The organism is Oscillatoria salina IIICB1 (assembly GCF_020144665.1).
GTDB lineage: Bacteria > Cyanobacteriota > Cyanobacteriia > Cyanobacteriales > SIO1D9 > IIICB1.
On sequence record NZ_JAAHBQ010000046.1, the window covers coordinates 1 to 49,371 of the forward strand.

Below are 49,371 nucleotides of genomic sequence, written 5' to 3' on the forward strand. Positions count from 1 at the left end.
GTTATTGAGATTAACTGAAAGAGGACTAAAGTCCTCACTACGAACTGGAATAACTTAACTGATAACTCATAACTTTTAATAAGCACCTTTGCGAGTCAAAACAACAGCGATTGTTTTAAGAATTAATTTTATGTCATAAAGGGGAGACCATTTATTTTGGTAATCAATATCCATGCGGACGATATCTTCAAAATTATTTATCTGAGAGCGTCCATTAACTTGCCATTCTCCAGTAATTCCCGGTTTTACTTGCAAACGTTTGTAGTGATAACTGCAATAATTTTTAACTTCATCTGGAGTTGGTGGACGGGTTCCAACTAAACTCATTTCTCCCCGGAGTACGTTCCAAAATTGCGGAAATTCGTCTATACTCGTACGTCTTAAAAATCGACCGATGCGAGTAATACGGGGATCGTTTTCGTTTTTAAAGATGTGACCTTTAGCTTGATTTTTAACTAAATGTTTTTGACGCTCTGCTCCGACAATCATTGAGCGAAATTTCCAGATCCAGAAGGGTTTTCCATTGAGTCCACAGCGAATTTGTTTGTAAAAAAGTGGACCCGGATCGTCTAATTGCATGATCAGATAAAGGGGAATGGCAATAATACCAGTAATTGTCAAACCTACTATAGCGCCAGAAATATCGATCAGACGTTTTGTTTTGCTGCGAACGCAATAGTGAACGAATTGGTCGATTTCCAAGGAAAGATCGTCGAGATTATCTAATTCGATTGTTGAAGATGGCGGAAGTTTTGATGCAGTAATCACAGTTAATAGATGCTTTTTGAAATTTGAGTTAAACTATTCTCAATCTGCCTACATGATACAGGACTATTTTTCCAGAAAATTAAGTCGATCGGGCAGAATGTTATTTAGACTAGCAGTGATATTTATTTTGGTGCCGGATCGGAAGTATTCTTTAGTGAAGAGAAGGTAGATTGAGGCTGAGTGGTTCGACTAGCTCTTGCTTTTTTCGGGAGAGGAGAGAGGAGAAATATGCTCTGAGAAGTTGACATTGTTGGAGGTTAGGAAGATAGGAAAATTCGTTTTCTCGCTCAAACAGAGGTGCGGCGGCGATCGCTTGATATTCTGGATTGGGGTGTAGGCTTACTGCTAGTTTACTACGATCGACTTTTTGGGGTATTAATCCCGGAGGTAGTTCGCCGTTCAGTATAGCTATTAAGCGCTGTCTGCAAATGTTGGTATTTATACCACGACGTTCTAATTGTTGGATTATTTGTTCGATGGTGAAGGATTCTTCATCCACAATGCGCAAAAGTTCGCAGAGCAAAAAGAGATCGCTATATTGCTGAGAGGTTCGCTCTAAAACTTGTGGATACAAGGGTAGGTTAGCTAATCCTGTGGCTACTCGCGTTTCTCTGACTTCTTGGGTATCTTTAATTACCGTCGCTTCTGGAAATTTAGTTGAAAGTAATTGAGTTAGCGATCGCTCTAAAGTGGCGATCGCTCCACCACTACAAATTACTGTCTCAATCAGTTCGTTGGAAATACCAGTTTGACTCAAGAGGAGGTTGAGTCGTTGGTTAATTCGTTCTAAAAAGGGATAAATTACGCGAACTTCTAAGTCTCGTCGTTTGACTCCCCAAGTGCGATTTCCGAGTTGCGAGGTGAATTGTTCGCGATGTTGCAAAATTAGTTTGACTAACCGCGCTGCTTTTCTTTCTTGTCGTGCAAGATCGGTAGGTTGGTTGATTTCTGCGCTCAATTGTGCTTGATTTCGCGACCATTGAGGATAAATTAACTGAAGGAAAATTTCGCGATCGAGGTCGTTTCCTCCTGCGGAGATGCTAGCTAAGTAAAAATCTGAGTAAGTTAGATTTTCTGGGTTTGTAGGTAAATTTACTAGGGCTAATTCTGTGGTTGTCGCACCTGCATTAATTATGAGGGTATAACCTGTTACGGTATTGATGCTGGGAGATTCGTCTTTTCCTGGTAAATAAGCGAGTAAGGTAGCGATCGCGTCTTCCAAAAAAAAGATTTGCTCTACTCGCTGACACAGTTTCAGCTTTAAAATTGCTTCTCTGAGGTTAAAACGATAAATTTCACCCCATCCTATCGGTGCGCTGAAAATCACTCCTTCTAGGCTCTCTAAAGCGGCTTCTAGGGCTTTTTTATCGAGTCCTACAGCCTTAACTAAAGGTCTCAAATTGAATTTGAGGTATTCTGGAGTTAAGGTTGCTAGTAAGGCTTCTAGGGCTTCCTGTATCCAATAAAGAGAAACTATTTGTTCTCCTAGTTTTAATTTCGGTAGCCACTGTTGGATCTCGCGACTGTAGTAAGGTATTCCTAATTTTAAGTAAGTTTTTAAGTTCTCGAAAAAAATTCCGCCACGGGTTTGAGTGAAGGATAATGCTTCCCAGGCGATCGTTAAGGGTGAGTTTATCTGATTTTTCTCTGACTGAGGATGGCAGTATACCGCAGTGGGTAAGCGAAAGCTAGATTTGTCACACTCGCGATCGTTGTTTGACAACCAATAAAGGGGATATTGCTTACCGTTACTCACATTTAGTAGTACCGCAGCAATACCAGTCGTACCAAAATCTATTCCTAAGTACCAGTGAGGTTCGTTTTTCTCCTCCTGGTTGAGTTTTACCGAATGAGGCATTTTTCCGGCTAATTTGTGTTTGGTTGTGAAATCGAGATTAGATGTATTATTCTACGTTTCTAGATTAAGTTTGTAAGCGATTGCTGTTTTCGCTCGCATCGCTATTTGCTTCTAATTCTGGCGCAATTTCTTCGTTAGCGATCGCTGTTTCTTCTTCGCTGGCTACAGTTTCAGCGCTATTTGCTTCTAATTCTGGCGCAATTTCTTCGTTAGCGAGCGCTGTTTCTTCTTCGCTGGCTACAGTTTCAGCGCTATTTGCTTCTAATTCTGGCGCAATCTCTTCATTAGCGAGCGCTGTTTCTTCTTCGCTGGCTACAGTTTCAGCGCTATTTGCTTCTAATTCTGGCGCAATCTCTTCATTAGCGAGCGCTGTTTCTTCTTCGCTGGCTACAGTTTCAGCGTTATTTGCTTCTAATTCTGGCGCAATCTCTTCATTAGCGAGCGCTGTTTCTTCTTCGCTGACTACAGTTTCAGCGTTATTTGCTTCTAATTCTGGCGCAATCTCTTCATTAGCGAGCGCTGTTTCTTCTTGAATTACTGCGATATTTTCCTCTAGATGTGAGGTTGTCTGTTCCCTTGGGCGATCGCTATTATCAAATTGTTCTTCAAAAACCGATTCCGTATTTTCTTCTCCTGGTAGATTTGTCACTTCTTGCGTCGATTCTTCATCCCAAGGAGATACAATAGTAAACTCTTGAGCAAACATAAAATTTTCCGACGACTTATTCAATTCCTGATTTTGCTCAGTGTCTACTTCTTCAGACAAGCGATCCAAAGGAAAGTTCTCCAAATCTTCCTCAGCTAACAATTCTTCTGGTAATGCAAATGAATCTACCGCAGAATTTTCTTCAAATAACGAACTTTCATTGTTAAATGAGTAATCTAAAGATTGAGATTCACTTTCAAAACGCTGTAAATCTTCACTTAGCTGCTGAAGTTTATTTTCGTCTAATACGTTTTCTAAATCTTCTCTATCAGATTCCTGCTTATTTGTCAAGAGCAAATTTTCTTCTGGAGAAGCAGGAAGATAATCATCTTCATTGGGATCGGGTATAAACTCAAAATTAACTGGTGCGACATCGGAAGAATTTTGAGTAGGAAGTTCAATTAGCTCTGTCAAAGCATTAATTGTCTCAACCGCGTCAGAATCCTCAATCATAGCGACAGTAATGGGATTAGTGTCGTTAGGTAAAGTAGAAACATCATCTGCATCCTCACCAAACAAAAATTCTTGAGCAGTGCGAGGTGTGGGAGCCGAAGTAAAATCTACTAAAGGAGTTAAACCACTTCCTGAAGCTGGATCTGGCAATCCTGCAAACAGAATCGCTTCCCCCCCAGGAGTTTCTAGTCGAGAAGAATGACTTGGCGATCGCCAATCAGCAAAAGATTCATCAACCGCTTCCGTAATCCGAACGAAAAGAGACTCAGATGTGCCAGTTTGTTCATTATCGGGCGATCCCAAGCGATCGGCAATCGAAGCCAAATCTGGATTAATTTGCTCCGGGGGTAAATCCAGTTGAAAAATTGCTTCAATCGCGAGATCGCCGCTTAGGTTGCTAGACTTTTTCTCATCACTTCTCGAAAATTCGTTATCTTCCTCACGATCTCCATCCGAGCTAATTTCTAAAAATTGCTCTTCATTTCCTAGCGCCGAATCCGCGCGAATTTCTATACCCGCAAAAGGATAAACTTGTGGAGATAATCTTTTCCGTGCAGAAGCCAAAGATTCGCGATCGGAGGAACTTATTTGCTCTCGACTCAGCTTATTTACTTCTGGAGTAATTACTGGAGAAGAAGACAGCAAACTCACATTCAGCAATTCGCCTTTTTTGCCTAAATCGTAGAGATTTGCCAATCCTTCAGACAAAGACTGCTCGTAACTTTGTAAATCTCGTTGTAGCGTTTCCAACACCGCCCGAAAAGTCACATCCAAATTCAGCAACAAACCATCTGTTTCCTGTTGCAACCGGCGTAACTGTTCGACCTGTTGCAATTGCTTTAAAATTAACGGAGTTTGTTCTGGATCAACTAAATCTGGTGGTTGAGACTGCAAAAACTCAGCTTCCAAATTCGACCAAGTTTGCACCATTTGTTGCCGCAAACTAGCCTGCAAGCGAGTTGTCAGCACCTGTAAAAACTCTGCCAGTTGCTGTTGTCGCTCTTGACGTAGCTGAGTAACCTCTTGTTGCAGCAACTCTCTTTCTTGACGCAAAGCCGCCAATTCATCCCGCCAAGTTTGAACAGGATTAACCCCCACACTGTTCATTTGTTCTACTATAGCTTCAGCGATCGCCCGATAGGGCGCGGGGTTTTGCCCAATCGCCGCAGTCATTTCTTGTTCGATCGAACTTAACTCTTCTGGAGGTGCAGTCGGAGTTACCAACTTACTATCCAGAGAAACCAAATAGCGACGAAGATTTTCGAGAACCAGCTTTTGCTCTTCAGCAACCTGATACCAATCAGCATCCGATTGATTAGAGTCAGTCAGCAAAACGCGATCGATATCAGCGATAAGAGATTCGAGGTTTTGATCGTGTGGAAAAGTCACAGTGACACCCTATCAGGAGAACAAACTCCGCTTGCGGTGCAGAGAGATTTATCAGGAAAGGTTTCCAGAATATCCCCATTATAGTTACAGGTTTTCATCAACATTTTGTAAGATGTTACTTTTACCGAACGTACTATCACGCCCTGTATTTTCGGAAGACCTGCACTTTGGGAAATACTTTCTAATCATCTTACCATTGTCATTGACATCCGCATCGATCGAGTGTGTAGTTCGCCAGATCGAATCAACCTCACTTAAATTTTCGTAAGCTATGTAGATGTCGCACAACAGAGGCTCACTCAAATTCTGGATATAGAGCATAATAACTGTGGATGCGAACGATTGGCATTTGCCGCGTCCGTTTCTGCTACAAAAGTAACTATTGCGGAAAAATACTTCTGGCTTAAGGAAAGGACGCATTAATTCTTTTTGCCCTGACAGTCCGCGATACAATTGCTACTTATCAAAAAACAGCGTTGAAATTCTGCTCATGTCTCATGGAAGACCGACTCAACTCTCGCGAACTAAATCCCGACTTAGATAGATTAATGAACTCTGCTCCTGTTTTTGCGGGCTTACCCCCAGAAACGGTAGAGAAAGCTTTGTGCCACGTCGTTACTCGCAGTCATCCCTCCAATCAGGTAATTTTACTGGAAAACGACTGGGGTGGCTCAGTTTATTTTATTTTGGAGGGTTGGGTAAAAATCCGTACCTATAACCTTGATGGCAAAGAGGTAACTCTCAATATTATCGGTAAAGGAGAAGTTTTTGGTGAAATGGCGGCAATGGATGAAGTGCCGCGATCGACCGATGTAATTACGCTCACACCGACGAAAATTAGCAGCATCCCGGCTCAAGATTTTACTGAGTTGATTCGTTCGGAACCTTTGGCTGGTTTGCGTTTGGCACAATTAATGGCAAAGCGTTTGCGTCAAGTAAATCGCCGACTGCGATTGCGGGAGGCGGATAGTATGTCTCGTGTAGCGGACACGATTTTATTTTTAGCTGAGGGACAAGGAAAAGAAGTTGATGGAGTGACGGAAATTCCTAATTTACCTCACCGAGAATTAAGTAGCCTGAGCGGTTTAGCGCGGGAGACAGTAACGCGAGTGCTGACTAAGCTAGAAAAGAAGGGGCTGATTGTCAGGGAAAATAATGTGCTTCGCATTCCCGATACCTCAGCTTTGGAAAGAATTATTACTTAGGATTAATGAGCGAATCACCACCAGGATCGAGCGATCCGTTAATTGATGAAAGTAACTGGGTTGACAATGATGATTCTCCCTCGGAATCTTTAACACCGAAAGCTAACTCTCAACAGTCACCAACCCGTATGTTTAGCCCTCATGCACCGATCGCGATGGTGGAAACGGCTTTTTTAGCAAGTACGGCAAGTTTGATCTGGCTGATTAATTATTATTTTCCGCCGGGACCTTTGCTGAAAATTTTTTTTCCCATCCCGATCGCTTTGGTTTATTTGCGACGAGGTTCCCGCGCTGGTTGGATGGCGGCATTGGTTTCTTTTCTGTTACTGTCTGTGTTGATGGGTCCGACTCGTAGTATTGTCTTTCTGATGCCTTATGGTTTGATGGGCGTGCAGTTGGGGGCGATGTGGCAGCGTGGTAGTGGTTGGCTCTGGACGATTTTTTTGGGTACGCCGCTCGGGGCGATTGGTTTCTTTTTCCGTTTTTGGCTGTTTTCGATTCTCTTGGGTGAAGACCTTTGGGTTTATGTGATTACCCAAGTTACGGAACTACTGGAATGGATTTTTATCAAGTTAGGTTTGCTGGCAACTCCCAGTGTGTTTTTGATTCAGATCATTGCCATTGTGACAATTTTTATTAATAATCTCATTTATCTGTTTGTGGTTCATCTGGTGGCTTTGGCTGTTCTCGATCGCCTGGGAAATCCAATTCCACGACCTCCTCAATGGGTGCAAGTGATTCTCGATTACGAATGACGGTTCAAGTTTATACTCGCTCTGAACAAGGAAATTGGTGGTTGCAGCGCTATCAAGGGAAACTACCAATTTTTGCTTGTATTTTGGGTTTTACGGCAACGGGCTTGATTGAGGGGATTTCGGCGGCGGGGGCAACTCCGGCGGCGCGACGCTATACGGCGATCGCTGATGCTGAGTTTTTGGTTAATGGGGTTCGCCCTCGTCCTCGCTTTCCTTTACCTCCTTTGGATTTGGGCATTTCTCCGGTTTTTATCTCTCGTGCTGTGCTTGAGGGTTGCCAAATTCCGGTTTTTGTGCTAAATGCCGGTTTACCTCGATCGCCAGCAATTGAGGCGATCGCGCTCGGTGGTAGTCCTGCTAGATGTCTGACTTCTGGTCGCTCTTTACCTTTGGCTACGGTTAAACATTTGTTTGCTCAAGGTTTACGTTGGGGAGAGCAATTTGCGGCTCAAGTTGGAGACGGTTATTTAATTGTTTCTGAATGCGTTGTGGGCGGTACGACTACGGCTTTAAGCGTTCTGACTGCTTTGGGTGTTGATGCTGCTGGGAAGGTGAATAGCTCTCATTCTCGCTGCAATCACGAGCAAAAATGGGAGGTAGTTCAAGCAGGTTTACGTGCGGCTGGGTTATTACCAGAAATAATTGCGAAAAATTGTGATTTTGTCGATCCCCTAGAGATTATTGCTGCTGTTGGCGATCCCATGCAGGTTGTGGCTGCGGGAATGGCGATCGCTGCTTCGCGTAGCTGCGGCGTTCTTTTGGCTGGCGGTACACAAATGCTGGCAGTTTCTGCTTTAGCTAAAAAAATAGCTCGCGATCGCCAGCTTGAATGGCAACCAAAACAAGTCGTAGTCGGTACTACTTCTTGGGTAGTTCTCGATTCTACTGGAGATACTATCGGGTTAGCAAAAGAGCTGGGAGATTTGTCGTTGTTAGCAACTAAACTCAGTTTTGCTCGCTCTCGCTATGCTCAACTACAAGTTTACGAACAAGGCTATGTCAAGGAAGGTGTAGGTGCAGGTGGAGCAGCGATCGCTGCTTCTCTCTACCAAGGTTGGACTTCTAGACAATTACTTAATTCAATTGAAGCACTTGTGGAGCGCTATCAAAGCTGTCTTGCTGAGCTTGAAAGTTCTTGACGGTCAGTTTCCCAATTTTGTATAAATATTCAACTTAGAGTTTTTCCTATCCAAGCCTGGAAAGCTATCAACCTCTTTCTCTTTTCCTCCCGAACAATTATTGATTTTTACCACTCTAGACGTGAATTCTCCGAGCCAATAATTGCTCTTCCAAAGCAGCAATTCGATTATAAGCTGCTGTCAGTTGCACGGTTAGCCGTCGAATTTGAATTTCTGGTGGTAAATTCTTCTCGCTATCGTATTCGGTATGACTGTCCCAACTACTATCGTCATTGAGAATATCTTTGTGGCTCATTAACAATTCGTTACTGTCTTGATTTCGCCGCTCTACTCGTCTAAATTCTACTGTATCGGAAAAATTTTCCTTGAGCTGGGCAGATTGCTCTTGCTTGTCCGTTACAAATGTTGATATTTGATTGCTCAAATGCTCAACTATCTGGTACAGTCCATCTACTTTTTGATTGAGGTCGATAATTTGATTTTGAAGTCGATCCATAACATCACCAATTGTCACAGTTATATTCTATTTCATCTTAAGTGCTTTAGCCGAATTTCCTGACTGATTTCTACTTTATTTAATCTTTGAAGCCGAGCGCAATTTGCCAAGTAAATTACTGTAAATACCGATACAGTCTCTTTGGTCATTCTCACGTTCATCAGTCTCAAATTCAGTTACTTTCGCTGCTAATTCAGCTTCACTTGCTGACGAGAGCGCAACTAAATTTTTTCCTGGAACAAGTTAAGCAAATATACTTAAGTCTCTCGGCAAGATAAAAAACGCTCAAAACTTTGACAGCTAAGAGGTACAAAGTTGGGTTTCTCGAAAAATTCTGGGAAAAATGCTCGCCTGTACTTTAGTCTTCACCAGAAAAACTGTGAAAATTTTCTGACTAAAATGAGCAAGCTTAACCTAGTGAAACTAATCGATCGCTGAAAAGCTAATTAAGAATATTAATTATTGGCTTGATGAAGAAAATATTCTTAAATTAGCCCTAGACACAAATCCCAGTGTAATTTCAGCTACTTTGGCAAAAAAGGCATAATTTTAAGTCTTCGATCGCTGAGAGCGAAGATTTGAGTATACACCGAAAATTTACTAATTTTCTCAAAAGAAACAAATTAACTAAAGTTGGCGATCGCCAAAACAATACTAGAGGCTACGAGTTTGATAAAGTAGAGTTATGTTAAATCGTCGTGCCTTTTTACTCAGTGCCACAGCTACAGCAATTTTGCCGTTGCTTTCCAGTTGCAGCAACACCTCACCGAATTTGTCGGTAAGATTGCTGAAAAATTCTCTTCCTCCTCAACTTGTCGGCGAATTTCGCGATTCTTTACCTCGACGCACGTCGCTAAATTTTCAAGCTGAAGAATTATTACAGGATATCTTCCGCCAATTGGAAAGATGGCAAAATCAAGATGAAACTCTAACTAGCCGAAAGTGGTGGCAATTGCCAAACCAGGGAAAATCTTCTCCGCCAGAGTTAGTTACTTTAGGAAATTATTGGCTAACCCAAGCAATTCAAGAAAATCTCATTCAACCTCTAGATAATCTAGAAAAACTTTCTGGTTGGCGAAATCTAGATCCTCGCTGGCAGCAGTTGGTAAAACGTAACGAACGAGGTTTACTCGATAGCGAAGGTAAAATTTGGGGCGCACCTTATCGTTGGGGTACGACAATGCTCGCATATCGCCAAGATAAACTCAAGTCTATTGGTTTTGTTCCCCAAGATTGGAGCGATTTATGGCGAGAAGAGTTACACGATCGCATTTCTTTACTCAACCAACCACGAGAAGTTATTGGCTTAACTCTCAAAAAACTTGGTTACTCCTACAATACTTTAAATCTTACTCGGATACCGAACCTAAAATCAGAATTACTTACCTTACACCAACAAGTTAAATTATATAGTTCGGAAAATTATTTGCAACCTTTAGTTCTTGGCGATACTTGGCTAGCAGTTGGTTGGTCGGCAGACATTTTAGCTCTCCAAGCGCGTTACCCTAGCATCGTAGCGGTGATTCCTCGTTCCGGAACCTCTCTTTGGGCAGATTTATGGGTAAAACCGAAAAAATCTCCTGCGGAAGTTAGCGATTTTGAAAATCTATCTTACCAATGGATTAATTTTTGTTGGCAACTCAAAGCCGCAATTCAAATTTCCTTATTCACTCGTGCAGCTTCTCCCTACATTATCAGTTCGCAACGGGAAGATTTACCCAAAGATATTCTGGAAAATCCTCTCTTGCTTCCTGCGGAAGAGATTTTAACTCAAAGCGAGTTTATTTATCCTCTCCCGAAAGCATCTCAGCAGCAATATCTCGATTTGTGGAGGGAAATTCGTTTGTAATTGGGGACTGGTGATTGGGGACTGGTGATTGGGGACTGGTGATTGGGGATTGGGGATTGGGGATTGGGAAATTGGGGATTGGGAAATTGGGAGACAAGGAAGAGGGGGAAGAGTAAGAGGAGAAGGAGGATAAACTAATAACTGATAACTGTTAACTGATAAGTGTTAATCCCCAGTCCCCTCATTTAGCCCACTGCATAGTCACTCATTTCTCGCATGAAAGGAGGATGAAAACCTAGTACAATATCTTGTTTTGGCACACCCAAATCGACTAAATCTGCTGCAATATCATGCTCAGTTGAATTGTAAAAAATCCAGATTTTCTCATTGCGAATATCAAGATGGATTACACAATGATGCACCCAGCGTTTATGCTGCCAACCCAGATGCACAATTTGATAGCGATCTCGCTGTGTATCAAAAATAGTCTCAACCTCAAGATCGCCATAAGCTGGCTTAACTTCTGCGTAACCAGTCAACAATTGCTGCACAATTTGCTGATAGTTGATTAGTTTATCCGTCACTCCTTCCATAGTGAAATTTGCTCCAATTCAATGTCGTAAACAATCAGTTTTACGGAATTTTCTTGCAGCATTGAGGCGGGAAAATCTTTTTGAAAGAAACTGTTATAGACTAGATCGGGGACGGCTAAATAGAGAACGCGATCGGGTTCTTCACGACGCAATGCAGCCCGATAATTAATAAACTGCCCCAGCGCTGTATGAAATTCTGAAATTGCCGAGGCACTAGCCAAAAAACTTTTGACTTCAACCGCAATTTTCTCATCTCCTCGCTCCGCAGCCAGTAATCTTTCTGCACCCAAGTCAATTTCCATATCTACACCACCTACTTTAATCTGAAGTGGATCGTGAGTGACGTTCCACCCATCTTTAGTAAGAGCCGTCTTAACAACTTGATGAAAACGATCCTTAGCCACAACAGATGATTCGATAAGCGAGGTGCAATTCAAATCTATCACACTAAATAAAAGAGCGATCGCTCCGCCGACCTGACGGTACGCGCAGAGTTTTGAATCTCAAAAAGATAACTATTTTAGCTTTCTACATTAATGCTCGTTGTTTTCCTCCTCTTCCAAGTCTCCCAATACCTAATCCCCAATCCCTAAGATTGAGGTGAAAGCTGGAAACCATCATCGTCGATTGGATCTAAATCGAGATTGCATTGGGTAGGGTTAGCAGTGAAATTACAACCATAGGTAGCTAAACAATCTCCTTGTTGGTTGAAGATGCGAAGATTGTAACCGTAGTTACGAGCTACTGTCCCAAATTGATTGATAAAGCGATAGCGGTCTAAATAATTATAAAATGTCCAATATTGACGATTAACGATTAAATCGATGCGACGTTCGTTTGGGTAAGCGAGCCAGTTGTTGATTAGTTTACCATTGAAGGTGTCAAATTGTTCTTTTGCCCACCACAGGCTAGGTGTGGTTAATCCGGTAGGGGTGGTTGTGGAAGCGGTGACGACGTAGCCATCGCTAATTACTTGATTTTCCCCTAATAATTCTGTTTGTAATGGTATTTCACAAGATACTGCTGGGGAAATCGTTTGGGCTGTGGCTATTTCCGCTACAAATAAAGGAACAATAGTTAGTAGTAAGATCGGTATTTGTCTAGGAGTCAATTGTCGTTTCGGGTACATGGTTTTTTGCTAATTAATTTATCTTTTTCTGACAAAGACTTGACAATTGCACGATAGTTCCTTTTTTTTATTCCCAAAGTCGCCGTCGTGGGGAACCGTTAAGGCGTTGATGTGTATCTCGGAGTAAAGTGGGAATATCGAGTTGTTCGGGACAGCGAGGAAGACATTCACCGCAGTCGGTACAGTGAGAACCTTTGCTTCCGGGAAACCAATGTCCGGCGTTACCAAACATTCGATAGCGATATTTTCCATATTCATTCATATTGTAGGCTACGGCTAAATTCCGCAGTCGCAAAACTTCAGGAATATTAATTTCTTCGGGACAGGGCAAACATTGATAACATTGGCTACAGCGATCGCTGGCTAAGATTTTTTGGCTATGATTTTCTAAACGAGCAAAAATTTCTTGTTCGCTACCCGTTAAAGGGTAATCAGAATCAGCCATTTGTAGCGGATCGTACAACTGTAGCGGGTTAGTTGCACCTAAACTAAGAGTAGTGATGCGGCGATCGCTTAACAAAAAGCGATAGTTTAATTCTAAAGGTGAGAAGGGCGCACATAATTTGCTGAGGGTTTCTGGTGGATTGTATAGCAAACCGCCTTTATCCGCAGGAGAGATAATAAATACTCCTAAATCCTTTTCCCAAGCCAGTTGCACTGCGGGTTGATTGCGTTGAAAGAAATAATAGTAGTGAAGATTAACAAACTCAAACAGGTCAGTAGCGATCGCCGCGAGGATAATTTCTAAAGGAGCATGAGTCGAAAAACCGAGATGTCTAATTTTACCATCAGTCAAAGCTTCAGCGATCGCGGCAAAACAACCATTTTTGTCTGTCACCCAACTCAGATGTTCCCAAGTATTAATCCCATGAATCGCTAAACAGTCGAGATAATTTAGTTGTAAACGGCTGAGAGATTCATCAATCCAGAGACGCATTTGGTCAGCATCCGGCGTTGGGGGTAGCTTCGAGGTAATATACAATCGATCTCGCGTTACGCCTAATCCCTTTTGCAAAGCTAATCCCAGATACTCCTCACTTTTACCGTAACCTCTAGCAGTTTCCAGATGATTTATGCCCAACCTCACAGCCTGAGAGACAGTTTCCCAAGTATTTTCCGCAGAAGCTAAACAACGCATAGTTCCCAAAGAAAATACTGAATAAAGCAAATTAGTTTTGCCAAAGCGCCTAGTTTGCATTTTATCTGTCAGTGAAACAATTAATTTCTCGGAGAGGGGAAAAATTCCCTCCCCTCAATAAGCTGATGTCTAAGACTCGCCACTAAAACGTCCCCGTTGAATAAAATCCTCTGGACGGATATTAGAGACAAACTGCTTAAAAGCTTGGCGTTCTTCTTCATCAGCATCCCGGTCTACCGGGATTGAAGCATCGGCTACTACCTCTTCCATCACCCAAATCGGGCTATTCGTACGGAGGGCGATCGCGATCGCATCACTGGGACGACAATCAATTTCTTTTTTAGTTTCGCCCTGGCTCATACAAAGGACAGCATAGAAGGTATTATCTTGGAGCGAGTGAATGATAACTCGTTCTAGGGTCATCTCCCATGCTTCCAACAGATTAGCCATCAAATCGTGGGTGAGAGGGCGAGGCATTTTTTGTTTTTCTAAAGCACTGATAATTGCTTTTGCCTGATCTTGCCCGATGAAAATGGGCAAGGCGCGTCTATCGGAACCGTCTTTGAGTAAAACTATCGGACTGCGGGTGATAGCATCTAGTGCAATTCCAGCAACTTTCATTTCAATCATTGGCTTTGCCTCATTAACATAGTCATCATCAGGGATAGAAAAAGGAAACGTAAATTGTTACTCTACAAAAGTGCCATCGATGAAGTTGACAGGATCGACGAGAAAAAAGCGAGCGGTTTGATAGTTTCTCGGCTAAAGATAAGCCGATCGAGCCAAAGTTAGCCAATTAGAGCAAATACGATTAGTTTTGCAAAATTATTGTCACTCTTGAGCTTTCACCTTCATTTTTTTTTGATGCACTTTACTTTCTCAGTATGCCCCACTATGAGGGGGATTGAGCCTATACTTTATGAAAAAAACATACAACAGGTAGACTGAGAAGGTGTTGTTTCTGGCTTTTCTTGGTTGTTCGCCATTTTTTTTTTAGTTCAAAAATGTTCACCGGATTAATTCAAGCCCTAGGTATCATTAAACCCCAAGGTAGCGATCGCTTCGCGATTGAAATTCGTCCTGATTGCGATCGCACGATCTTGTCGGATTTGGCGATCGGCGATAGTATTGCTGTTGATGGTGTTTGTTTAACGGCTGAAGAGGTTTTACCCAATGGCTTTGTCGCTACGGCTTCACCAGAAACTCTACAGCGTACTAGCCTCGGACAGCGCAGCCAAACTGGCAATTATGTTAATTTAGAAGCTTCGGTACGAGTTGGAAGTAAATTAGGCGGACATTTTGTTACAGGTCATGTCGATGCGGTTGGTTATTTAAGCGAATCGATTCAAACTGAAAGAGCCTGGGAAATGTCGTTTGTTTCTTCGGGTGATGGTAGTCAATGGCAGCAGCAAATTGCTCGTTATCTGGTTGCTAAAGGTAGTATAGCGGTTAATGGCATTAGCTTGACTGTAGCAGATTGTCACGCTGATGGCAGTTGGTTCAAGGTGGCTGTAATTCCCCACACTTATGCGAATACGAATCTTTGTTACCTCGAATCGGGTAGTTTGGTCAACTTAGAAAGCGATATTTTAGGGAAATACGTCGATAAGTTGTTAAAATTTAGTTCGGGAAGCGAATCTCCTCAAGAAGATATCAGTATCTCGTTTTTGGCTGAACATGGTTATTGGTGATTTGTGACTGGGGACTGGGGACTAGGTTCAGTTATCAGTTATCAGTGAACAGTTATCAGTTAGCAGTTAGCAGTTACCAGTTAGCAGTTAGCAGTTAGCAGTTAGCAGTTACCAGTTACCAGTTAGCAGTTAGCAGTTACCAATTCCTCCTTGTCTCCCAGTTTCCACCACTAACTGTTCACTGTTCACTGTTCACTGAAGTCCCCCTTGTCTTCCCCCTCTCCCTTGTCTTCCCAGTCACCAGTCACCAGTCACCAGTCCCCAGTCCCCAGTCCCCAGTCCCCAGTCCCCAGTCCCCAGTCCCCAATCCCTAATTCCCACTAAAATCATAGCCAAGTTGAATTGTACCTGGCGATCGCGTAATTTCTGTACTTGCACCTTGAGAAGATAAGCGTATGCGAAGTTCACCTTTAGGGGTAACTCCAACTATAATTCCCGGAGAACCATCGATAACTACTTTCCTCCCCAAATTAATCAATAATTCTCGATAATTAGCTAAAATTTTCTCTATTCCTAATGATGCGTAATCGCGAAACGCAGCTAAAATTCCCGTAACAATAATTGCTGCTAAATCTTCTAACGAATCAAGCAAAATTGTCTCTCGATCTTCCCGGAAAGATTGCAAACTTATCCCCGTATCAGGAACCAAATTTCCCCAATTAATTCCTACACCAATAACTGCACGATTTATATTTCCCTGTTGAACGCGAGTTTCGGTGAGAATTCCGCCCAGTTTCCGTCCTGCTAAAATCAAATCATTAGACCACTTTATTAATACCGGAATGTGATAATTTCGTAAACTATTCGCCACTCCCCAAGCCGAAAAAATAGTCAAATGGGCGCTATTTGTTGCGGGAATATTCGGAGATAAAGCAAGCGAAATATATAATCCGCCAACTTCCGAAACCCACGATCGCCCCCACTGTCCTTTACCTGCGGTTTGCTGTTCGGCTATAACTATTCTAGGAGTAGTTGCACCTGTTTCTAATAATTGCCAAAGTGTTTGGTTAGTGGAACTAACTTTGGCGAAGTTGTGAAGCGGAATTTCGTATTTTTGTCCTTCGGGAGACAATTTGTGTAACTGCGTGAGAAATTTTTGTCGATCGAATGCCACTGTTATTTAACTAAAATTTTCTTAAATAGGTTAGCATATATTTAATTTTTTGCTATCATTTTCACAGTTGAGAATTTGATAGTTTGTTTTGATTTTGCTTCGGCAAAAATGCTAGTTAAATTTATTTTGAGGTAAAATATTTGGTTTCTACTTCTATTGCTAATCCCCAAATGTTAACTCCTAGTTGGCAGTGGCAAAATTGGCGAGGTTTGCCTTATTTAACTTGTAGTCTTTTAGCTGATTGGCAACATGGCTTTTTTACCCAGCAATTTGACTCTCTTTCTCCCCAACAATTAACCGAGATTTTACAGCCAGAAGCAACAGCTTATCGACTCAAACAAGTTCACGGTAACGCCGTTTTAACTCCCACCGAAATTGAAACAGAAATTGCGTCCGAAACTGAGGAAATTTATGCTCCTGGCGATGGGATAATTACCACCAAACCCCTAGAGTCAGTTTGGGTAGCTTCTGCTGATTGTACCCCAGTTTTGATTGCCGATCGCGTAACTGGAAAAGTCGCCGCAGTTCATGCTGGTTGGCGCGGTACGGCGCAAAAAATCGTTCCCGTAGCGATCGCGCGTTTTCTGAGTTTGGGCAGTTCTCTGGACGATTTGCTCGTGGCAATGGGTCCCGCGATCGCCCCAGAAGTTTATCAAGTCTCCGAAACCGTCGCCGCCGAAGTTAGTGCGAGCATTATACCACAAACCGACGCAAATGACAAGGAAAAAATGCTGATTCAATTAGCCGAATTACCCAATTCTCCCTTATTTCCCGACCCTCAACCAGGGAAAGTCAAAATCGACGTGCGGAGGTTCAACCAAATCCAACTAGAGCAGTTAGGATTGAGAAACGAGCAAGTGGCGATCGCGCCATTTTGTACCTATCAGCAACCCGAACATTTCTTTTCCTATCGTCGCAGCAAACAAAAGAAAATTCAATGGTCAGGAATTATCAGCAAATAACACATTTCCTTGACATTTTCCCCACCTTATTTCTGTAATTTCAACCTAGGGGCAATCCCCCCGTGGTTGCCCCTAACAATTCTACATCATTCGGAGCCTCTGTCATGCACGTCATCCTGAGCGAAGCGAAGGATCTGGAGTAATCAATAGTTTTGAGAATCTAATCAGTAGCAATTATTCTCCCCTCTCCTGGTAAGTTCGGCGAAAACCTCACCCCCCAACCCCCTTCCCTACGAGGGAAGGGGGAGTTAACCAGACTCAGGAATCATCTTTAATATTCTCCCCTCTCCTGGTAGGAGAGGGGCTGGGGGAGAGGTTCTATATAACGAGGAAAGCCGATGATCGGATTTGAACCGACGACCATTCGATTACGAATCGAATGCTCTACCCCTGAGCTACATCGGCGTTGCAGTTAACTATGATAGCGCAAATTTTGACGATTGACTGGGCAGCTTCAGGTCGGGAAGCCATCGGACGACTAAAATAAAGCTATACACCAAAAATTTACTGGTCAATACTAAGTTGTACTTAAATATAGTAGGGGTTTAGAGACTAAAATATTTAAATGAATGAAATATCTAGATACAACTTCTTTTTCATTCGATCTTACGTCATCCTGAGCGAAGCGTTCGCGAAGCGTTCTCGAACAGTAGGATCTCCCCAGATCTTTCGCTTTGCTCAGGATGACATTTTTCCGCATTATCGTCTGACAAGGACACTATCTCTGGACGCAACTTGGTATAAATGATGGCAGAAAAGCGCAAACCACCAGGAAGTAAACTCGATCCCGAAAAATACGCTAGGCTGAAGGCAGAAGCGAAAGCACCTTATCGAGGTTTACGGAAATTTATCTATTTCACTTTCGGGGCTTCGGGCTTGATTGGTGCAGTAGTTTTTCTGGCGCAGTTAGCCGCAGGTAGAGATGTGGCTACGGCTTTACCTAATTTTGCTTTGCAAGTTGGTGTGGTGGCGCTGATGATTTTTCTGTTTCGTTGGGAAAATGAGGTGGAACGCAAGGGGTAATTTTACTTAATTCTTTTTTAAGTTACTTGGTTTACCCGTATTTCCACGGTTATTTCTTTCAGACATTAAATTTAAGCTAGAAACAGATTATCTCTTATTTGTTATCAACAAAAGTAGTTAAAGTCGCTACTATGCAAGTTATCTGGCGCTATTGCTAATAATAGTTGTTAATGTCACCCTTGTTCGTCCTTGCTTATGGAAATAGAACATCGTTTGGGTTTATATCAAGTCTTTTTGAAACTTTACGAGCATAATCGCAGTTTGCTCGATGAAATTCTTCAGTTAGAAAATACTAGAAACCGAAATCTTACTCGTTTTTCGCCACAATATGTGGTTGGTGTGGTGGAAAAAGAGCAAGTTTATTTAGTTACTAATTTATTAAAAGGTAAAACACAAAAAATTCTGCAACCGGAAAAAATTTGGACAATTGGACGGGCGAAAAATCTGGCTTTCTCAATTTTTGACGAACGTTTGTCTCGACATCATGCTGTTATTAAATATCTGGATAACCAAGGTTTTTACCTGGTAGATTTAGATAGCACAAATGGGACTTATGTCAACCACGAACCCGTCCACGAACCTATTTTACTCAAAGAAGGCGATCGCGTGCGTCTCGGTACGATTACTTTCTCGTTTTTCCTCTGCGAAGAGGTACAAAGCTTAAATCCTGTTCCCCAGGAGGTTTTAGCGAAATTGAGTCACACCACTTCCTCCAAATCACCTGGGAAAAAAGCTCAAGCTGCGGTTGCAATTGAAGATAAGGATACCGATTTATTTCTCAAAAACAGATCGCGTCATCCCTCATCTGTTGCGGGAAAAGCCGAGCTAGAATTAAGTCAGAAACAGCGATCGCAAATGTTGGATCGTTTCTTTGAGCGACAAAAAAGTAACTAATTCAAGATTTTACCAGTAAAGGTGGCGATCGCCACCTTTTGATGTTACTCTTCTTCTTGAGAGTCTTCATCCCCACGAGTCACTGAATTAGCGGGAACAATAGCACCCAAATCTAATTGTTCGCGTACTTTTTGCTCAATTTCTACGGCAACTTCGGGATTTTCGTCTAAATACTTAACCGCATTATCCCGACCTTGAGAAATATTATCACCTTCGTAGCTATACCAAGCTCCTTTGCGATTAACTACGCCAGTTTGTTCAGCCAAATCTAGCATACATCCCATCCGGGAAATTCCTTGACCGAAAATAATGTCAAATTCAGCAATGCGGAAAGGAGGAGCAATCTTATTCTTAGCTACTTTAACTTTCGCACGAATACCATACTCGCCCTCACTACCTTTTTTCAAGGTTTGAATGCGACGAATATCTAAACGTACCGAAGCATAGAATTTCAGCGCATTACCACCAGTAGTTACTTCTGGACTACCATAGGTGATCCCAATTTTTTGCCGTAACTGGTTCAGGAAAATCACGGTACAGCCAGACTTACCAATATTACCAGCAATTTTCCGCAAAGCTTTACTCATCAAACGAGCTTGTAAACCCACTTGAGTATCGCCCATTTCCCCTTCAATTTCCGCGCGAGGTGTAAGCGCTGCTACCGAGTCTACAACTACAATATCAACGGCTGCCGATCGCACTAACTGATCGACAATTTCTAACGCTGACTCACCTGTATCTGGTTGCGAAACCAGCAAATTTTCGATATCAACACCTAACACTGAAGAGTAAGCTGGATCTAAAGCGTGTTCCGCATCAACGAAAGCTGCAACACCGCCAGCTTTTTGTACCTCTGCAACGGCATGAAGCGCTAAAGTAGTTTTACCTGCACTTTCAGGACCATAAATTTCGACGATCCGACCTTTGGGAATACCGCCACCTAATGCTAAATCTAAAGTTAGCGCTCCACTGGGGATGGTTTCTACTCGCATCCGAGTAGCATCTCCCAGACGCATAATCGAACCTTTACCGAAACTGCGTTCGATTTGATTGAGAACTAAGTTAAGTGCTTTTTCCTTTTCGGGACTGGTAGTAATGGTAGTGATATTTGTAGCCATTAACGCCTCAAATTTTTACTAAATATCGATTGGTGGTTGGATTTTTCTGGAGCAATCCGCTTCTATTCTAGACGCTCAATCTGCAAATGTTGAAGTTTGAGTCAATCTTTTTGAGAAATTAGCAATTTTATAGTACAAACGTATACCGATCCATTTTAGCCTGTTTCTAATTTTGGAGGTATTTACTTTACAGAAATGTTATTTTTCGGCGATCGCGCCCCTCGTTTGCAGAATTCAATCTTATCATAACTTTCAGGGGATTGGAAGGGGTTGGGGAGAGGGGGAGGATAAACGGATAACTGTTCACTGGTAACTGTTCACTGATAACTGTTCACTGATAACTGATAACTGTTCACTGATAACTGAACCCAGTCCCCAATACCTAATCCCCAATCGCTAATTCTGCCACTTCCGCATCGGTGAGACTCCAACCTAAAGCCCCAGCATTTTGCGCTGCTTGCTGGGCATTTTTTGCGCCTGGAATCGGGATAACATTACCTTGGGCGATTAACCAATTCAACGCAACTTGGGCGGGGGTTTTGTCGTATTTTTCGCCAAACTGACGCAATAAATTCAGTACGGGCGCAATTTTTTCTAAGCCACTTTTACTAAAACGAGGGTCAAAGTTACGCGCCCCACCGGGTTTGTTAACATTTTCTGCGGAATACTTGCCAGTTAGCAATCCTTGTGCTAAAGGACTATAAGCCAAAATTGTCACATCTAACTCACGAGCCGCAGCGAGGATACCATTAGTTTCGATATTTCGATGCAATAGAGAATATTGTACTTGATTGACTGCTAAAGGTACTCCCCTAGCTGCTAGCAGTTGATGGGCTTCGCGCATTTGCTGGGCTGAGTAATTACTTACACCCACACTGGCTATTCTGCCTCGCTTGACTTCATCTGCCAAGGCATTCATCAAGGTTTCTTGACTCATGAAGAAGGTGAAAGACCAATGGACTTGGTAAAGTGTAATTTGTTCGATTTGTAAGCGTTGGAGACTGGCAGTAATCGCATCAGAAACAGCACTTCCTGTAAAACGCCAGGGTACGGGACCGTATTTAGTGGCGATATCTACAGGCTGTCCTAATTCTTGCATAAATTTGCCAAGCAGAGATTCTGACTTTCCTAAACCGTAGACTTCAGCCGTGTCAAAGAAGGTAACACCTGCGTCTATAGCTGCTTTGAAGGCTTGACGCACGTCATCAACCCCGTAGTCTTGACCATAAGCCCAAAATAACTTGTCGCCCCATGCCCAAGTACCGATACCGAGAGGGTTGACAGTGGGACCGTTTTGTCCTAATTGGATCTTTTGCATAAGTTTTCTCTGGTTCGTTTACATTTCTTTATACTTCTCAGTTTAGGAGGTCTGAACAAAGTAAGCTGTAGTCTAAATTGAGGATTGGGTTCAGTTAGCAGTGACCAGTTATCAGTTATCAGTAGAGATTGGAGATTGGGAGACAAGGGAGAGGAGAAGATAAAAAGATAAGAGAGGAAAGTTAATTGAGCTTTTAGTAATTATGGAAACTGAGAATTTGAATAATTCTGAATTTGATAAATATTCGTCGAAAAAACCACTACCGAAAATCAATTTATGGACGATGTTTCGGTTGGGTTTATTTCAGATGGGACTGGGGATTATGTCACTCCTGACTTTAGGGGTGCTAAACCGAGTAATGATTGACGAATTAACAGTGTTACCGTTACTTGCGGCTGGTGCGATCGCGATGCACCAATTTGTTAGTCCGGCGCGAATTTGGTTTGGTCAAATGTCTGATGGAAAACCGATTTTTGGTTATCATCGTAGTGTTTATGTTTGGTTTGGGGCAGCAGGATTTACGATTACTTCTTTCTTGGCTTTACAAGTAATTTGGCAGTTGGGAATTAGTTTGCAAAATTCTGGTTGGAGTGGACAAACTTATGTTTGGGTGGCAATTTTAGCGGTAGCTTTTGCTATTTATGGGTTGGCTTTGAGTGCGAGTTCGACTCCTTTTGCGGCGTTGTTGGTAGATGTTTCTGATGATGATAATCGAGGTAAATTAATCGGTATTGTTTGGTCGATGCTGATGGTGGGGATTGTGGTTGGAGCAATTGTTGGCTCAAGGTTATTAGAAACTCCGGAAGTTTGTGGCGCAGCAATTTTAAATTATAATCCGGGAGCGACGGCAGAGGTAGCTAATATTCCGAGGTTACAAGCAACAATTAATCCAGTTTTTATAATTATGCCTGCAATTGTTTTCGGCTTGTGTTTGCTGGCAACTTTGGGTGTGGAAAAAAAGTATTCTCGTTATAGTTCTCGTGCGACAATTACTGAACGAGAAGACCAAGTTACTTTGAAAAGGGCGTTGCGAGTTTTAACTTCTAGTCGCCAAACTGGGATATTTTTTACTTTTTTACTAATTCTGACAATTAGTTTATTTATGCAGGATGCGGTATTAGAACCTTATGGTGGTGAAGTTTTTGGAATGTGTATTTCGGAAACTACAAAATTAAATGTACCTTTTGGGGTGGGAACGCTGATTGGAATTGGTTCGACGGGTTTTTTATTGTTACCTCGTCTTGGTAAGAAAAATACTACCAAATTTGGTTGTATGGGCGCAGCAGTAAGTTTTGGTTTAATTATTTTGTCGGGTTTTACTGCGAATGCGGGACTTTTGAAGGGTAGTTTGCTGTTTTTTGGTTTATCATCAGGGGTATTAACCGCAGGTGCGACGAGTTTGATGTTAGATTTGACCGCAGCAGAAACCGCAGGTACATTTATTGGTGCGTGGGGTTTAGCCCAAGCGATCGCGCGAGGATTAGCGACGGTACTCGGTGGGGCGGTGTTGAATTTAGGTAAACTAATCTTTACTGTACCAGTTTTAGCTTATGGAACTGTATTTGCAATGCAAGCAATTGGGATGATTGTCGCAATTTGGTTTCTGCGACGAGTAAATATTCGCGAATTTCAAGCTAATGCAAAAGCAGCGATCGCAACAGTTATGGAAGGGGATCTCGATGGATAAGACAGAGTTTTGGGACGAGGTTTTAGATTTTGCGGAGAAAATTACCGCCCGCGTTGGATCTCAATTAGTAACAGAATTTGGTCAAATACGAGCAACGACAAAAGAAGATGGATCTTTAGTCACCCAAGCGGATAAATGGGCAGATCGAGAAATTACTGCGGCGATCGCGAATACTTTTCCTACCCACGGAGTTATCAGCGAAGAAACTCAACATATTCTCCCCGATACTGACTGGTGTTGGGTAATTGACCCCATCGACGGTACAACTAATTTTACGCGGGGAATCCCAGTTTGGGGCATTTCTCTAGGTTTACTTTATCAAGGAACCCCTGTATTCGGTGCAGTCCGTTTACCTCCCCTCGGACAATTTTTTCACGGTTATTGGTATGGTGATTCTGGTTTAACAGGTCCGACTGGCGCATATTTAAACGGTAATCCCATCCATACCAGCCCTGACTCGCCTACTAGCAACCATTTATTTAACCTTTGCGCCCGCAGCACATCTGTCCTGAGAAATACTTTTCCCTGTAAAATTCGGGCGATCGGAGTTGCGACTTACAGCGTCATTCTCGTAGCTACTGGCGCTTCCCTCGGCGCAGTAGAAGCAACCCCGAAAATTTGGGATATTGCCGCAGTTTGGGCGATTTTAAAGGCTGCGGGTGGAGTTTTTGCCCACATCGAACCAGAACCAGTTTTCCCCTTGACAATTGGCGAAAATTATGGTAAGCGTCCTTTTCCGAGTTTAGCTGCTAGTCGGGAAGAATTAGTACCTGTATTTATGCCTTTGGTAGAATTTCTGGGAGAGAAGACACTGGGATCTCAATCTAAAAGCTAAGAATACTTTTCTAGTAAATTGAGTTAGAAATGTTGCCGAATTATATCTAAGTTTAGTTCCAAAAATTCGGCTATCTCTTCAGCATTCCAATCTAGTTTTCGCAGCTTAGGTATCATGTCTAACTTTGTTTGTATCCGAGCTGCTCGAAATCCTTCTCGAAATCCCTCTTTAAAACCTTTTTTATACGCTTCTTGATAAGCTTTAGTTTGCTTTAATTCACCTATTTGAAGCATAATTACTCTTGTCTCTCAAATAAATTTACAGCAGTTATTAATTCTAGATAGAGGGGCAATTATCTCTAAATTACCCATTTTGAACTTGTGATAAAAAGCTACAAAAATTAGAGATAACTTTGTAATCTAGCAAATTATAGATGTTGCTGAACTATCTCTAAATCAAGTTCCAAAACTTCCGCTATTTCTTCAGCAGTCCAATCTAATTTTTGCAGCTTAGGTATCATTGCTAACTTCGTCTCTAGGGAACCTTCTTCTTTTGCTTCTTGATAAACTCTAGTTTGCTTTAATTCACTTAGCCAAAGCATAATTTATCTCGTCTCTCAAATAAATTTACAGATGTTACAAACCTCAATAGAGGGGCAATTTAGGGATAACTGCCCCTTTTAAACTTGTGATAAAAAGCTACAAAAATTAGAGATAAATTCGTAGTCTAGCAAATTATAGATGTTGCTGAACTATCTCTAAATCGAGTTCCAAAAACTCAGCTATTTCTTCAGCAGTTAAATCTAGTTGTCGCAGCTTAGGTATCATTGCTAACTTTGTCTTTAGTGTAGCTTCTTCTCGACCTTCTTCTCGACCTTCTTCTTTTGCTTCTTGATAGACTCTAGTTTGCTTTAATTCGCTTAATCCTAACATAGCTTCTATGTCCTCCCGGCTCAAATTAGGGAATTTGTAAAGAACAATCGTTTCTATTAATTCTAAGACTTGTTGCTGGAGATTGACATCCGCCAAGTCGGTTGTAGTTTTAGCAATAAGCTGACGAGCAAAATCTCCAGCTTGGTTTGGCGACTCGACAACTAACTGAATAATACCAAAACCGAGAGATTGTTCGCCTAAATTGCCAATTTCATCGAGATAAATACGCTGTACATGATTCGACAATAAGTTTTGGTAGCGTGGGTGACATTCTGCTTCGGTACTGCGGCGACGGTAGATAATTACAACATACCAATCTTCGCTCGGAGGTTCATACTGGTAAAAGTAAAGAAAAATTTCGGAAAATAGCCGCGAATAGAATTTTTTCTGTTTTTGAAATTGTACTTCGACAAAGTAAATGGGTTTGTCGGTAGCTTTATCTATGGGGAGAAATAACCCATCGAAGCGAAAAGCTTTTTGCTTGACTTCTGGAGAAGTAAATTGATAGCTGCTGACATCAGTATCAGGTTTACCAATTAGTTCAAAGAAAATACTAGGGAAATTCTTAAATAATTCGTAAAAAAGTGTATCTGTTTTCATCAGTTAAGTTTCTTTTTTCTTTAGATTTGCCGGAAGCTAGTCAAATTGAGTAAATTTGTCTCTGGTAACTAGAGGGAATTCCCCCAACTTTTCTAACTTTTTATGTCGTTGCGTGAGGTTTTGTATCAATCGAGCCTCGGAATCAGAATTTTTTTTGCGCTTACGGCATCCTATGAAAATAGCAGAAAAATTTACCATTCTCGAATTGAAGAGAATACCAAGGAGGTTAATAAATGGTTGTCTCTGCACCTACTTCTTTAATTAATCAAAACATTTACAAAGCACGTTACGATAACTTTATTGGCGGTCAATGGGTGGCACCAACTAATCGCCAATATGTAGATAATCTTTCTCCGATCACAGGTAAGCCACTTTGTCAAGTGCCGCGTTCCAGTGCAGAAGACATCGAATTAGCCTTAGATGCAGCCCATGCAGCCAAAGAAAGCTGGGGAAATACATCCGTTGCGGAACGTGCGAGGATTCTGCAACAGATCGGCGATCGCATGGAAGAAAACCTGGAAATGCTCGCAACAGCAGAAACTTGGGACAATGGTAAACCAATTCGCGAAACCAAAATCGCAGATATTCCCCTAGCGATCGACCATTTCCGTTATTTTGCAGGTTGTATTCGCGCCCAAGAAGGTACAATCGGCGAAATTGACCAAGATACAATTGCTTATCACTTCCGCGAACCTTTGGGAGTAGTCGGTCAAATTATTCCTTGGAATTTCCCGATTTTAATGGCAGCTTGGAAACTCGCCCCCGCCTTAGCTGCTGGTAATTGTGTCGTCCTCAAACCCGCAGGTCCGACTCCAGCTTCTATTCTGGTTTTAATGGACTTAATCGGCGATTTACTACCCGATGGAGTCATTAATATTGTCAACGGAAATGGCGCAGAAATTGGCAAAGCTTTAGCCACAAATTCGCGTATTGCTAAAGTTGCTTTTACCGGAGAAACAACCACCGGGCGACTAATTATGCAGTACGCCTCGCAAAATATTATTCCGGTAACTTTAGAATTAGGTGGAAAATCACCTAACGTTTTCTTTGGTGATGTTTGCGCCGAAGATGACGACTTTTTCGATAAAGCGATCGAAGGATTTGTCATGTTTGCGCTTAACCAAGGTGAAGTTTGTACTTGTCCTTCTCGCGCTTTAATTCAAGAATCAATTTACGATCGCTTCATGGAAAAAGCCTTAGCCAGAGTTGGTCAAATCAAACAAGGAAATCCTCTCGAAGCAGATACCGCGATCGGCGCACAGGTTTCTCTCAATCAATTAGAGAAAATTCAATCCTATGTTGATATCGGTCGTCAAGAAGGCGCAGAATGTTTGATTGGTGGCGATCGTAATATTTTAAACGGCGAATTGCAAGACGGTTACTATTACCAACCTACTGTTTTTAAGGGTCACAATAAAATGCGCATCTTCCAAGAAGAAATTTTCGGTCCCGTCTTAGCAGTGACGACGTTTAAAGATGAAGCAGAAGCTTTAGAAATTGCCAACGATACTTTGTATGGACTAGGTGCGGGAGTTTGGTCGCGAGATATGAATACCGCTTACCGGATGGGACGAGCAATTAAAGCAGGACGAGTTTGGACAAATTGTTATCATTTGTATCCTGCTCATGCTGCTTTTGGTGGTTATAAAGTTTCTGGTATCGGTCGTGAAACTCACAAGATGATGTTAGAACATTATCAACAAACTAAGAATTTGTTGGTAAGTTATAGTCCAAAAGCAATGGGATTTTTCTAAATTTTAACCACAGATTAACGCGGATTAACGCGGATAATTTGAGGATGGTTAATGAGGTGGTGATTTAGTCGATTCCGTAGCGAGATTTTTTAGTAGTGGGAGCGTTTCGCTCCCGATTACTTCAGAGAAATTTAATTGAATTTATTTAGATTTATAACTATGATTACACAGAAAATTGTCCCGAGAGTAGTAGCAACTGATGCAGCTTTAAAATTGATTGCAGAATTAAAAACTAAGCATGGAAATTTGATGTTTCATCAGTCTGGTGGATGTTGTGATGGTAGCACACCAATGTGTTATCCTGATGGCGAATTTATGGTTGGTAATGCTGATGTTAAGTTGGGAGAAATTGGCGGTTGTGCGTTTTATATTGCTGCGTCTCAATATGAGTATTGGAAGCATACGCAGTTAATTATTGATGTTGCTCCGGGTCCGGGAAATGATTTTTCTTTAGAAAGTGCAGATGGAATGCGTTTTTTAAGTCGTTCCCGGTTGTTTAATGAGGAAGAATTGGCGAGTTTAAAGTAAAATTCTTGTAGTCAAAAGTTGTTAATTTGAATTAAAATTATTCGGGATTAATACCCATTTCTCTTAATTTTGCTTCTAAAGCTTGACTGCGCTGTCTTTCCCTTTCTAATTCGGTTAATGCTTCATTTGCTCGTTGAGTTTCTTCTTCGATTCTAGCTAAAGCTTGTTCTTTTTCTTGACGCTCTTTTTCTCGTAATTGTGCTAGTTCCACAAAAGTGAAAAAACGTTCTCCATCGGGATGATAAATTTCGAGGGAGTTTGCTGTTAGTTGGAAGCGGATTTGTAGTTGAGGGCTAATCCAACCGTTCATTTGTTCAATGACATCTAAAAAATTTTGCGATCGCCCCGAAGGGCGCTGGGCTTCGCCCAATCGCACCCAACCAATTAACTCATTATCGTCCGGATCGTAAATATAATATTCTTGGACATTATAGCGATTATAAAAGCTAAATTTTCTCGCCATTTCTTGCAAACGATTACCAGGAGATAAAATTTCAAAAACAACTTGAGGTGCAATATTATCTTCTTCCCATTGTTTATAAGAACCTCGATCGCCTTTTGGTCTACCAAAAACAACCATTGCATCTGGTGCAGTACGAATTTTATTATCTCCTTCCACTGGATACCAAAGCAAATCTCCAGCGACAAAAACATCAGGATTATCTGCAAATAAAAGTTCTAGGTTTTCTTTAATTACGACAATCCAGCGAAATTGTTTGGTATTATCTGCCATTGGTTGACCATCGCTATCGGGATAGATAATCTTTTTAGAAGTTTCCGTGGAGAGTTGGTTAATCATACTCTGTCGCTAAAATGGGTGAGTTTGGGTTTGATAACTCAATCTTAGTTAATGTTTTACCACAACTGCGAGATTTATGCGATCGCAGACCTGCTTTAACTTTCTCTTAACTTGCTTCTGAGGCTTGACTACCTAGTATTTTACCTTTAAATTAGTGACATCCTAATTTGGTGAAGACTGAATGATGTGGAAAAAATTATTAAGTAATAGACGAAATCAAATTACCCCAATAATTATTTCTTTGATGGGTATGTTTAGTACCGCAGAAGTTGCTTTTTCCTTTGGAATTACTACTTTAGGTAGTCCGGAGACTATCAATTTTAATAGTTTTAATGGTTCTGGTTTTTCGCCTAACCCAACTGCGGGACAATTAGATTCTGATGATTGGGCAATTACTGGACTTTCCGATGGTAATTTAACTTATGGGGGAACCGGAACAACCGGAGATTTTGCTCGTGGAACATCAACTGGAGGAGTAACAACTGGAGGTATTTATGCTTTTGATGTTGGTGGAGGCAATATTGCTCTAGGTATTCAACCCGTTGGTGCTGATTTTACACCCGGTACAATTACTCTCCGTTTGGAAAATAATACAGGCAATACTATTAATAATTTAGCTATCTCCTACGATATATTTGCTTATAACGATCAACCTCGTGCTAATTCATTAAATTTTTCCTATTCATCAGATGATAGCTCATACACAAATGTCCCTTTATTAGATTTTACCTCTACTGAAGCCGCAGGAACTCCCAGTTGGATTAGTAATCCTCGGTCTACAACTATTAACAGCTTAAGTTTAACTAGTGGGAATTTTTTCTATCTACGTTGGACGGGAGATGATGTTTCCGGTGCTGGTTCGCGAGATGAATTTGCTTTGGACAATATTAGCATTACTGCTACAGGCGCAGCTACTCCGGTTCCTTTTGAGTTTTCTCCTGGTTTAGGTTTGTTAATTCTCGGAGTTTGGCTAACGGGTTTTCAGTTGAAAAAGTGCCAGCAAAGCAAATAGAATTAAACGTTTAAAGTCATTGATTTCTCTGATTTTGCTTGAATTAAACCTTCAAAGAGTTTTCTGCCGTCTGTGGCTTTTAAAATGGGGTCTGAGGCTCTTTCTGGATGGGGCATCATCCCTAAAACATTGCCTTCTTTGTTGGTAATTCCGGCGATGTTGTTGAGGGAACCATTTAAGTTACCTGTTTCGTTAATTTCGCCTGTTTCTGTACAGTAACGAAAGAGGATTTGCTGGTTATCTTCTAGTTCTTTTAAAGTATCAGCATCGGCGTAATAACGACCTTCGCCGTGGGCGATAGGTAATGTTATAATTTCGCCTAGGGAATAAGCTTGTGTCCAAGGTAGATTAGTATTTTCTACTTTAATCGGGACGCGATCGCAAATAAAGTGCAAGTCGCGATTGCGGGTTAAGGCTCCCGGTAGTAGCCCAACTTCGGTTAAAATTTGAAAGCCGTTACAAATGCCGAGAACGTATTTACCTTGTTTCGCGTGATTGATTACACTTTGCATTACCGGGGAAAAACGCGCGATCGCACCACATCTGAGATAATCTCCGTAGCTAAACCCACCTGGTATAACTACTACATCAAGATCCGCAATCTCGGTTTCTTCGTGCCAAACCATCCGAGTTGGCATTTCTAACAACTGTGATGTTACCATAGCTACATCGCGATCGCAGTTTGACCCTGGAAAAACAAGAATCCCAAATTTCACGTTTATCTTTCCTATTTAACGATTAATTTCTCTTGCATTTGAACACCAACTTAACTAAATTTTTCCTTAATTTGTGTCCAAAATTTGATATTTTCTAGTCGAGAAAAATCTGCATAACTGAAACTCAATTCTTACCTAATTTAAGCAACAGCAGACAATTCCACAACTTCAAAACGGTAATTTTCAATTACTGGATTTGCCAACATTCGATCGCACATTAAATCAAGTTGTGCTTTGGCTTCATCTTCACTAACCGCATTCAGCGTCATTTCAATATACTTACCAATTCTAACTTGTTCTACCTCTTCATAGCCTAACTGTTTCAATCCCGATTGTACTGCTACACCAGCAGGATCGAGAACTGATGGTCGGAGGGTAATATAAACACGAGCATGATATTTGTTCATTGTTAATTTTATTGGTAATAGGTAGTATTGCTATCTTCCTCTAAACTATTTTAAGGCGAAATCTACCGATAGATGGCTTTACTCAGTTACTTTAGTTAAATAAAAGGCAAAAAACAGCGATCGCGCTAAAACATTAAACCTATGAAAGTCCAACGCACTCGTTCTCAACAGCGAATTTTCCAACTGCTTCAGTCTCTCAAGCGGTCAATTTCAGCACAAGACTTGTATTTGGAATTACGGAAGCGCAATCAAAGCATGGGATTAGCAACAGTTTATCGTGCCTTGGAAGCCCTGAAACTAGAAGGGGCAGTACAGGTACGGACTTTACCTAGTGGTGAGTCAGTTTACGCTTCCGTACAGCAAGACCAACATCATCTTACCTGTCTCAATTGCGGGGAATCAATCCCCATCGAGCAATGCCCCGTCCACGAGTTAGAAAATCAACTAGAAAAATCCCACTCATTTAAGGTTTTTTACCACACTTTAGAGTTTTTTGGGATCTGCGATCGCTGTCAGCTTACTTCAGCTAACCATAGTTAACCTGCTTGATGACGATCGATTTTATCTAAATCGAGATTCAGTGAAGTAGTTTCGCCGTTTTGGTTACTACTGACAACCGAACGCATTCCTTCTAAAGTTGAAACAATGCTGCGAGGGTCCATAAACATCACTTTACTGCTGCCGCTACTGCCGATAGTTTTGCCCATTTCGAGATAGTTTTGTGCTAGTAAAAACTGTAAAGCTTCTTTGGCATTCGGCTCAGATTTTAGCTTTTCAGTTACGATTTGCATTGCTTCCGCAGTAGCTTGCGCCCTCAGCACTTGTTCTTGTCTTTCTGCTTCTGCTTTCAAAACGATCGCTTGTCTTTGGGCTTCCGCTTCTAAAATTGCCGCTTCTTTTCTCGCTTTTGCTTCTAAAACTCTCGCTTTTGCTTGACCTTCGGCGGAGTTAACTGAAGAATCTCTTTCTCCTTCAGAAGTTAAAATTGCCGCCCGTTTTCTTCTCTCGGCTGCCATTTGTAACTCCATTGAGTCTTGCACAGCTTTCGAGGGAATGATATCTCTTAGTTCTACTCTAGTAACTTTTACGCCCCAAGGATCGGTAGCAATATCGAGTTCCCGCAAGAGAATTTCGTTAATTTCAGTACGGGCGGTAAAGGTTTGGTCTAGTTCTAATTTACCCATTTCTGAGCGAATTTGAGTTAAGACCAAATTAACCATTGCAGATTGGAGATTTTCAACTTTGTAATAAGCTTTCTCCATATCCATAATTCGCCAATAAACAACCGCATCAACGCTGATCGAAACGTTATCGCAAGTAATACAAGTTTGGGGCGGAATGTCAATTACTTTTTCGCGAGTTGTTTCTTTATAGACAACTTTATCGATGAAAGGAACGACAAAATTAAGTCCCGGTGTCAGTTTCTTTTTATATTGTCCGAGACTTTCAACCAATGCCTCATTTTGTTCGTTAATGATTTTGACTGAACCTGCAAGGGCAGAACCGCCAAAAACTGTTAAAAAGATGATAAAAGAAAAGAATTCTCCCATTGTTAAATGTCCTCTTTTTTGTTGGTGATTAGGGATTAGGGACTGGGGACTGGGGATTGGGGATTAGGGACTGGGGACTGGGGATTGGGGACCCTTGGATTGGGGACCCTTGGATTCGGGACCCTTGGATTGGGGATTAGGAATTAACAGTTCTCAGTTTGTCCAACAATTCTCCTTGTCTCCTTTGTCTCCCTTGTCCTCAATAATGGAGGATATTGTGCGGCATGACGATGAGGGTGTTTCCTTCGCGACGTAAGACATAAACTCTTTGGTTAGCAGCGATCGCCGTTTCTTCGTCTTCACATTTTGCTCGCCATGAGTTACCCTCATAAAGCACTCTCCCTGCTTGTCCCGGAGGAATTTCACTGAGAGTTTCGCCTTCTCTGGCGGCTTCGAGAGTGGTAGCTGGGCGTTTTGGGGCGAAAAAGCGTCGCGAAAGGAAAATTAGTAACGTGGAAAAAATTAACCATAGCGCCACCTGTAAACTAATCTGTGGTAAGAGTAATGACACTAAAGCGACTAATAAAGCTGCGATCCCCATCATAAAGGCGACAAAGGCGGTGGGGAAAAAGAACTCCATCAAGCACATAATTGAGCCAGCTAGCAACCAAAAGATAGTTGTACTTAACAGAGGAGTAGACGCAGCGATCGCTAGCAGATAGGGATCGACTGCCACAGCGAATCTTTCAATCATAGTTTGCTGCATATCAGCTTCCAACGTCGGGAAATTGTACGATATAGATACAAATTTCTTTAAGTTACCGAATCTCGGTCAGAAATACTTCGATTTATTGCCAGCTTAACAATTTTTTCCCTGACACCAAAGAGCCATCGCTCAGAAAAAATAACGATCGAGAACCTCGCTAAAGTAAAGATACTCCCTTATTTATGATAGCTTGAGTCAGCAATGGCTTTGGTCGTAGCAAGATTCCTTCGTAGTTTTTGCAAGAAAATTTAATTTTTATTTATGAGCAGTTCCCAGTCGCAATTTCATCCTCCTCATCTTTGGGCAGCAGGTTCCTTAGCTGCCGAATTTGCTCCCGGAGAGTTAGTAGATAATCGCTATCAAGTGGTTGCACCGCAGATTTGGCGAGATACTAATCCGAAAGAACCACCATCGCTACCCGATCCTACACCGACTCTGGCGATCGCTTATTTGGGACTGTTTGGACAAAGTTTGCATCTTCCTCGGCTTTATGGGGTTTGTCAGTTGGAGGAAGGGGAAGTCATGGTTTTGGAAAATGTTCCTCTCACGCCGGAAGGGGAGTTTTATCCTGCTCTCGAGCAAGCTTGGGCTGATGCTTCGCCTGTACGTCAAGTCTACTGGCTCTGGCAAATTCTTACACTTTACCAGCCTTTAACTCAAGAAGGTGTAGTTTCTAGTTTACTTGATTGGGATAACATTCGGGTTCAAGGTTGGCGAGTCCGACTGAAGCAATTGTTTCTCGATTCCGAGACTAACCCACCACCAGAGCTTTTGCAGTCTTCTCTTACTCCCCCAAGCGAAAGTGCTACTCTTGTTCAAGCACCGATCGATATTTACTTACAAAAATTAGGCGCAATTTGGGAACCTGTGGTACGTTCAGCCAAAGCAGCCGTCGCCCCTCAACTCGAAGCTATTGCTCGACAATTGCAAACTTCTGAGGTAAGTTTAGAAAAAGTTTCTGCAACTCTCAATCAGCTTTTGCTCGAACAAGCAGCCCAGCAACCGCTACGAATTCAAGTTGCTAGCGCTAGCGATACCGGACCGAAGCGATCGCATAATGAAGACAGTTATTATCCCACGGCGAAGGAAATTGACAACAGATTTCTGCAATCTCCTCCGATTCTCGCCGAACATTTAGCGATCGTCTGCGATGGGATTGGCGGACATGAAGGCGGAGAAGTAGCTTCTCAATTAGCCGTACAATCACTCAAACTTCAAGTACAAGCGCTATTAAAAGAAATTTCCACCGATCCGGAGATAATGACTCCCGACTTGGTAGCGGAGCAATTAGCAGCAATTGTGCGAATCGCAAATAACTTGATCGCAGCTCGTAATGACGAACAAGAGCGAGAATGGCGACAGCGCATGGGAACTACTTTAATCATGGCTGTACAGTTACCGCAACAAATCAAAAATCTTGAATTAGGAGTAGGTAATTCTCACGAACTTTATCTAGTTAATGTCGGCGATAGTAAAGCTTATTGGATTACCCCAGAAGCTTGCTATCCTTTGACTGTAGATGATGATTTAGCCAGTCGGGAAACTACACTAGCTCGCAGTCTTTATCGCGAAGCTTTACAGCATCAAGGTGCGGGAGCGCTTACCCAAGCTTTGGGAACCAAAGATGCTGAATCTTTGCGTCCTACTGTGCAACGATTGATCTTAGAAGAAGATGGTTTATTGTTACTTTGTTCCGATGGTTTGAGCGACAATAATTTACTTGAGCAATATTGGGCTTATTTTTGTCCGAATGTTCTTAATGGCGAACAAACTTTGGAAGAAGCTGTTCGATCTTTAATCGATTTAGCTAATGAAAAAAACGGTCACGATAATACTTCGGTAGTATTGGTATCTTATGGCATTTCTCCTCAGTATCCAGTGCTAGTAAATTTGTCAGAATTGCCCCAGTTTAGTTTAGTTAGTTCTAAGTCGGGAGAGCCTAATTCTGCTGAAGCCTCAGAAGGAAGTGCAGAGGAAGCGGAATTAGAATTAGAACCAGAAGACCAACCTCTGGTGGAAGTTAACCATCGCAGTCGCTTGAAGATTTTAGTTATTTTTCTCGGAGTATTGGCTTTAGTTGCTTCTGCTGCTTTGGGTGGTTTGATGTTATCAAAAGTTCTTTTAGATTCCGATTCGTCCATTCCTTCTTCACCTCCTGAAAATGCCGAATAACTCAGTTTAGTTTGTCAAAAAAAATGCTCCTTGGGCTGGGGTTACTCGCTGGTTTTTCTTCTTTTTGTGGTCTATTTGACAGCAAGAGTGCTAAAAATCTCCTTGGATCGGGTAAAATCTAGCTTACCTCTTTTCTCTCTCGCCAAACCACGAACTCATGACTACCGATCCTAACATTGACACTGTACAAGAACCGATCGCTAACGCACCTCCGGAAGTACGAGAAATTATTGAGCGAGTTTTACAATTAGAAAAAGATAAGCTTTATCAAAAAATTCCTCGTCACATTAACGATGATATCCTCAAAATTATTAAAGAAGTGGTGCAATGAAGTTAATTTCGCTTAAACTTGCTAATTTTCGTCAATTTTATGGTAAAACCCCGGAAATATTTTTAGCTAACGATGAAGGAAATACTACTATCATTCATGGTAATAACGGCGCAGGTAAAACAACTATTCTCAATGCTTTTACTTGGGTACTTTATGAAAAATTTACTGCGGCTTTTGCTTCTCCTCACCAATTAGTAAACAAACGTGCTATTACTGAAGCTGACTTTAATACTTCTGTAGAATGCTTTGTGGAAATTCTCTTCGAGCATGAAAATAAAAGTTACCAAATTAAGCGTCAGTGCTATGCCTATCGAGATAAAAATAACGTCATTCAGTACAGCCAAACTAAACTATTTATGTTAATTGCTGGAGATGATGGACTTTGGTGTCATCCCCTTCAACAACCCACAGATATTATTAACCGTATTTTACCAGAAAGTTTGCATCAATATTTCTTTTTTGACGGCGAACGTATCGACCATTTTTTCCGCTCTGACCAAAAAAGTAGTATTGCTGAAGATACTAAAGAATTATTAGGAGTTAAAGTCTTAGATCGTGCTATCGAACATCTCAAGAAAGCTAAGCGTACTTTGCAAGATGAATTAACTACCATTGGTGACACGAAAACTAAGCAATTGTTACGCGAACAAAAGCAAACGGAAAAAACTAGTGAAACCTTGCAAGAACGTCACCAAGAAATCAACCAAGAACTTGCCCATTTAAGTGAATTTAAACAAGCAATCAACCAACGTTTGCTCGAACTTAGTGGCGCGGAAGAATTGCAGCAACTCAAGGAAAAACTCCTCACTCAGGAAAAAACAATTCGCGAAAATATTATCCATGCTAATAATAGCATAAAAGAGTCACTTTCTCGGCGTGGCTTGACAATTTTTTTAGATGAAGCCAGAGCTAAATTTGCCAAAATTATCGCTGAATTGCGTTCCCAAGGCGAATTACCCACAGGTATTAAACAACAATTTGTTGACGATCTTCTCAGCCAGCAACGCTGCATTTGTGGCACAGAATTAACCCCAGGAACAAATTCCTATCAATTGGTACAATCCTGGCAAAAAAAAGCCGGCATTCCGGCAGTTGAAGAAGCAGCAATTCGCTTAGACATTCAAGTTAAAGAAATAGGCAACCAAGTCAATAAATTTTGGCAAGAAGTAGACGCACAGCAAGCAAATATTAATCAATGGCGCAGCGAATTAGCCCAAATAGAAAATGAATTAGATGAAACTAAAGAAAAGTTACGTACCTATCCCGACGAAGATATTCAAAGGCTACAAAAACGTTTAGATGAAACTGAAATCAAAATCCGAGAACTAACCTTAGAGCAAGGTGCAAATCAGCAAGAAATTACCCGATTGAACCAAGAAATTGCCGGTAAAATTAAACAAATTGCCAAGCATAAACATAAAGAAGAAAAACAGGTATTAGCCCAAAAACGTATCGAAATAACCCAAGAGGCAATTAACCGAGTAATCGAAGTTAGAACGCGTTTAGAAAGACAATTTCGTTATTCCTTAGAAAAGCGAGTCCAGGAAATTTTTGCTTCTATTTCCTTTACCCCCTATCAACCGCGCATTAGTACCGAATACGAACTAAAATTAATCGAAAATACTTCGGGAATTGCCATTTCCGTCGCTGCTTCTACTGGAGAAAATCAAATTCTCAGCTTATCTTTTATTGGCGGGATTATTGACAGAGTAAGAGAATGGAGTCAGAAAAACACGCTTATGGGTCCCGATAGCAGTACATTTCCAATTATTATGGACTCACCCTTTGGTAGCTTAGATGAAATCTATCGCCGTCAGGTAGCCAAAGCAATTCCTAAACTAGCAAATCAGTTAGTTGTTTTAGTAACTAAAACTCAGTGGCGCGGCGAAGTAGCAACAGAAATGGCTGATTGCATTGGCAAACAATATATTTTAGTTTATCACTCTCCCAAGCCAGATTGTGAAGAAGACTTTATTGAAATCAACCAAGTAAGTTATCCTTTAGTTAAACCTAGTTCAGATTCATTTGAATATACTGAAATTATTGAGGTGACAAAATAAAAAGATCGAGTGTTTGGATTTGATGAGTAATCCCCGTCAATTGGCTTTTGTGGCTCTCCGAGATATTTATCTGCGGGGGGCTTATAGTGAGATAGCGTTAAATAGGGTGTTGGCTAAGAGTAATTTGAGTGCGGCTGACCGAGGTTTGCTGACAGAATTGGTTTATGGGGTAGTGCGTCGGCAGCGATCGCTGGATGCTATTATCGACCAGTTAGGAAAAAAAAAGGCTCATCAACAACCTCCGGATTTACGGATTATTCTCCACATCGGTTTGTATCAGTTGCGTTATCTGGCTCAAATTCCCGATTCGGCGGCGGTTAATACGACGGTGGAGTTGGCGAAGGAAAATAAGTTTTCTCGGCTTGCAGGGGTGGTTAATGGCTTGCTGCGTCAATATTTACGGTTGGCTGCTCATGGTAAAGATCCTCTCAGGTTACCGGAAGCGATCGCGTCTCGTTTAGGAATTTTATACAGTTTTCCTGATTGGATCGTGGAAAATTGGTTAGAAGAATGGGGATTTGCGGAAACTGAACAACTTTGTGCTTGGTTTAATCAACCACCGACGATTGATTTAAGAGTGAATATTTGGCGAACTTCGCTTGAGGAGGTTTCGTCTGCGTTAATGGCTGCGGGTGTAACTGTTGCTTCTGTACCTCATTTACCCCAGGCTTTGAGAATAACAGGTGGTGCGGGGAAAATTCAAGATTTACCTGGTTTTCGGGAAGGTTGGTGGACTATCCAAGATAGTAGCGCACAATTGGTCAGTTATTTGCTTGACCCACAGCCAGAAGATGTGGTGATCGATGCTTGTGCTGCACCGGGAGGAAAAACGACTCACATCGCTGAATTAATGGCAGATCGCGGTACAATTTGGGCGTGTGACGCAGGTGCGAAACGTCTGGCTAAGGTTGCAGAAAATGCACAACGCTTACAGTTACAGTCTCTACAGTGCAAAACTGGCGATAGTCGCGATTTTCCTGAATTTATTAATAGCGCAGATCGAGTCTTAGTGGATGCTCCTTGTTCGGGTTTGGGTACTCTTCACCGCAGAAGTGACTTACGCTGGAGACAAACGCCGTCGAAAATTCAAGAACTTGCTAAGTTACAAGGAGAACTGTTAGACTCTGCCGCTAGTTGGGTTAAACCAGAAGGTATTTTAGTTTACGCCACTTGTACGTTAAATAGGTTAGAAAATGAAGTAGCGATCGCGTCTTTTTGCGATCGTCACCCTGACTGGAAAATTGACTTACCTGTAGCTAATTCTCCGGTTGTCAGTTTTGCGACTGATTCGGGCTGGATTAAAATTTTGCCTCACCAACAGCAAATGGATGGTTTCTTTATGGTAAAACTAAAACGGCAAAATTAATTTTTCGGTAATCTGCAACTAGGCGAGCGAAATTCAATTTTTTGCAAAATAAATTAGGAAATCTCTAAATACAATGCCAAAAACTACTAAAACCAAACAACTGTTAAAAATCTTGATTGGTGCTGCTTGGATTGATGGTACTATTCAAGCTGAAGAACGCGAACATTTAAAGAATATGGCACAAGAAAATAATCTGGCTAATGACCCAGAAATTAAATCTTTGTTGTCAGAAATTAAACAAGTTAAGCCCGCCGAATGTTACAATTGGCTTGAAGATTATTTGGGAGAAAATCCTAGTAAGGAAGACTATCAAGATTTGATAGAAGCAATTAGTGCGTTGATTTACAGCGATAATGAGGTTGCTATTGAGGAAAGTAAATTATTGACTCGTTTACAGTTACTAGATCCGGAAAACGAACCTCCTAAATCGGCTTTTGATAAGGCGATTAAAAAAATTCAAAAATTGTACCGTCAAGCAGTTGATTCCCAAAATTAAAATTGTTTTTCTTAGTTCGGTTTTAAGCTTTTTTTTGTCTGTAGGGTGTAGGAGCTGACTCACCCTACTCTTTTGTGAGAAACTATTCGATCCTTATTGCCTTTATTAAACTCAATTTATCTCTATTTATCGGTAATAAAAAATAAAATGCTACACAGGAAAAGAATTAAAAATTTAAGTAAAACACTATCTGTCTCTACAAAATCATGATGCGTAGCAAACATTTTTCTATTAAAGACTAGATATCTTTTGCATCTCAAATTTCCTCCAGAGGTTTAAGAGGGTGTGACAGTTATAAATGTGGAAACAGGAATAACCCAAAATTTAGAAAATCAACTATCAGCCAATGATGCAACTAATTACCCCACCTGCTGACTAAAAAAGCAGTTTCCCTCAGCAAATTTCCTTTCTGGAACATCTAACTTAATTCTCTGTCTAATAATTTAAGGAGTTAGCCAGTTAGTCAAGAAAATGTTCTTGAATCGAGGATACAGCAAATACTGTTTAATTTTTAGTTTGGTGATGGCTGCACTGACCTTGCAGTACGTGGCTTTTAGCTATAGTTGTCAAGCTACTTTTTTTGGCGATACTCCCAAACAACGAGCTAGTTGTCAACAAGCTATTGCCCAATATTATACAGTTCCAGAAGCAAATATCAATCTCACTTTTGGTAGAGTTGACAAGGTGCTACAGCTTATGAATTTAGCTTAAGCAAAAGTCAACCAGAACAAAGTATTTGTCGAGTAAAATTTAACGGCGATCTTGAGCAACTTCTCCTTTTTAGCAACTAGCTGAATTGGCTTTTAACTCAGCTAATTATTACCAGGCAAAGATTTCAACTTTTGTGGCAACTATTTTGTTAATAGCGCGTCTCAAAGAATAAGTTCAACCAATTCCTAGAGATGATCTTTCTCTATATTTCAACCATAACTTTCTTAACGGCATAATTCACTAATCTCTAGGAACATCCCAGTTAAACTGATGTCTAATAAATTAACAAAGCGGTTTTAAGTAAGGAAAAAAAATGTCTAACTCAACTCAGATGAAAGCAACGGCGGCGGTACTTTTAACATTAGGAATGAATGGTGCAGCGATCGCGCCTTTTCTCACTCCTACTGCTGCATTCGCCCAAACAAGCGGATTTCGTGATGTTCCTTCCAGTTATTGGGCGAAAGATTTTATCGAAGAATTGGCAGATCGAGGTGTAATTGCTGGCTTTCCAGATGGTACTTTTAGACCAGAAGCTCCAGTAACTCGCGCTCAATTTGCTTCGATGGTTGCAGCTTTTAACGAACCACAAGAACGCAGTGCAATTACATTCCGTGATGTCGCTTCAAATTATTGGGCTACACCAGCAATCAGAAAAGCTTATGAAACTGGTTTCTTGACAGGTTATCCGAATAATTATTTCCGACCCGATCTAAACATTCCTCGCGAACAAGTTTTAGTATCTTTAGCGGCTGGATTAGATTACACCCTTCAAGGTTCGCAAAGCCAACTTTTGAGCAACTACTTGGATGCTTCTAATATTAGTAGTTATGCTACTGATGAAATTGCGGCGACGACAGAACGTAAAGTTGTAGTTAACTATCCTAATGTGGAATATCTCAATCCAACTCGTAGTGCAACTCGTGCAGAAGTAGCTGCTTTTATTTATCAAGCTTTGGTAAATGAAGGACAAGCGCCGACAATTTCTTCTCGTTTTATTGTCTCACCAACACCTGTTGCAACTGAATTTAGAATTCCTTCTGGAACTCAAATTCCGGTTGCTTACGAACGAGAAAAAATTCTCTTGACTGAAGATGAATCTGCGGAAATTACTTTGACTGTAGATGCGAATATTACTACCAGAGATGGTCAGTTATTAATTCCAGCTAATTCGGAAATTGTTGGGGATTTGACACCAGCCGATGGTGGAACTCAATTTGTTGCGAAAGAGATAATTTTCCCTGATGGTGAAACTTTAGCAATCTCAGCAGTTTCGGACGTAATTTCCGATACAGAAATTATTCGTAAAGGTGGCAATATTACTACCTTAATTAAAAATGCGGCGATTGGCACAGGTGCAGCCGCAGCGATCGCGGGAGTAACTGGCGATCGCGCGATCGCTACCGAAGAATTACTGATTGGTGCTGGTGTGGGTGCGCTAGGAACTTTGATTCAACGTTTTATCGGTCGCAATAGTGTAGAATTGATTGTCATTGACCCGGAAACGGATTTGGATTTAACTTTAACTAGAGACTTGGTAGTATCGGCTCAACGTTAATTCAGTTAACATTACTGACACGGCACTCAACAAATTGCAATTTTAGAGAGATAATTAAAGTATGCCGTGTCCTAAGCAACTACCAACTGCAACCAGAAACAACTGGTTTTCGGGCGGAGTGTGGAACTTAATTAGCTACTGGTAGCCAAACAATAAATGTGGTTCCTGGTAACTCAGAAGAATTAGCCTTGCTGAATACAGCAGGGCTAATTAATTCTATATGTCCTTGCATTTGTTGGATGTATTCTTTGGCGATCGCTAATCCTAAACCGCTACCGGGAATCTCGCTTTCTGCTTGTACTCCTCGATAATGACGCTCAAAAATTCGTTCTCGATCTGCGGGTGGAATTCCCGTACCAGTGTCGCTAATGGCGATTCCTTGGTAAGTTTGCTTCGCTGTTTGTTTTTCTATGCCTACCTGAAGATAAATTTGTCCTTGGGGAGTGTATTTGATGGCGTTATCGATTAAATTACTCAAGACTTCTCGTAAAGCTTGAGGATTGGCTTTTATGGGTTGAATCGTCGCTGGAATTTCTGTCACCAAACGCAAACCTTTTTCTTGGGCGATCGCTTCGGCTGAGGCGAGTAATGGTTCTAAAATAGTGGTGATTTCTAGGGTTTCTAACTGAAACCCAACCTTAGTTTCTGTGCTACTTCCCGGTAATAATTTTGGTGTTGGTTTCGCAACTAAAGTCGGCGTCGAATTTTCTGCAACCTCCAGCCAGGAACGAAATTGAGCGAGTAAATCTTGCAAGCGATCGCTCTCACGAACAATATTTTCCGCAATCTGGCGATCGCCTGGCGATCCCACTAAACGTTTAATTAATAGTTTGCCAAAGGTTCGCAAAGCCGCGATCGGATTTTGTAGTTGGTGCAGCAAGTCGTGAAACTTATCAAATTGCTGTTCGGCAAAAATTTCTTGTTCTCGTAACTGCTGTTTATACCATTCTTGTCGTCGCTCAAACTTACAGGCGATCGCCACAGTTTTCGCTATTTTCTCAATTTGATTAACTTCTTTGGAGTTCCAGGCTCGATCTTGTCGTCCTGTCACCAGAATACCCATCATTACTTCTTCGTAAATTAACGGCAACACAATTTGACGCTCCCGCATCAACAAAATTTCTGCTTCTGCTGCTGTCACTCCTACCTCTTGCGGCATTTCCGCCCCTTGCAGACGAGGTGGTGAATTAAATTGATAGTTCCCTTCGTTCAATAAACGTACGCCTGATGCTTCTTGCCAAAATGTGGCTTTTTCCGGGTAAACTACGATTGGAACTAGCTTGGGAGTCTCTTCTACCAATTCTGCGGTTAAATAGATCGCTGTCCAACTCGCCCCTAACCCTTGAGTTAACAAATTTACCTGAGACTGACATAATGCAATTAATTCTGAACTGGCAGGAGCCAACGTCGGGTTAGGATAAGACATACAACCACCAAAAACGACCAATAAGCTTTTTCTCTAATTTAGTCTTCCATCTGAAGACCAATCCTCTACACTAGGGAACGATTTTGAGCTTCACCTCAGTAAAGTTTAAGTTTAATTAAGGTTTTATTAACTTTTTTGACTCGACCAGATTGCCAACGAACTATCCCCAATTACGCTTGTCTATTGGCATTGAAAAGATTGGCTTTACTTATCTTCTTACCCATAAGCTTGTAATCTTGGTATAGAAGGGATATAATTGCGACGGCTTTTGTAACTAACATTACAGCTATTAGCCGGAAGAGGAGGTAAGCAGGTTGGCAAGAAAACGCAAGCGCAAAAGTCGTCGTCGGCAAGAGGGAAGAAAAATATTAGAGCTTGTACCTCAGTTTAATATCGAAAGTGGCGAAGACAAACCCGTAACAGCAGCGAGAAAATACATAAAAGCGGAAAATATAGTCCCGCCAGCGTTACTGGTTGTGAAACGGAACGAACATACCACAGACCGTTATTTTTGGGCAGAGAAAGGTCTATTCGGAGCGCAATACGTTGAAGAAAACCATTTTCTCTTTCCTAGTTTACGGTTTGTTAGCCCTCCCAGCAAGACTAAGTTAGTTACTGCTAATAGTAGCAGCAATTAAACTCTAATCGACATCGAGGACGACAAAGCTGCAATTGCCCCACTCAGAAGGTTTAGCTTTGAGTGGGGTAGCAGCGATCTCTGTTAACTGAAGATCGCCGAACGTTGCGTCTTTATAGGTATTGACATTTGCTAGATTGTATGCTAAGAAGATAGCTCGCTAGGAGCAGGTTGAAAAGGTAATGCTTGCTGAAGTTGAATCAATTCGTCACGATGAGCCGTGACAGTAAGTAAACTTTGAGGTAAGGAGTTGTCAGGCGATCGCTGCTGAATTTGCAAAGAAACCTCTTCAGTACGACCCGCTTTTTGCCAATAATAAATTCCAGCGATCGGAGCAAGTAAAATCAATCCCAGAAACCAATTACCAATTTGGGGAAATAAGAAAGATAAAACCAGCCCCAAACAAAGAAAGCCACAAGCCGCCAGGAAACTCAAAAAAATCGCTAGAAACCAGCTAGGTTGGACAAAACCAGTAAAAATAAGCTGATGTTGTTCTTCATCAACCGCAGCGACGCGGTAAGCTCTTTGAGTAAAATACTGCTGTAACTTATCCAGCACAGAAGCCTCTGATTCGGATGCAATCAATTGTACCTGGGTAGTACGGTCTTTAGCCGAAGCCCGGATAAAGAAAAACAGACCCACCATTAACAACAAAGTCAAGAAAAAAGTCGAAGTAAGAATTGGCGTATCCATTAATTAAACTAAACTCAAAACAAAAGCATTTTCCCACCAGCAACAAAACTTGTGGCGCAAGGATCTGCTCCCATCGCACCGACTAGGGTAGGTTGCCACCTACCCTCATTGTTGCTCATCAGCAGCTTTTGCCGCAGACTTAAGCGTTCAAATCACATCGCCTTCTCCTCGTTATTCACATACTGTTGCCAAAAATTAGCCAATTCTTCAGCTTTATGATGAGACTCCAGACAAATTTGATACATCCGCCTGGGTCTACCCCTTCCTTCCACTTTTTTCCAATAGCCACTAATAGTTTCTGACTCTTCCAGAAACTTCAGAGCGCTATAAAGAACAGTATCCGAAAGTCGATAAGTTGGATACTCTTTTTCCAATAGTTCAATCAGTTCAGTTCCGTATGACTCTCCCCGTACCAAAACAGACAGAACGTAACAAACAGCTACTTCCTTATTCAGATATACCGGAGGAGGACTGTCGAAATACTGATAGATATCCTCAAATTTCATTTTCATAACCCGTCAGGCTTCCCAGCCAACACTAGGAATGGAGATATTCTTTTGGTGAACACAACACAAAGATGCACTCCTGCGGGAAGCAAACTGCTTAATTTCTAGTCCGCTGCTTCCAAACGGGTTGAAGATTATGCCCTGAATGGGAGTAAGAATTGACAATACGATTTAATTGGGACTTCGACCAAACTAGCTCGAAGTGAGATCCGAAAATTGCCAACTCCCGTGGTAGACACACTATTCGATCTCAAAGATAATTCTACCAACGCAATGAAAATCCGTCAGGTAGAAAACTGACAAAAGTCGGAAAATCATCCAGATCGCATCAGTCATACTGGAGTTAGTAGCTCGCCACAGCACCCTATAAGTCAATTTTGTCGTAAATACCCAAAAAAGAACCCTTTCTTAGTTAAGTAAATTCGCTCACCCTAGTCTACTTGTTCGACGATACTGGGAAAGGATCTCAAGATTGCATCCCCAATATAACCGAGATCCGCTCATTGTAAAACGGTAAGGTCAGCTCATCATCCTCAACGACATCCAACTCAGGTTACTGTCAAGTCAGCGTAGCGATCGCTACTAATCGCCACCGAACCTAAAATTATTGACTCTCAAAGTAGAAAAAAGTTCAATTCTACCCTGAAAAAATTTTCCTTGACCGTGACACTGCCATCTGACAATTTAATATAGAAACATAACTTTGGGCGACTCACCAACCTTCCCACAATCGAGAAAGACCATGAGAAATCAGCCTCAAATCAAATCTTCCATTCCCCAAGCCGTACAAAAAGTGTCTGTAAGTATGAGACGCGCAGGTCAAATTGGCTTATGGGTACAAATCTTCTTAGGTGTCGTCTCAGGTCTAATTTTGGGAGGAGCGATCGTCTCTCAAAATGTAGGCGCAAATGAAGGGGGCGGTCAAGAAGGCTTTGGCATTTTCTTAGCCATTTGCGGACTCGTTACCTTGGGTGTCAGCATTTACTTTTGTTTGCGTTACCTCAATATCGGTAAACTCCTCATGAATGCTGACCCCGCTTTACGTCCCAGTAAAGCCGATACTATCGAAGTCCTACGACTAGGACTAATCGTTAACCTCGTCGGAATGTTACTCACTCTTTTAGGTGCAGAAGCCACTGTAGGTATTATCCTCGGTAAAGCTTTATCCCAACCTCAAGGTTTAACCACCTACGACCCCGAACGCTTTGTTCGCGCTTTAGATATTTTCGTTGTTCAAGCGAATATCAACACGATCGCCGCTCATTTTGTCGGAATTGTCGTTTCTCTCTTGCTCATCAATCGCGTCACTCGCTAAGGTTATTAACTGATGTAGAGACTATCTCACTTCTGTACAGACTGCACAAGCGGTCTTTCACATTTATCAAGGAATTCCCAAGTCCGTGCTAGACCTAAAGTTAATCCGAGAACAACCAGAACTCATTCAACAACAACTCAACCGCCGCAGCCCTAGCGGTGAATACGACCTCACGCCAATTTTAGAACTAGATCGCCAACAGCGCGAACTAGAATCTACTCGCACTAGCTTACAAGCTCGCAGTAACGAAATTGGCAAAACTATCGGTCAAAAAATGAAATCCGGTGCTGACCCCAAAGGTGCGGAAATCATCGCCTTCAAGGAAGAAGGAAACCAGATTAAGGTTAAATTAGCCGAACTCGAACCCCAAGAAAAAGACTTAAAAGCTCAAATTGAAACAGCTTTACTGCAAATTCCTAACCTTCCTAGCGAATCTACTCCAGAGGGAAAAAACGAAGACGAAAACGTCGAAATCCGTCGCTGGGGTGATGAATATATTCCCGATAATCCTGATATTTTGCCTCACGAAGAAATCGGCAAAAAATTAGGAATTCTTGACTTTGAACGCGCCGTAAAAATCGCCCAAAGTCGCTTTGTCGCCTTAGTTGGTGCAGGTGCAGCTTTAGAAAGAGCTTTAATTAGCTTTATGCTCGACAAACAAATTGCCGCAGGTTATACCGAAGTAATGCCTCCGGTATTAATTAATAGCCAAAGTTTAACTGGAACGGGACAATTACCAAAGTTTGCTGAAGATTCATTTAAATGCAAAGAAGACGATTTGTGGTTAAGTTCCACTGCGGAAGTCCCGGTTACTAATTTGTATTCCCGTGAAATTCTCGATGCTGCCCAATTGCCAATTTATCACTGCGCTTATACACCTTGTTTTCGTCGCGAAGCAGGTAGTTATGGGAAGGATACAAAAGGATTAATTCGCTTACATCAGTTTAACAAAGTCGAATTAGTTAAAATAGTTGCTCCCGAAACTTCTTTCGATGAATTGGAAGCTTTAACTAAGAATGCTGAGGCAATTTTACAAGCATTGAAACTACCTTATCGAGTCATTGAATTATGCACCGGAGACTTAGGTTTTAGTGCTACAAAAACTTACGATTTAGAAGTTTGGTTGCCTTCTGCGGGTAAATATCGGGAAATTTCTAGCTGTTCTAATTGTGCTGATTTTCAAGCCAGACGCGCCGATATTCGCTTTAAAGAAAGTGGCAAAAAAGGTACGCAATACGTTCATACTCTTAACGGTTCGGGTTTGGCCGTTGGACGCACAATGTCGGCTGTTTTGGAGAATTATCAACAACCTGATGGAACTGTAAAAGTTCCTGATGTTTTGCAACCTTATTTGGGACGTGAGGTGTTGTAAAAAGATATTTCACAAATACTTACAACTATTATGTAGAGACGTTACATGCAACGTCTCTACTGTGCGTCTGTAGCATTAGTTTATGTAAATGGTATTAGAAAACATAATGTGGAAAAATGTCATCCTTCGCTTCGCGAAGGATGACGTAAGATTAAATGAAAAAGTAAGCTAATTTGGCTGATGTTTTGTTTGTAAATAGCTATGAATATAATCTTCATTGAAAATAATTCTAGCTAATTGCAGTGCTTCTTTTCTTTCTGAATCGGTTAAATAATCATCACCTTTTAAACCTGATGGTGTATGTCGAGGATCTCCACCTGCATCGATATATCGCTGTTTAGAAATTGCCATTAATTCATCTAAACGACGTATTTGCTGTTGAAGAAGATTATTCTGTATTGTCATAGCCTTGCACAAACTCAATCAAAGCAACTTCTCCATTTTGGAAGATAACTGCTCTTGGTAAAATTCTACTAGGACTTGTAATATACCAAAAGCCCTTTTCTTCATCATAAAGCCTCCAAACTAACAAGCCTAGAGTTTCTAAAGCATTAATGACTAAATATTGTGCTTCTGATGGTTCCATAAGGTATTAAATTTTCTTCAGGCATTAGTTATCTTATCATTACAAGTAGAGTTACTAAATTAGTTAACTTTTAACTAAAAATCCTGTTGTTTCTTTGCATGAATCTTCCGATCGCGTATCATCCAGACTATGTTACACCTCTACCCCCCGGACATCGCTTTCCGATGCCAAAATTTCAATATCTTTGCGAGTTACTCTTGAAAGATGGTATCGTACAACCAGAGCAAATCCACGCACCTTCCCCACCCCCCAAAGAATGGCTGGAATTAGTCCATACTCGCAAATACGTGCAAGCTTATTGCGAAGGTACGCTCGATTCTAAAGCACAGAGACGCATCGGTTTACCTTGGAGTCCCGGTTTAGTCACTCGTACTTGTACCGCAGTGGGTGGGACGATTTTAGCTGCAAAATTGGCTTTAGAATATGGTATCGCTTGTAATACTGCTGGCGGAACCCATCACGCCTTTCCTAGCTACGGTTCGGGATTTTGCATTTTCAATGATTTGGCGATCGCGTCCCGACTTCTCCTCCAACTCCAACTCGTCAAGAAAATCTTCATCATCGACCTCGACGTACATCAAGGAGACGGAACCGCCTTCATCTTTCAAAACGACCCCCGCGTCTTCACCTTCTCCATGCACTGCGAAGCCAACTTTCCCAGTAAAAAGCAACCCAGCGACCTTGATATCCCTTTACCAGTCGGTTTAGACGACGACGGCTATTTGCAAATCCTAGCAAAACATTTACCACATTTACTCGCAGAAGTCAAGCCCGACCTCGTACTTTATGACGCAGGAGTAGATACCCATGTGAGCGATCGCCTAGGTAAATTATGCCTCACCGACACAGGCATCTATCGCCGCGAAATGATGGTTATCAGCACCTGCATCGCCGCCCGATACCCCATCGCCTGCGTCATCGGCGGCGGCTATTCTAACGACTTCCCCGCCCTAGTCTATCGCCATTCCCTCCTCCATCGAGCCGCCAGCCAAATTTACCAAAATTGCTAATCCCTCGTTTCTTGACTCCAACCCTCCCCCAGAGGCTCCGCCTCACAGATAATGGAGGCTGAGCCTCCGTCGCTGCATTTCTAAAAGAGCCGAGAAACGAGGAAACGAGAAATTCTCCCCTCTCCTCGTAG

50 protein-coding genes and 1 tRNA gene are annotated in these 49,371 nt (G+C 41.6%); 25 read left to right on the top strand and 26 right to left on the bottom strand.

Annotation, left to right across the window (positions count from 1 at the left end; genetic code table 11):
• Window positions 1–75: 75 nt before the first annotated feature.
• The 3 genes from G3T18_RS14750 to G3T18_RS14760 all read right to left on the bottom strand — a co-directional run bounded on the left by G3T18_RS14750 (window position 76) and on the right by G3T18_RS14760 (window position 5,174).
• Complete coding sequence (locus tag G3T18_RS14750; RefSeq protein WP_449868077.1) at window positions 76–732, bottom strand: sugar transferase; 657 nt, start codon at window positions 730–732, stop codon at window positions 76–78.
• A 187-nt stretch (window positions 733–919) separates the two neighbouring features.
• Entirely contained in the window at window positions 920–2,626 is a 1,707-nt protein-coding gene (locus tag G3T18_RS14755; RefSeq protein WP_224411329.1) for an acetate and sugar kinases/Hsc70/actin family protein, read from the bottom strand.
• A gap of 64 nt (window positions 2,627–2,690) precedes the next feature.
• Complete coding sequence (locus G3T18_RS14760; RefSeq protein ID WP_224411330.1) at window positions 2,691–5,174, bottom strand: hypothetical protein; 2,484 nt, start codon at window positions 5,172–5,174, stop codon at window positions 2,691–2,693.
• 497 nt (window positions 5,175–5,671) lie between these two features.
• Between G3T18_RS14760 and G3T18_RS14765 the strand changes: the two genes are divergently transcribed.
• Genes G3T18_RS14765 through cobT form a run of 3 tightly spaced genes read left to right on the top strand, consistent with a single transcriptional unit; the run spans window position 5,672 to window position 8,273 of the window.
• Window positions 5,672–6,379, top strand: a complete 708-nt coding sequence (locus G3T18_RS14765) for a Crp/Fnr family transcriptional regulator (RefSeq protein WP_224411331.1) — start codon at window positions 5,672–5,674, stop codon at window positions 6,377–6,379.
• Between the two features lie 5 nt (window positions 6,380–6,384).
• On the top strand, window positions 6,385–7,134 hold the full coding sequence (locus G3T18_RS14770; RefSeq protein ID WP_397333953.1) for a DUF2232 domain-containing protein: 750 nt from the start codon (window positions 6,385–6,387) through the stop codon (window positions 7,132–7,134).
• Complete coding sequence (cobT, locus tag G3T18_RS14775) at window positions 7,131–8,273, top strand: nicotinate mononucleotide-dependent phosphoribosyltransferase CobT (RefSeq protein WP_224411332.1); 1,143 nt, start codon at window positions 7,131–7,133, stop codon at window positions 8,271–8,273. The genes G3T18_RS14770 and cobT overlap by 4 nt, the downstream gene beginning before the upstream one ends.
• A 115-nt stretch (window positions 8,274–8,388) precedes the next feature.
• Here the strand turns inward: cobT and G3T18_RS14780 are convergent, their stop codons facing one another.
• Complete coding sequence (locus tag G3T18_RS14780; RefSeq protein ID WP_224411333.1) at window positions 8,389–8,769, bottom strand: hypothetical protein; 381 nt, start codon at window positions 8,767–8,769, stop codon at window positions 8,389–8,391.
• A gap of 685 nt (window positions 8,770–9,454) precedes the next feature.
• Here G3T18_RS14780 and G3T18_RS14785 point away from each other — a divergent pair.
• Window positions 9,455–10,618 (top strand): extracellular solute-binding protein, encoded by a 1,164-nt coding sequence (locus G3T18_RS14785; protein WP_224411334.1) that lies wholly within the window; start codon window positions 9,455–9,457, stop codon window positions 10,616–10,618.
• 185 nt (window positions 10,619–10,803) lie between these two features.
• Here the strand turns inward: G3T18_RS14785 and G3T18_RS14790 are convergent, their stop codons facing one another.
• The 5 genes from G3T18_RS14790 to G3T18_RS14810 form a co-directional block, all read right to left on the bottom strand.
• Complete coding sequence (locus G3T18_RS14790) at window positions 10,804–11,151, bottom strand: XisI protein (RefSeq protein WP_224411335.1); 348 nt, start codon at window positions 11,149–11,151, stop codon at window positions 10,804–10,806.
• On the bottom strand, window positions 11,139–11,555 hold the full coding sequence (locus G3T18_RS14795; RefSeq protein ID WP_224411336.1) for a XisH family protein: 417 nt from the start codon (window positions 11,553–11,555) through the stop codon (window positions 11,139–11,141). The genes G3T18_RS14790 and G3T18_RS14795 overlap by 13 nt, the downstream gene beginning before the upstream one ends.
• 185 nt (window positions 11,556–11,740) lie before the next feature.
• Complete coding sequence (locus G3T18_RS14800) at window positions 11,741–12,280, bottom strand: hypothetical protein (RefSeq protein WP_224411337.1); 540 nt, start codon at window positions 12,278–12,280, stop codon at window positions 11,741–11,743.
• A gap of 67 nt (window positions 12,281–12,347) precedes the next feature.
• Window positions 12,348–13,478 carry an aldo/keto reductase gene (locus G3T18_RS14805; protein ID WP_224411338.1) on the bottom strand — a complete coding sequence of 377 codons (1,131 nt, stop codon included), beginning with the start codon at window positions 13,476–13,478 and terminating at the stop codon, window positions 12,348–12,350.
• 69 nt (window positions 13,479–13,547) lie between these two features.
• Window positions 13,548–14,048 (bottom strand): bifunctional nuclease family protein, encoded by a 501-nt coding sequence (locus G3T18_RS14810; RefSeq protein WP_224411339.1) that lies wholly within the window; start codon window positions 14,046–14,048, stop codon window positions 13,548–13,550.
• Between the two features lie 374 nt (window positions 14,049–14,422).
• Between G3T18_RS14810 and ribE the strand changes: the two genes are divergently transcribed.
• The gene (gene ribE / locus G3T18_RS14815; RefSeq protein ID WP_224411340.1) at window positions 14,423–15,109 is read left to right on the top strand and encodes a riboflavin synthase; all 687 of its coding nucleotides are present in this window, start codon (window positions 14,423–14,425) and stop codon (window positions 15,107–15,109) included.
• Window positions 15,110–15,419: 310 nt separating this feature from the next.
• Here the strand turns inward: ribE and G3T18_RS14820 are convergent, their stop codons facing one another.
• Window positions 15,420–16,223: a biotin--[acetyl-CoA-carboxylase] ligase gene (locus tag G3T18_RS14820; RefSeq protein WP_224411341.1), complete on the bottom strand. Its 804-nt coding sequence runs from the start codon at window positions 16,221–16,223 to the stop codon at window positions 15,420–15,422.
• Window positions 16,224–16,393: 170 nt separating this feature from the next.
• On the opposite strand from G3T18_RS14820, the gene pgeF reads away from it, so the two are divergent.
• Window positions 16,394–17,185, top strand: a complete 792-nt coding sequence (gene pgeF, locus G3T18_RS14825) for a peptidoglycan editing factor PgeF (protein ID WP_224411375.1) — start codon at window positions 16,394–16,396, stop codon at window positions 17,183–17,185.
• A 333-nt stretch (window positions 17,186–17,518) separates the two neighbouring features.
• Here pgeF and G3T18_RS14830 read toward each other — a convergent pair.
• Window positions 17,519–17,590: transfer RNA gene (locus G3T18_RS14830), tRNA-Thr, on the bottom strand.
• 339 nt (window positions 17,591–17,929) lie between these two features.
• Between G3T18_RS14830 and G3T18_RS14835 the strand changes: the two genes are divergently transcribed.
• Together G3T18_RS14835 and G3T18_RS14840 are read left to right on the top strand one after the other, a co-directional pair.
• Window positions 17,930–18,208, top strand: coding sequence for a DUF3493 domain-containing protein (locus G3T18_RS14835; RefSeq protein WP_397333954.1), 279 nt, complete (start codon window positions 17,930–17,932; stop codon window positions 18,206–18,208).
• Between the two features lie 195 nt (window positions 18,209–18,403).
• Complete coding sequence (locus G3T18_RS14840; protein ID WP_224411342.1) at window positions 18,404–19,102, top strand: FHA domain-containing protein; 699 nt, start codon at window positions 18,404–18,406, stop codon at window positions 19,100–19,102.
• A 44-nt stretch (window positions 19,103–19,146) separates the two neighbouring features.
• On the opposite strand, the gene recA is transcribed toward G3T18_RS14840, so the two are convergent.
• Together recA and G3T18_RS14850 are read right to left on the bottom strand one after the other, a co-directional pair.
• Window positions 19,147–20,220, bottom strand: coding sequence for a recombinase RecA (recA, locus tag G3T18_RS14845; protein WP_224411343.1), 1,074 nt, complete (start codon window positions 20,218–20,220; stop codon window positions 19,147–19,149).
• Between the two features lie 382 nt (window positions 20,221–20,602).
• Window positions 20,603–21,538, bottom strand: coding sequence for an aldo/keto reductase (locus tag G3T18_RS14850; protein ID WP_224411344.1), 936 nt, complete (start codon window positions 21,536–21,538; stop codon window positions 20,603–20,605).
• Window positions 21,539–21,740: 202 nt separating this feature from the next.
• Between G3T18_RS14850 and G3T18_RS14855 the strand changes: the two genes are divergently transcribed.
• On the top strand, window positions 21,741–23,225 hold the full coding sequence (locus tag G3T18_RS14855) for a BCD family MFS transporter (RefSeq protein ID WP_224411345.1): 1,485 nt from the start codon (window positions 21,741–21,743) through the stop codon (window positions 23,223–23,225).
• Window positions 23,218–24,060: an inositol monophosphatase family protein gene (locus G3T18_RS14860; protein ID WP_224411346.1), complete on the top strand. Its 843-nt coding sequence runs from the start codon at window positions 23,218–23,220 to the stop codon at window positions 24,058–24,060. The genes G3T18_RS14855 and G3T18_RS14860 overlap by 8 nt, the downstream gene beginning before the upstream one ends.
• A 23-nt stretch (window positions 24,061–24,083) precedes the next feature.
• Here the strand turns inward: G3T18_RS14860 and G3T18_RS14865 are convergent, their stop codons facing one another.
• The 3 genes from G3T18_RS14865 to G3T18_RS14875 form a co-directional block, all read right to left on the bottom strand.
• Window positions 24,084–24,293, bottom strand: coding sequence for a hypothetical protein (locus G3T18_RS14865; protein ID WP_224411347.1), 210 nt, complete (start codon window positions 24,291–24,293; stop codon window positions 24,084–24,086).
• A 134-nt stretch (window positions 24,294–24,427) separates the two neighbouring features.
• A complete protein-coding gene (locus G3T18_RS14870; protein WP_224411348.1) occupies window positions 24,428–24,601 on the bottom strand; it encodes a hypothetical protein in 174 nt (57 codons plus the stop codon).
• A 133-nt stretch (window positions 24,602–24,734) separates the two neighbouring features.
• Window positions 24,735–25,532 carry an Rpn family recombination-promoting nuclease/putative transposase gene (locus tag G3T18_RS14875; protein WP_224411349.1) on the bottom strand — a complete coding sequence of 266 codons (798 nt, stop codon included), beginning with the start codon at window positions 25,530–25,532 and terminating at the stop codon, window positions 24,735–24,737.
• 233 nt (window positions 25,533–25,765) lie between these two features.
• Between G3T18_RS14875 and adh the strand changes: the two genes are divergently transcribed.
• Window positions 25,766–27,286 (top strand): aldehyde dehydrogenase, encoded by a 1,521-nt coding sequence (adh, locus tag G3T18_RS14880; protein ID WP_318013983.1) that lies wholly within the window; start codon window positions 25,766–25,768, stop codon window positions 27,284–27,286.
• A gap of 159 nt (window positions 27,287–27,445) precedes the next feature.
• Window positions 27,446–27,814 (top strand): DUF779 domain-containing protein, encoded by a 369-nt coding sequence (locus tag G3T18_RS14885; protein ID WP_224411350.1) that lies wholly within the window; start codon window positions 27,446–27,448, stop codon window positions 27,812–27,814.
• A 37-nt stretch (window positions 27,815–27,851) separates the two neighbouring features.
• Here G3T18_RS14885 and G3T18_RS14890 read toward each other — a convergent pair whose 3' ends face one another.
• Window positions 27,852–28,613 carry a Uma2 family endonuclease gene (locus tag G3T18_RS14890; RefSeq protein ID WP_224411351.1) on the bottom strand — a complete coding sequence of 254 codons (762 nt, stop codon included), beginning with the start codon at window positions 28,611–28,613 and terminating at the stop codon, window positions 27,852–27,854.
• Between the two features lie 181 nt (window positions 28,614–28,794).
• Between G3T18_RS14890 and G3T18_RS14895 the strand changes: the two genes are divergently transcribed.
• A complete protein-coding gene (locus tag G3T18_RS14895; RefSeq protein WP_224411352.1) occupies window positions 28,795–29,625 on the top strand; it encodes a PFE-CTERM domain-containing protein in 831 nt (276 codons plus the stop codon).
• Window positions 29,626–29,627: 2 nt separating this feature from the next.
• Here G3T18_RS14895 and purQ read toward each other — a convergent pair whose 3' ends face one another.
• Window positions 29,628–30,341, bottom strand: a complete 714-nt coding sequence (gene purQ / locus G3T18_RS14900) for a phosphoribosylformylglycinamidine synthase subunit PurQ (protein ID WP_224411353.1) — start codon at window positions 30,339–30,341, stop codon at window positions 29,628–29,630.
• Between the two features lie 140 nt (window positions 30,342–30,481).
• Window positions 30,482–30,748: a phosphoribosylformylglycinamidine synthase subunit PurS gene (gene purS / locus G3T18_RS14905; RefSeq protein ID WP_224411354.1), complete on the bottom strand. Its 267-nt coding sequence runs from the start codon at window positions 30,746–30,748 to the stop codon at window positions 30,482–30,484.
• Between the two features lie 141 nt (window positions 30,749–30,889).
• On the opposite strand from purS, the gene G3T18_RS14910 reads away from it, so the two are divergent.
• Window positions 30,890–31,288, top strand: coding sequence for a Fur family transcriptional regulator (locus G3T18_RS14910; RefSeq protein ID WP_224411355.1), 399 nt, complete (start codon window positions 30,890–30,892; stop codon window positions 31,286–31,288).
• Here the strand turns inward: G3T18_RS14910 and G3T18_RS14915 are convergent.
• Together G3T18_RS14915 and G3T18_RS14920 are read right to left on the bottom strand one after the other, a co-directional pair.
• Entirely contained in the window at window positions 31,285–32,298 is a 1,014-nt protein-coding gene (locus G3T18_RS14915) for an SPFH domain-containing protein (protein WP_224411356.1), read from the bottom strand. The two genes, G3T18_RS14910 and G3T18_RS14915, sit on opposite strands and share 4 nt — an antisense overlap.
• 199 nt (window positions 32,299–32,497) lie before the next feature.
• On the bottom strand, window positions 32,498–32,887 hold the full coding sequence (locus tag G3T18_RS14920) for an NfeD family protein (protein WP_263480427.1): 390 nt from the start codon (window positions 32,885–32,887) through the stop codon (window positions 32,498–32,500).
• 378 nt (window positions 32,888–33,265) lie between these two features.
• Between G3T18_RS14920 and G3T18_RS14925 the strand changes: the two genes are divergently transcribed.
• From G3T18_RS14925 to G3T18_RS14955, 7 genes are all read left to right on the top strand, one after another.
• Window positions 33,266–35,176 (top strand): PP2C family protein-serine/threonine phosphatase, encoded by a 1,911-nt coding sequence (locus tag G3T18_RS14925; protein ID WP_224411358.1) that lies wholly within the window; start codon window positions 33,266–33,268, stop codon window positions 35,174–35,176.
• 157 nt (window positions 35,177–35,333) lie between these two features.
• On the top strand, window positions 35,334–35,507 hold the full coding sequence (locus G3T18_RS14930) for a hypothetical protein (RefSeq protein WP_224411359.1): 174 nt from the start codon (window positions 35,334–35,336) through the stop codon (window positions 35,505–35,507).
• Window positions 35,504–37,567: an AAA family ATPase gene (locus G3T18_RS14935; protein WP_224411360.1), complete on the top strand. Its 2,064-nt coding sequence runs from the start codon at window positions 35,504–35,506 to the stop codon at window positions 37,565–37,567. The genes G3T18_RS14930 and G3T18_RS14935 overlap by 4 nt, the downstream gene beginning before the upstream one ends.
• A gap of 22 nt (window positions 37,568–37,589) precedes the next feature.
• Window positions 37,590–38,933, top strand: coding sequence for a 16S rRNA (cytosine(967)-C(5))-methyltransferase (locus G3T18_RS14940; protein ID WP_224411361.1), 1,344 nt, complete (start codon window positions 37,590–37,592; stop codon window positions 38,931–38,933).
• Between the two features lie 73 nt (window positions 38,934–39,006).
• Complete coding sequence (locus G3T18_RS14945; RefSeq protein WP_224411362.1) at window positions 39,007–39,429, top strand: tellurite resistance TerB family protein; 423 nt, start codon at window positions 39,007–39,009, stop codon at window positions 39,427–39,429.
• 522 nt (window positions 39,430–39,951) lie between these two features.
• Window positions 39,952–40,140: a hypothetical protein gene (locus G3T18_RS14950; RefSeq protein WP_224411363.1), complete on the top strand. Its 189-nt coding sequence runs from the start codon at window positions 39,952–39,954 to the stop codon at window positions 40,138–40,140.
• 313 nt (window positions 40,141–40,453) lie between these two features.
• Window positions 40,454–41,695, top strand: a complete 1,242-nt coding sequence (locus tag G3T18_RS14955) for an S-layer homology domain-containing protein (protein ID WP_224411364.1) — start codon at window positions 40,454–40,456, stop codon at window positions 41,693–41,695.
• 127 nt (window positions 41,696–41,822) lie between these two features.
• On the opposite strand, the gene G3T18_RS14960 is transcribed toward G3T18_RS14955, so the two are convergent.
• Entirely contained in the window at window positions 41,823–43,121 is a 1,299-nt protein-coding gene (locus G3T18_RS14960) for a GAF domain-containing sensor histidine kinase (RefSeq protein WP_224411365.1), read from the bottom strand.
• Window positions 43,122–43,435: 314 nt separating this feature from the next.
• On the opposite strand from G3T18_RS14960, the gene G3T18_RS14965 reads away from it, so the two are divergent.
• A complete protein-coding gene (locus tag G3T18_RS14965; RefSeq protein ID WP_224411366.1) occupies window positions 43,436–43,759 on the top strand; it encodes a DUF3155 domain-containing protein in 324 nt (107 codons plus the stop codon).
• A gap of 143 nt (window positions 43,760–43,902) precedes the next feature.
• Here G3T18_RS14965 and G3T18_RS14970 read toward each other — a convergent pair whose 3' ends face one another.
• Both G3T18_RS14970 and G3T18_RS14975 read right to left on the bottom strand, forming a co-directional pair.
• Window positions 43,903–44,451: a cofactor assembly of complex C subunit B gene (locus G3T18_RS14970; protein ID WP_224411367.1), complete on the bottom strand. Its 549-nt coding sequence runs from the start codon at window positions 44,449–44,451 to the stop codon at window positions 43,903–43,905.
• Window positions 44,452–44,603: 152 nt separating this feature from the next.
• Window positions 44,604–44,957 carry a PadR family transcriptional regulator gene (locus G3T18_RS14975; protein ID WP_224411377.1) on the bottom strand — a complete coding sequence of 118 codons (354 nt, stop codon included), beginning with the start codon at window positions 44,955–44,957 and terminating at the stop codon, window positions 44,604–44,606.
• A gap of 742 nt (window positions 44,958–45,699) precedes the next feature.
• Here G3T18_RS14975 and G3T18_RS14980 point away from each other — a divergent pair.
• Window positions 45,700–46,272 (top strand): DUF3611 family protein, encoded by a 573-nt coding sequence (locus tag G3T18_RS14980; RefSeq protein WP_224411368.1) that lies wholly within the window; start codon window positions 45,700–45,702, stop codon window positions 46,270–46,272.
• Window positions 46,273–46,357: 85 nt separating this feature from the next.
• Entirely contained in the window at window positions 46,358–47,644 is a 1,287-nt protein-coding gene (serS, locus tag G3T18_RS14985; protein ID WP_224411369.1) for a serine--tRNA ligase, read from the top strand.
• A gap of 168 nt (window positions 47,645–47,812) precedes the next feature.
• Here serS and G3T18_RS14990 read toward each other — a convergent pair whose 3' ends face one another.
• On the bottom strand, window positions 47,813–48,049 hold the full coding sequence (locus G3T18_RS14990; RefSeq protein ID WP_224411370.1) for a hypothetical protein: 237 nt from the start codon (window positions 48,047–48,049) through the stop codon (window positions 47,813–47,815).
• A complete protein-coding gene (locus G3T18_RS14995) occupies window positions 48,033–48,230 on the bottom strand; it encodes a hypothetical protein (protein ID WP_224411371.1) in 198 nt (65 codons plus the stop codon). The genes G3T18_RS14990 and G3T18_RS14995 overlap by 17 nt, the downstream gene beginning before the upstream one ends.
• A 98-nt stretch (window positions 48,231–48,328) precedes the next feature.
• Between G3T18_RS14995 and G3T18_RS15000 the strand changes: the two genes are divergently transcribed.
• Window positions 48,329–49,240, top strand: coding sequence for a histone deacetylase family protein (locus tag G3T18_RS15000; protein ID WP_224411372.1), 912 nt, complete (start codon window positions 48,329–48,331; stop codon window positions 49,238–49,240).
• Window positions 49,241–49,371 lie beyond the last annotated feature (131 nt).

Coding starts and splice junctions, on each gene's coding strand:
- G3T18_RS14755 (WP_224411329.1), bottom strand. CDS start 2,626: ATGCCTCATTCGGTAAAACTCAACCAGGAGGAGAAAAACGAACCTCAC.
- G3T18_RS14765 (WP_224411331.1), top strand. CDS start 5,672: ATGGAAGACCGACTCAACTCTCGCGAACTAAATCCCGACTTAGATAGA.
- G3T18_RS14770 (WP_397333953.1), top strand. CDS start 6,385: ATGAGCGAATCACCACCAGGATCGAGCGATCCGTTAATTGATGAAAGT.
- cobT (WP_224411332.1), top strand. CDS start 7,131: ATGACGGTTCAAGTTTATACTCGCTCTGAACAAGGAAATTGGTGGTTG.
- G3T18_RS14780 (WP_224411333.1), bottom strand. CDS start 8,769: ATGGATCGACTTCAAAATCAAATTATCGACCTCAATCAAAAAGTAGAT.
- G3T18_RS14785 (WP_224411334.1), top strand. CDS start 9,455: ATGTTAAATCGTCGTGCCTTTTTACTCAGTGCCACAGCTACAGCAATT.
- G3T18_RS14790 (WP_224411335.1), bottom strand. CDS start 11,151: ATGGAAGGAGTGACGGATAAACTAATCAACTATCAGCAAATTGTGCAG.
- G3T18_RS14800 (WP_224411337.1), bottom strand. CDS start 12,280: ATGTACCCGAAACGACAATTGACTCCTAGACAAATACCGATCTTACTA.
- G3T18_RS14805 (WP_224411338.1), bottom strand. CDS start 13,478: ATGCAAACTAGGCGCTTTGGCAAAACTAATTTGCTTTATTCAGTATTT.
- G3T18_RS14810 (WP_224411339.1), bottom strand. CDS start 14,048: ATGATTGAAATGAAAGTTGCTGGAATTGCACTAGATGCTATCACCCGC.
- ribE (WP_224411340.1), top strand. CDS start 14,423: ATGTTCACCGGATTAATTCAAGCCCTAGGTATCATTAAACCCCAAGGT.
- pgeF (WP_224411375.1), top strand. CDS start 16,394: ATGTTAACTCCTAGTTGGCAGTGGCAAAATTGGCGAGGTTTGCCTTAT.
- G3T18_RS14835 (WP_397333954.1), top strand. CDS start 17,930: ATGATGGCAGAAAAGCGCAAACCACCAGGAAGTAAACTCGATCCCGAA.
- G3T18_RS14840 (WP_224411342.1), top strand. CDS start 18,404: ATGGAAATAGAACATCGTTTGGGTTTATATCAAGTCTTTTTGAAACTT.
- recA (WP_224411343.1), bottom strand. CDS start 20,220: ATGGCTACAAATATCACTACCATTACTACCAGTCCCGAAAAGGAAAAA.
- G3T18_RS14850 (WP_224411344.1), bottom strand. CDS start 21,538: ATGCAAAAGATCCAATTAGGACAAAACGGTCCCACTGTCAACCCTCTC.
- G3T18_RS14855 (WP_224411345.1), top strand. CDS start 21,741: ATGGAAACTGAGAATTTGAATAATTCTGAATTTGATAAATATTCGTCG.
- G3T18_RS14860 (WP_224411346.1), top strand. CDS start 23,218: ATGGATAAGACAGAGTTTTGGGACGAGGTTTTAGATTTTGCGGAGAAA.
- G3T18_RS14865 (WP_224411347.1), bottom strand. CDS start 24,293: ATGCTTCAAATAGGTGAATTAAAGCAAACTAAAGCTTATCAAGAAGCG.
- G3T18_RS14870 (WP_224411348.1), bottom strand. CDS start 24,601: ATGCTTTGGCTAAGTGAATTAAAGCAAACTAGAGTTTATCAAGAAGCA.
- G3T18_RS14875 (WP_224411349.1), bottom strand. CDS start 25,532: ATGAAAACAGATACACTTTTTTACGAATTATTTAAGAATTTCCCTAGT.
- adh (WP_318013983.1), top strand. CDS start 25,766: ATGGTTGTCTCTGCACCTACTTCTTTAATTAATCAAAACATTTACAAA.
- G3T18_RS14885 (WP_224411350.1), top strand. CDS start 27,446: ATGATTACACAGAAAATTGTCCCGAGAGTAGTAGCAACTGATGCAGCT.
- G3T18_RS14890 (WP_224411351.1), bottom strand. CDS start 28,613: ATGATTAACCAACTCTCCACGGAAACTTCTAAAAAGATTATCTATCCC.
- G3T18_RS14895 (WP_224411352.1), top strand. CDS start 28,795: ATGATGTGGAAAAAATTATTAAGTAATAGACGAAATCAAATTACCCCA.
- purS (WP_224411354.1), bottom strand. CDS start 30,748: ATGAACAAATATCATGCTCGTGTTTATATTACCCTCCGACCATCAGTT.
- G3T18_RS14910 (WP_224411355.1), top strand. CDS start 30,890: ATGAAAGTCCAACGCACTCGTTCTCAACAGCGAATTTTCCAACTGCTT.
- G3T18_RS14915 (WP_224411356.1), bottom strand. CDS start 32,298: ATGGGAGAATTCTTTTCTTTTATCATCTTTTTAACAGTTTTTGGCGGT.
- G3T18_RS14920 (WP_263480427.1), bottom strand. CDS start 32,887: ATGTGCTTGATGGAGTTCTTTTTCCCCACCGCCTTTGTCGCCTTTATG.
- G3T18_RS14925 (WP_224411358.1), top strand. CDS start 33,266: ATGAGCAGTTCCCAGTCGCAATTTCATCCTCCTCATCTTTGGGCAGCA.
- G3T18_RS14930 (WP_224411359.1), top strand. CDS start 35,334: ATGACTACCGATCCTAACATTGACACTGTACAAGAACCGATCGCTAAC.
- G3T18_RS14935 (WP_224411360.1), top strand. CDS start 35,504: ATGAAGTTAATTTCGCTTAAACTTGCTAATTTTCGTCAATTTTATGGT.
- G3T18_RS14940 (WP_224411361.1), top strand. CDS start 37,590: ATGAGTAATCCCCGTCAATTGGCTTTTGTGGCTCTCCGAGATATTTAT.
- G3T18_RS14945 (WP_224411362.1), top strand. CDS start 39,007: ATGCCAAAAACTACTAAAACCAAACAACTGTTAAAAATCTTGATTGGT.
- G3T18_RS14950 (WP_224411363.1), top strand. CDS start 39,952: ATGGCTGCACTGACCTTGCAGTACGTGGCTTTTAGCTATAGTTGTCAA.
- G3T18_RS14955 (WP_224411364.1), top strand. CDS start 40,454: ATGTCTAACTCAACTCAGATGAAAGCAACGGCGGCGGTACTTTTAACA.
- G3T18_RS14960 (WP_224411365.1), bottom strand. CDS start 43,121: ATGTCTTATCCTAACCCGACGTTGGCTCCTGCCAGTTCAGAATTAATT.
- G3T18_RS14970 (WP_224411367.1), bottom strand. CDS start 44,451: ATGGATACGCCAATTCTTACTTCGACTTTTTTCTTGACTTTGTTGTTA.
- G3T18_RS14975 (WP_224411377.1), bottom strand. CDS start 44,957: ATGAAATTTGAGGATATCTATCAGTATTTCGACAGTCCTCCTCCGGTA.
- G3T18_RS14980 (WP_224411368.1), top strand. CDS start 45,700: ATGAGAAATCAGCCTCAAATCAAATCTTCCATTCCCCAAGCCGTACAA.
- G3T18_RS14990 (WP_224411370.1), bottom strand. CDS start 48,049: ATGACAATACAGAATAATCTTCTTCAACAGCAAATACGTCGTTTAGAT.
- G3T18_RS14995 (WP_224411371.1), bottom strand. CDS start 48,230: ATGGAACCATCAGAAGCACAATATTTAGTCATTAATGCTTTAGAAACT.
- G3T18_RS15000 (WP_224411372.1), top strand. CDS start 48,329: ATGAATCTTCCGATCGCGTATCATCCAGACTATGTTACACCTCTACCC.